This window comes from Spirochaetota bacterium, from assembly GCA_017999915.1.
Lineage (GTDB): Bacteria > Spirochaetota > UBA4802 > UBA4802 > UBA5550 > RBG-16-49-21.
In genome coordinates, this window is record JAGNKX010000016.1 from 1 (window position 1) to 57,671 (window position 57,671).

Annotated in this window: 49 protein-coding genes and 1 pseudogene (1 of these 50 running past the window's edge); 23 read left to right on the top strand and 27 right to left on the bottom strand. The window is 55.9% G+C overall.

The features are described 5' to 3' along the window. Positions 1–332 precede the first annotated feature (332 nt). From hypB to KA369_19865, 13 genes are all read left to right on the top strand, one after another. Positions 333–998, top strand: coding sequence for a hydrogenase nickel incorporation protein HypB (hypB, locus tag KA369_19805; GenBank protein MBP7738230.1), 666 nt, complete (start codon positions 333–335; stop codon positions 996–998). A 33-nt stretch (positions 999–1,031) separates the two neighbouring features. Continuing rightward, positions 1,032–2,468, top strand: coding sequence for an MBOAT family protein (locus tag KA369_19810; GenBank protein MBP7738231.1), 1,437 nt, complete (start codon positions 1,032–1,034; stop codon positions 2,466–2,468). A gap of 2 nt (positions 2,469–2,470) precedes the next feature. After that, on the top strand, positions 2,471–3,619 hold the full coding sequence (locus KA369_19815) for a hypothetical protein (GenBank protein MBP7738232.1): 1,149 nt from the start codon (positions 2,471–2,473) through the stop codon (positions 3,617–3,619). A 172-nt stretch (positions 3,620–3,791) separates the two neighbouring features. Then, entirely contained in the window at positions 3,792–5,621 is a 1,830-nt protein-coding gene (locus KA369_19820) for a long-chain fatty acid--CoA ligase (protein ID MBP7738233.1), read from the top strand. Between the two features lie 177 nt (positions 5,622–5,798). Continuing rightward, complete coding sequence (locus KA369_19825; GenBank protein MBP7738234.1) at positions 5,799–6,395, top strand: Crp/Fnr family transcriptional regulator; 597 nt, start codon at positions 5,799–5,801, stop codon at positions 6,393–6,395. 153 nt (positions 6,396–6,548) lie between these two features. Next, on the top strand, positions 6,549–7,115 hold the full coding sequence (locus KA369_19830) for a DUF4405 domain-containing protein (protein MBP7738235.1): 567 nt from the start codon (positions 6,549–6,551) through the stop codon (positions 7,113–7,115). Further along, positions 7,112–7,897, top strand: coding sequence for a 3-demethylubiquinone-9 3-O-methyltransferase (gene ubiG / locus KA369_19835; GenBank protein MBP7738236.1), 786 nt, complete (start codon positions 7,112–7,114; stop codon positions 7,895–7,897). The genes KA369_19830 and ubiG overlap by 4 nt, the downstream gene beginning before the upstream one ends. 85 nt (positions 7,898–7,982) lie before the next feature. Next, a complete protein-coding gene (locus KA369_19840; GenBank protein MBP7738237.1) occupies positions 7,983–8,669 on the top strand; it encodes a histidine phosphatase family protein in 687 nt (228 codons plus the stop codon). A 74-nt stretch (positions 8,670–8,743) separates the two neighbouring features. Continuing rightward, positions 8,744–10,171 carry a leucine-rich repeat domain-containing protein gene (locus KA369_19845; GenBank protein ID MBP7738238.1) on the top strand — a complete coding sequence of 476 codons (1,428 nt, stop codon included), beginning with the start codon at positions 8,744–8,746 and terminating at the stop codon, positions 10,169–10,171. Positions 10,172–10,257: 86 nt separating this feature from the next. Continuing rightward, positions 10,258–13,185, top strand: coding sequence for a TIM44-like domain-containing protein (locus KA369_19850; GenBank protein MBP7738239.1), 2,928 nt, complete (start codon positions 10,258–10,260; stop codon positions 13,183–13,185). Between the two features lie 90 nt (positions 13,186–13,275). Continuing rightward, positions 13,276–14,916: a DUF2207 domain-containing protein gene (locus tag KA369_19855; protein ID MBP7738240.1), complete on the top strand. Its 1,641-nt coding sequence runs from the start codon at positions 13,276–13,278 to the stop codon at positions 14,914–14,916. Between the two features lie 2 nt (positions 14,917–14,918). Continuing rightward, positions 14,919–15,134, top strand: coding sequence for a YwbE family protein (locus KA369_19860; protein MBP7738241.1), 216 nt, complete (start codon positions 14,919–14,921; stop codon positions 15,132–15,134). Beyond that, positions 15,131–15,775, top strand: coding sequence for a hypothetical protein (locus KA369_19865; GenBank protein MBP7738242.1), 645 nt, complete (start codon positions 15,131–15,133; stop codon positions 15,773–15,775). The genes KA369_19860 and KA369_19865 overlap by 4 nt, the downstream gene beginning before the upstream one ends. Before the next feature lie 59 nt (positions 15,776–15,834). Here KA369_19865 and KA369_19870 read toward each other — a convergent pair whose 3' ends face one another. From KA369_19870 to KA369_19885, 4 genes are all read right to left on the bottom strand, one after another. Beyond that, the gene (locus KA369_19870) at positions 15,835–16,395 is read right to left on the bottom strand and encodes a chalcone isomerase family protein (GenBank protein ID MBP7738243.1); all 561 of its coding nucleotides are present in this window, start codon (positions 16,393–16,395) and stop codon (positions 15,835–15,837) included. Positions 16,396–16,696: 301 nt separating this feature from the next. Next, positions 16,697–17,875 (bottom strand): thiolase family protein, encoded by a 1,179-nt coding sequence (locus KA369_19875; GenBank protein MBP7738244.1) that lies wholly within the window; start codon positions 17,873–17,875, stop codon positions 16,697–16,699. Between the two features lie 34 nt (positions 17,876–17,909). Continuing rightward, positions 17,910–19,796 (bottom strand): AMP-binding protein, encoded by a 1,887-nt coding sequence (locus KA369_19880; GenBank protein MBP7738245.1) that lies wholly within the window; start codon positions 19,794–19,796, stop codon positions 17,910–17,912. Between the two features lie 187 nt (positions 19,797–19,983). Next, positions 19,984–20,556: an SCP2 sterol-binding domain-containing protein gene (locus KA369_19885; GenBank protein MBP7738246.1), complete on the bottom strand. Its 573-nt coding sequence runs from the start codon at positions 20,554–20,556 to the stop codon at positions 19,984–19,986. A 286-nt stretch (positions 20,557–20,842) separates the two neighbouring features. Between KA369_19885 and KA369_19890 the strand changes: the two genes are divergently transcribed. The 6 genes from KA369_19890 to KA369_19915 all read left to right on the top strand — a co-directional run bounded on the left by KA369_19890 (position 20,843) and on the right by KA369_19915 (position 28,173). Next, entirely contained in the window at positions 20,843–21,451 is a 609-nt protein-coding gene (locus KA369_19890) for a TetR/AcrR family transcriptional regulator (GenBank protein ID MBP7738247.1), read from the top strand. 188 nt (positions 21,452–21,639) lie between these two features. Continuing rightward, entirely contained in the window at positions 21,640–22,746 is a 1,107-nt protein-coding gene (locus tag KA369_19895; protein MBP7738248.1) for an acyl-CoA dehydrogenase family protein, read from the top strand. A gap of 28 nt (positions 22,747–22,774) precedes the next feature. Next, a complete protein-coding gene (locus KA369_19900) occupies positions 22,775–23,977 on the top strand; it encodes an acyl-CoA dehydrogenase family protein (protein MBP7738249.1) in 1,203 nt (400 codons plus the stop codon). Between the two features lie 78 nt (positions 23,978–24,055). After that, positions 24,056–25,219, top strand: a complete 1,164-nt coding sequence (locus KA369_19905) for a 3-hydroxyacyl-CoA dehydrogenase family protein (protein MBP7738250.1) — start codon at positions 24,056–24,058, stop codon at positions 25,217–25,219. 69 nt (positions 25,220–25,288) lie between these two features. Then, positions 25,289–26,059, top strand: a complete 771-nt coding sequence (locus KA369_19910; protein ID MBP7738251.1) for an enoyl-CoA hydratase/isomerase family protein — start codon at positions 25,289–25,291, stop codon at positions 26,057–26,059. Positions 26,060–26,100: 41 nt separating this feature from the next. After that, positions 26,101–28,173, top strand: coding sequence for a SpoIIE family protein phosphatase (locus tag KA369_19915; GenBank protein ID MBP7738252.1), 2,073 nt, complete (start codon positions 26,101–26,103; stop codon positions 28,171–28,173). Between the two features lie 4 nt (positions 28,174–28,177). On the opposite strand, the gene KA369_19920 is transcribed toward KA369_19915, so the two are convergent. After that, entirely contained in the window at positions 28,178–28,759 is a 582-nt protein-coding gene (locus KA369_19920) for a DUF2889 domain-containing protein (protein ID MBP7738253.1), read from the bottom strand. 238 nt (positions 28,760–28,997) lie between these two features. Next, on the bottom strand, positions 28,998–29,951 hold the full coding sequence (locus KA369_19925; protein MBP7738254.1) for a hypothetical protein: 954 nt from the start codon (positions 29,949–29,951) through the stop codon (positions 28,998–29,000). A gap of 292 nt (positions 29,952–30,243) precedes the next feature. Between KA369_19925 and KA369_19930 the strand changes: the two genes are divergently transcribed. Then, on the top strand, positions 30,244–32,073 hold the full coding sequence (locus KA369_19930) for an Ig-like domain-containing protein (protein MBP7738255.1): 1,830 nt from the start codon (positions 30,244–30,246) through the stop codon (positions 32,071–32,073). A gap of 53 nt (positions 32,074–32,126) precedes the next feature. On the opposite strand, the gene KA369_19935 is transcribed toward KA369_19930, so the two are convergent. From KA369_19935 to KA369_19965, 7 genes are all read right to left on the bottom strand, one after another. Continuing rightward, positions 32,127–33,275, bottom strand: coding sequence for a DegT/DnrJ/EryC1/StrS family aminotransferase (locus KA369_19935; protein MBP7738256.1), 1,149 nt, complete (start codon positions 33,273–33,275; stop codon positions 32,127–32,129). Positions 33,276–33,341: 66 nt separating this feature from the next. Then, positions 33,342–34,472: an NAD-dependent epimerase gene (locus KA369_19940; protein ID MBP7738257.1), complete on the bottom strand. Its 1,131-nt coding sequence runs from the start codon at positions 34,470–34,472 to the stop codon at positions 33,342–33,344. 48 nt (positions 34,473–34,520) lie between these two features. Beyond that, a complete protein-coding gene (locus tag KA369_19945; protein ID MBP7738258.1) occupies positions 34,521–35,576 on the bottom strand; it encodes an NAD-binding protein in 1,056 nt (351 codons plus the stop codon). Beyond that, complete coding sequence (locus KA369_19950; GenBank protein MBP7738259.1) at positions 35,576–36,175, bottom strand: thermonuclease family protein; 600 nt, start codon at positions 36,173–36,175, stop codon at positions 35,576–35,578. The genes KA369_19945 and KA369_19950 overlap by 1 nt, the downstream gene beginning before the upstream one ends. Before the next feature lie 100 nt (positions 36,176–36,275). After that, complete coding sequence (locus KA369_19955) at positions 36,276–37,031, bottom strand: ATP-binding cassette domain-containing protein (protein ID MBP7738260.1); 756 nt, start codon at positions 37,029–37,031, stop codon at positions 36,276–36,278. Position 37,032: 1 nt separating this feature from the next. Next, positions 37,033–37,953, bottom strand: a complete 921-nt coding sequence (gene rsgA, locus KA369_19960) for a ribosome small subunit-dependent GTPase A (protein MBP7738261.1) — start codon at positions 37,951–37,953, stop codon at positions 37,033–37,035. Positions 37,954–38,546: 593 nt separating this feature from the next. Further along, entirely contained in the window at positions 38,547–38,951 is a 405-nt protein-coding gene (locus KA369_19965; protein MBP7738262.1) for a hypothetical protein, read from the bottom strand. Positions 38,952–39,201: 250 nt separating this feature from the next. Here KA369_19965 and ilvD point away from each other — a divergent pair, with 250 nt between their 5' ends. Further along, positions 39,202–41,043: a dihydroxy-acid dehydratase gene (ilvD, locus tag KA369_19970; protein ID MBP7738263.1), complete on the top strand. Its 1,842-nt coding sequence runs from the start codon at positions 39,202–39,204 to the stop codon at positions 41,041–41,043. Between the two features lie 6 nt (positions 41,044–41,049). On the opposite strand, the gene KA369_19975 is transcribed toward ilvD, so the two are convergent. From KA369_19975 to KA369_20005, 7 genes are all read right to left on the bottom strand, one after another. After that, positions 41,050–41,457 carry a GtrA family protein gene (locus KA369_19975; GenBank protein ID MBP7738264.1) on the bottom strand — a complete coding sequence of 136 codons (408 nt, stop codon included), beginning with the start codon at positions 41,455–41,457 and terminating at the stop codon, positions 41,050–41,052. Further along, positions 41,454–42,320 (bottom strand): decaprenyl-phosphate phosphoribosyltransferase, encoded by an 867-nt coding sequence (locus KA369_19980; GenBank protein MBP7738265.1) that lies wholly within the window; start codon positions 42,318–42,320, stop codon positions 41,454–41,456. The genes KA369_19975 and KA369_19980 overlap by 4 nt, the downstream gene beginning before the upstream one ends. Beyond that, positions 42,317–42,913, bottom strand: a complete 597-nt coding sequence (locus KA369_19985; protein MBP7738266.1) for an HAD-IB family hydrolase — start codon at positions 42,911–42,913, stop codon at positions 42,317–42,319. Before KA369_19985 ends, KA369_19980 begins: the two co-directional genes overlap by 4 nt. A 1-nt stretch (position 42,914) precedes the next feature. Further along, complete coding sequence (locus KA369_19990; GenBank protein ID MBP7738267.1) at positions 42,915–43,997, bottom strand: DUF362 domain-containing protein; 1,083 nt, start codon at positions 43,995–43,997, stop codon at positions 42,915–42,917. 12 nt (positions 43,998–44,009) lie between these two features. Further along, a complete protein-coding gene (locus tag KA369_19995) occupies positions 44,010–44,363 on the bottom strand; it encodes an EamA family transporter (GenBank protein ID MBP7738268.1) in 354 nt (117 codons plus the stop codon). 30 nt (positions 44,364–44,393) lie between these two features. After that, a complete protein-coding gene (locus KA369_20000; protein ID MBP7738269.1) occupies positions 44,394–45,131 on the bottom strand; it encodes a ribonuclease H-like domain-containing protein in 738 nt (245 codons plus the stop codon). 257 nt (positions 45,132–45,388) lie between these two features. Next, the gene (locus KA369_20005; protein MBP7738270.1) at positions 45,389–45,859 is read right to left on the bottom strand and encodes a HEAT repeat domain-containing protein; all 471 of its coding nucleotides are present in this window, start codon (positions 45,857–45,859) and stop codon (positions 45,389–45,391) included. A gap of 688 nt (positions 45,860–46,547) precedes the next feature. Here KA369_20005 and KA369_20010 point away from each other — a divergent pair. Together KA369_20010 and KA369_20015 are read left to right on the top strand one after the other, a co-directional pair. Then, complete coding sequence (locus tag KA369_20010) at positions 46,548–47,999, top strand: S1 RNA-binding domain-containing protein (GenBank protein MBP7738271.1); 1,452 nt, start codon at positions 46,548–46,550, stop codon at positions 47,997–47,999. Positions 48,000–48,053: 54 nt separating this feature from the next. Continuing rightward, positions 48,054–48,401 (top strand): hypothetical protein, encoded by a 348-nt coding sequence (locus KA369_20015; protein MBP7738272.1) that lies wholly within the window; start codon positions 48,054–48,056, stop codon positions 48,399–48,401. A gap of 746 nt (positions 48,402–49,147) precedes the next feature. On the opposite strand, the pseudogene KA369_20020 reads toward KA369_20015, so the two are convergent. From KA369_20020 to KA369_20050, 7 genes and pseudogenes are all read right to left on the bottom strand, one after another. Next, positions 49,148–49,369, bottom strand: a pseudogene (locus tag KA369_20020) (ParB-like nuclease domain-containing protein). Positions 49,370–49,382: 13 nt separating this feature from the next. Continuing rightward, entirely contained in the window at positions 49,383–50,963 is a 1,581-nt protein-coding gene (locus KA369_20025; protein MBP7738273.1) for a restriction endonuclease, read from the bottom strand. Between the two features lie 115 nt (positions 50,964–51,078). After that, positions 51,079–53,304 (bottom strand): hypothetical protein, encoded by a 2,226-nt coding sequence (locus KA369_20030; GenBank protein ID MBP7738274.1) that lies wholly within the window; start codon positions 53,302–53,304, stop codon positions 51,079–51,081. Continuing rightward, positions 53,301–53,639: an STAS domain-containing protein gene (locus tag KA369_20035; protein MBP7738275.1), complete on the bottom strand. Its 339-nt coding sequence runs from the start codon at positions 53,637–53,639 to the stop codon at positions 53,301–53,303. The genes KA369_20030 and KA369_20035 overlap by 4 nt, the downstream gene beginning before the upstream one ends. 191 nt (positions 53,640–53,830) lie before the next feature. After that, positions 53,831–54,409, bottom strand: coding sequence for a hypothetical protein (locus KA369_20040; protein MBP7738276.1), 579 nt, complete (start codon positions 54,407–54,409; stop codon positions 53,831–53,833). Between the two features lie 430 nt (positions 54,410–54,839). Then, positions 54,840–56,660: a hypothetical protein gene (locus KA369_20045; GenBank protein MBP7738277.1), complete on the bottom strand. Its 1,821-nt coding sequence runs from the start codon at positions 56,658–56,660 to the stop codon at positions 54,840–54,842. A gap of 13 nt (positions 56,661–56,673) precedes the next feature. Then, positions 56,674–57,671: the 3' portion of a tetratricopeptide repeat protein gene (locus KA369_20050; GenBank protein ID MBP7738278.1), read on the bottom strand. It continues 355 nt past the right edge of the window; only the last 998 of its 1,353 coding nucleotides appear in the window; the start codon falls outside the window, past its right edge; the stop codon is at positions 56,674–56,676.

The window sequence follows — 57,671 nt, forward strand, 5'->3', positions numbered from 1 at the left end:
TATCATTCTAATTTTTTGATCCATAGGTTTCTCCATTCTCCAGGGCATGGTTTTCCTCCATGTCCCTAATATAATGTGTAACCTATGTGCCCGGTTTATTCTGTTACCTATCTGTCCGGTTTATACACTTAATAACATCCATATCCAGATAAATTTATTAATTCGGAAGCCCTCTCCCCGTGGGAGAGGGCGCGCCGGAGGCGGGGTGAGGGTAGGCGGCGCGCAGAACGCGGGTGAGGATCTCCGGATAAAAAAAAGTATGGACAGTTTCACCGAGACCTGCCACAAATGTCGTGTTTTTATGACAGCGCAATGAAGGAAGGTTTTCCCGGATGGAAATAAAAATCCTGAAAGACATACTTGAATTAAATAAAAATGCCGCAGCCGAGGTCAAGGACCTCCTGAAACGGAAAAAGGTCTACATGATCGACATGATGAGCTCGCCGGGATCGGGCAAGACCACCCTGAACGACAAGCTCATCGGCGCCCTGAAAAAGAAATACCGCATCGCTGTCATCGAGGGCGACATCAAGACCACCAAGGACGCCGAGCGCCTCGCCGCCCACAACATTCCCATCTTCCAGATCGAGACGGACCGTTTCGGCGGCGACTGCCACCTGGAGAGCACCTGGATCAAAAAATGCCTCGACCAGTTCGACCTGGACAACCTGGACCTGGTCATTATCGAGAACATAGGCAACCTGGTCTGTCCCGCCGAATTCCAGCTGGGCGACGACGAGCGGATCGTGGTCCTCAGCGTCACCGAGGGCGAGGACAAGCCGGCCAAGTATCCCCTCATGTTCAACACCTCAGACACCATGGTGCTGAACAAGGTCGACCTGCTCCCCCATCTCGATTACAGCATGGACGAGCTGATGGACAACATCAAAAAGGTGAACCCTACTATCAATATTTTCCAGGTCAGCGCCAAGACCGGGGCCGGCATGGAGCCGCTGCTGAAGCATATCAGCGACAATATCGAAAGGAAAATACGCTAAGCGCAGCCGCGAGGCCGCTTTGTTCGGACAGCCATGGGATTTACCTCTATAATTTTCCTCTTCTATTTTCTTCCGCTGGTGCTGCTGCTGTTTTTTTCAGTGCCGGGAAAGCTCAAGTTCCCCCTCATCCTCGGGGTGAGCTACCTGTTTTACCTCTGGGGGTCCCCCACCGGGGTCGTGGTCCTGCTTTTAGCGACGGTCATGGACTACCTCTTCGGAAATGCCATCCACGGCGCCGGCGACCAAAAGAGGAAAAAACTGCTCATAGCCGTCTCGGTGACTCTCAACATCCTGGTCCTGGTCTATTTCAAGTATACCAATTTCTTCATCGGCGAGATCAACCGCCTCCTGGGAAGCCTCGACATGGCGACCATCTCCTGGAAGGTCGTCATCTTTCCCGTGGGGATATCCTTTATCACCTTCCACAGGATAAGCTACCTGGTGGACATCTATTACGGCAAGGCGGCGCCGGCGAGGAATATTTTCGAATATGCCCTCTACCTGGTAATGTTCCCCAAGGTCACGATGGGCCCCATCGTCCCTTACCGCGACATCGCGGAACAGATAAAGAAGCCGCAGTTCACCTTCGAGGACATCTTCGAGGGAAGCATCCGCATCTGCATCGGCATCGCCAAGAAGGTGCTCCTGGCCGATCCGATGGGCAACGTGGTGAACGGGATCTTCAGCATGGACATTTCCTCCCTGACCGTGGGATACGCCTGGCTCGGCGTCGTATCCCACAGCTTCCAGATCTATTTCGATTTCGCAGGATACACGGACATAGCCATCGGCATCGGGCGCATGATGGGGTTCACCCTCCCGGAAAACTTCTATCGGCCCTACTGCGTCGGCAATTTCACGGAGCACTGGAAGCGCTGGCACATCTCCATGGTCAAGTGGTTCAGGGAATACCTTTACATCTCCCTGGGGGGCAATCGCGTCAGCAAACTGAACACCTACCGCAACCTCTGGGCTGTGTTCATCCTCTCCGGTTTCTGGCACGGCGCCAACTGGACATACCTGGCCTGGGGCATCTATAACGGCCTTTTTATTTTCCTCGAACGGATCTTTCTCCTGAAGATACTGAAGCGCCTCCCAATGCCGCTGCAGGTGCTGCAGTTCTACATGGTCCTCCTGGTCGGGCACGCGCTGTTCCGGTGCACCACCATCACCGAGGCCTTCAGGTACATACACCGCATGTTCGACGTGACGGCCATCGGCGCGATCAAGTCCCCGGTGCTGCTGACGAACCTTATCGGCAACAGGGAGCTCTTCGTCTTCTTCGTGTGCGTGGTCATCTGCTTCTTCCCGGAACGGTACCTTGACAAAATCCGCGAGCTGGTCGCGACTCGCCTGAGCGAGCGGAGCGTCACGGGCCTGAAGATCGCCGGCGCCTGCGTCCTGGTGGTGTTTTCCCTGATGGCGATGATAAACAACAGCTTCAGCCCATTTATATATTTCAGGTTCTAACGATGAACGGAAAAAAAGCATTCATAATCGCCGCCAACCTCGTCATCGCGATCTTCGTGATCCAGACGCACCTGAAACCGTTCCCCGACATGGTCCTGAAGGGCGCGGAGCAGAAGATCCCGCTCCAGATGCCGACGGGAGCGGACCTCTTCAGCGGAAAATTCCAGGCCGCGGTGGACCAGTGGCTCAAGCAGCATGTCGGCTTCAGGGGATTCTTCATAAAGTGTGACAACCAGGTCAACTACTCGCTCTTCAGCGAATTCTCGCGGAACAACCCCCGCAAGGTCGTCCTCGGAAAGGACAAGTACCTCTACGAGCAGCCTTACATTGACTATTACAACCGCATCAACCAGGCCAAGCCGGAGGCCCTGGAGGCGAAAGCCGTATCGCTGAAGCTTTTACAGGAAAAGCTCCTGAAAAAAAACGTCAGGCTCCTGCTGCTGATCACCTCCAGCAAGACGAGCATCTATCCGGAATTCCTGCCGGACCGGTTCATCCTGCGCGACAACCTGGGTAAAAACGATGAGTATCAGAATTTCCTGCCGGTCCTGAGAAAACACGGCATCAACCATATCGACGGACGGGAACTGCTGCTTCAAAAGAAAGCCGCCTCTGAGCCGAACCTCTACCCCACCAGCGGCTCCCACTGGAGCCTCTACGGCAGCTACTTCTTCACCACTGCGCTCGTCGATCGGATCGAACGGCTTCTCGGAAAAAGGGTGACCCATATCGGCTGCAAAAAGGTCGCGCGGACCCGGGAGCCGTTGGAGCTTGACAGCGACATAGCCCGCCTCGGCAACATCCTGTTCACGCGGAGCCTCTTTACCGAATACCTCTATCCCGAGACCTACCCCGTCGGCGGCGCCGGTTCATACAAGCCCAGCATGCTGATGGTGGGCACCAGCTTCTGCTGGAATATCATACCACATCTTGAGAAGAACGGCTTCTTCTCGCGCCTCAATTTCTATTACTATTTCAACACCGACCATTCATTCCCCGCCGGGCGGCACGACCCGATCGACAAAGCCCGGGTCGACTGGAAGGGAGACATCTTCAAGCGGGACATCATCCTCATTGAGATCAACGAGATCGCCTTCAATGAAACAGGCTTCGGCTTCATAGAAGAAGCCCTGCGTGAACTGGACAAATAGCGGATTCCGTAACATTCCTCATCCGTGCCGCCGGACAAAAATCAGCCCAAAATAAAAAATGAACTGGCATGTCAGTTTTTTCTTGCATTTTTATGTGACAAATCTACGATTGTCAGACTGGCTGGACGGATTATTTTACTACTTTTTACCACATATATAAATGGGAGGTTCCATGAGCACGCTGAATCTTAAAAACACTACGGTACCGGTAGCATTCCGGGAACAGGTCGCGAAATACGGCGACCGGGCCTGCGTCGCCTACCGTGACGCAAAGCTCGGCAAGTATATCGACATATCCTGGAACGAGATGAACACGAGGGTACGGCAGCTCGGCTGCTACCTGATATCCGCCGGCGTCAAAAAAGGCGACCGCGTCGCCCTCTTTTCGCACAACAGGCCCGAATGGTGGATATCCGACCTGGCGATCCTGTCCGTGGGAGCGGTCAATGTTCCGATCTACGGAACCAACTCGGCCAAGGAATCCCGCTATATATTGAGCAATTCCGGCGCGAAGATATGCATAGCCGGATCCAGGGACCACATGGAAAAGATACTGGAGGCGAAGAAAAAAGTCCCCGGGTTCAAAACGACCATCGTCATCAATAACATTAAAGCGCCCAACAGCTCCGTCATTACCTTCGAAGACGCGCTGAAAAAAGGGGCCGCCTTCAAGAACCAGGGCGAGATTGACAAGAGAATGAAAGCCATCAAGCCGCAGGACCTTGCGACCATCATATACACCTCGGGCACCACGGGCGATCCAAAGGGGGTCATGCTCACCCACGACAACTTCGTGTCCGACGCGCGCCAGATCAACAACGACTTCAGCGAGTACATCAACGACACCCACGTGCTTCTTTCCTTCCTGCCGCTGTCGCACTCGCTGGAGCGGACGGCCGGGTATTACTTCCCTCTCTTCGCCGGATGCACGGTCGCCTTCGCCGAGGACTTCGGCAAGGTGGTGGACAACATGAAGGAGGTCCGGCCCACCTTCATCATCAGCGTGCCGCGGCTGTACGAAAAGATTCACTCGGTCATTCTTTCCCGCCTCCCCGAGGCGCCGAAGGCCAAGCAGTTCCTCTTCAAGCTGGCGGTGGCCACCGCGAAGGAAAACCTCCCCTACGTGTGCTCCGACAAGCCCCTTCCCTTCTTCCTGGGTCTCAGGGTCAAGCTCTTCGACAAGCTGGTGTTCGCCAAGTTCCGCGAGGGCCTCGGCATGGACCGCATGGAGTTCGCCGTGTCCGGCGGCGCGCCCCTCTCGATATCCGACGCCGAGTTCTTCATCGGCATGAAGATCAAGATCCTGGAAGGGTTCGGCCTCACCGAAACCACGCCGGTGACGAACGTCAATCCGCCCTGGAAGATCAAGCCCGGCACCGTCGGACCGGCCCTTTCCGAGACCAAGGTCAAGATCTCCGACGAGGGCGAGCTCCTCATCAAGGGGCCCCAGGTCATGAAGGGATACTACAAGAACCCCAGGGCGACGAAGGAGGTCTTCACCAGGGACGGATGGTTCAGGACCGGCGATCTGGCGAAGATCGACAATGAAGGCTACGTCTCCATCACCGGCCGCATCAAGGACATCATCGTCACCGCCGGCGGAAAGAACATCTCGCCGCAGAACATCGAGGGGAGCCTCAAGGCCTCGAAGTTCATCGAGCAGGTGGCCATCATCGGCGACCGCCGCAAGTACCTGTCGGCGCTCATCATCCCCTCCTTCGAGAACGTGCAGAAATGGGCCAAGACCAAGGGCCTCACCTTCTCGAGCAATAGCGACATGGTGAACAGCAAGGAGGTCTATGACCTGATCCAGGGCGAGATCACGCGGGAGATGAAGAGCTATGCCCGGGTCGAGCAGATCCGGAAGTTCACCCTCCTCGACGCCGAATGGACCCAGGACACCGGCGAGATCACACCGTCCCTCAAGGTGAAGCGCAAGGTCGTTGAGGAAAAATACAAGAACGATATTGAAAAGATGTATCCCGCCGGGGGAAACGACTGATAGTTAGCGACGGCGCGGTTTACACCGCGCCGTTCTTGTTTTCATGACACTATTTTCTACTCCCCCCCCGCGTCTCCGCGAGAACATAAATTGGCTTGCAATCATATCCCGAGCATAGTATCCATGCTGAGAGGGCCCTTGTTTGGCCTGACACAATCGGCAAGGAACAGTCGGATAATGAAAAAAGAATATGAAGACATTATTAAAAAAAGATTCCCTTTTGAAGATGGGGATCTGAATAAATTACTGGGCATCATAACGATACGGAATGTCCCTGCCGGGACGATCCTGCTCCGCGAAGGGGAAATCGCGTCCATACTTCACCTGGTTATCAAGGGCTGTCTCCGCACCTATTTCGTAAAAGACACGGGCGCTGAAGTAACGTCGCAATTCTTCATAGAATCACAGGTGGTGGCTTCCTTCGAGAGCGCGGTTACCCGGACACCCGGCAATCAATACATCGAGGCCATTGAGGATTCCACCATAGCATTCATCCCCATGGAGGAACTTGAAAAACTTTTCATGAACAACGCCACGGCCATAGCCGGCTTCAACAGGTTCATCATGAACAGGCTGATCTACTACATGAACCAGCACGCGTCGTTCATTCTCGATTCCCCGGAACAAAGGTATCTCAAGCTCCTGAAAGAATTCCCCGGGCTGGCATCAAGGCTGCCCCAGCAGTACATCGCCTCATTTCTCGGCATCACCCCCGTCTCGCTGTCCCGGATCCGTGCCAGGCTTAAAAGAAGCGGGGTGTTATTGCAAAAATAGAATTTACTGTCCTCTTAACAAAGGATAATTGCGCGGACCCATTCCCGTGATATATTTTAACCATAGCCGCCGGTCACAGGCATCCCCGGGTTATTGCTGATGACGGGTGAAGCCCTTTTCACCGGAACCGATCCAATAGATGAGGATGGAACCATGAACAAATCTGACACGATTCACAGTGCTGCGAAAAAACAGTTCTATCTGAATCTTTTTAACCTGGCACTTTTTTTACTCCTCGCTATCACCGGCCTCCTGCTCCAGGTCAATTACCACATGCACCATCTCCCCAATGGCCGCGAGGTCCTGGGATTAAACAGGCACGGGTGGCTCCTGCTGCACAAGCTGTCGGCCGTCATGTCCCTGGCCGGCATAACCGCCCACTGCCTGCTGCACCGGAGATACATTGCGACAACCACCAGGAGAATAATAGCCCGAAGGTCCCTCGCGAAGGTGCCGTCATCATATTACACGGTTGTTTTATACGTGCTGGCATCTCTCACGGCCCTGATACCGTGGATTTTTTTCGGCCAGGGCCACGGCCATGGTGGCGGGAGGCGCTTCGTGGAGATACACGACAAGCTGACATTGCTGCTGATCATTGTCACCGCCGCGCATATCATATCGAGGGCCGGCCGGATGTGGAACACGGCCATGAAAATGGCATACAGGAATGCGAATTCACCGAAGCTTGATCCTCTCGGAGAACAAGAAGTAGAATGAAAACCATAAATAACGACTACGATTCCATCGCCCATCTCTGGTGGTCAGAGGAGGAGGGATCGACCGCCACCATCAGGTATTTCATCAACCCGGTGCGTTTCAATTATTTCAAAAAGATACTGGATGCCCGATTTCCCTCAGGATATTCCGGGATGAAAGCCCTTGACCTCGGCTGCGGCGGAGGGATTCTCTCAGAGGATCTCTCGCGGATAGGGCTGCGCGTCACCGGCGTGGACCCCTCCGGGGAATCGCTGGCTGTCGCCCGGGAACACGCCGCCCGGGGCGGCCTCTCCATCGATTACCTGACCTCATCCGGGGAAAAGCTCCCCTTTGGGGACGGCTCCTTCGACATGGTGTTCTGCTGCGATGTCCTTGAGCATGTCAGCGATCTCGGTAAAGTCATATCGGAAATATCCCGGGTCATCAAAACCGGGGGCGTCTTCTTTTTCGACACCATCAACCGGACCCTGATAAGCAGGGTCGCCATCATCTACTTCATGCAGGAATGCGGCCTCACGGCCTTCGGCAGGGGCGATGACCACCTCTGGTCCATGTTCATCAGGCCCGGGGAGCTGAGAGAGCTGATGTCGCGTCATTCCATGGCCCTGGCCGATTTGAAAGGGATAGAGCCGCGGCGCATGGGTCCGTCGATTCTCCTGAATTTATACAGGGCCTCTCGAAAGAAGATCTCCTACAGGGAGCTGGGCAAGCGCATGGATTTCACCGAGACCGATCACCTCGACTGCTCCTACATGGGCTACGGGACAAAGTCCGGCGATTGACAATTCCTCCACCTCCTCAGACAACTCTATTGAAAAAATTTTTGTTGAAATGAATTTCAACATCCTGTACTAATCCATGGCGGCCATGTCATCATCACAGATCCATGCCGACACCAAGGAACAGGCGGAGAACAATATCACCGTGACAACGATACTGGCCGTCAGGCACGGCGAAACTGAATGGAACAGGATCGGCAAGCAGCAGGGCCATCTGGACAGCAATCTCACCGCGCTGGGATTGGAGCAGGCCCGGAGGACCGGGGACCAACTGGCACGGCTTTCCTGTGATGTCATCTACTGCAGCGCCCTGGGCAGAGCCATACGAACGGCTGAGATAATCGCCCGGCGGACCGGCCTGGAAATCGCGCGCGACAGCGGATTGAATGAAAGAAACCTGGGAATAGTACAGGGCCATACGCTTAAGGAATTCGCCGCCGCATACCCGGACGAATATGAGCGCTACATCTCCAACGATCCGGATTATATTATCCCCGGCGGAGAAAGCGTACGACAGCGCTATGAAAGAACCATGAACGCCGTGAAGAATATAACGGGCCGCAACGCCGGCAAGACTTTGATCCTGGTCATGCACGGGGGAAACCTGGACAGCCTCTTCAGATACGTGCTGGACATACCGCTTCAGAACCCGCGAAACTTTTCCCTGGTCAACGGGAGCATCAACACCTTTTCCGTGGAAAACGATGCATGGAAAGTGGCATCCTGGGGAGAGGTGTCCCATCTGCTGGACATAGGGGCGCTGGACGATTTTTAATATTTGCGCGACGGATTTTTGGACATGATTAACGGCGGCATGCCGAAAGGCATGCCCCGGCAGGAACGAAAGCCATGAAACATTCCGGTACCATAGTCAATCTTCTCTTCGCTCTTTTCATACTTTTCTACGAGTTCTTCTTTAACGCCCTCTACTCGCGGGTCACGGGCGGGACATTGCAGGAAGCCACCCGTGAAGTGATTTACGGCGGGAGGACGGATCCGGTCCTGGGCGCGGTCATTGTGGCGGCCGTCGCGGCGGAGTTCATCGGCATCCTGCTGAAGAAGCGGGCCGCCGCCGGGTCCTTAAAGGGGGGGTTCGGATTTTTCCTCTGGACCCTCCATACCGCGGTGACGACCATCATGGTGATGACCGCCTCCAAGGCCTTCGGGGCGGACCTTGACAACATGGGCTTCGCCGCCGGGGCCGCCCTCTTCGCCAACATCATCAAGGAGCTGGCCCTCCTGGGAATCCTCTGGTACGAAACGCCGTCGCGCCTTTCCATGGGGCAGAACATCGCCGCCGACGCATGCATCCTCTTTTTCTACTGCACCGGTTTTTCCACGGGATGGAACGTGATCAGCTTAACGCCGGGAAGCAACCTCCACCAGCACCTGTCGAATATCCCGATCCTCATCCTGTACACCATCCTGGCAATGATCTTATTTTTAGTAATGTACCTTCCGCTCCGCATCGGTTATTACTTGACGGAGAGGATTGAGACCAACCGCGACTTTTACAAGTTATCCCTCTCCATAGCAACGGTCACCATCGCCGCCATGATCCCCCTGTTCCGGCCCCTCGATCCCGCGGCCCTGAAGCGCTACTGGCCTGCGGAATACGAGAAGCTGAATCAGCCGAAGCGCGCCGCCGTCTCAGAGGACGAGATACCAGCCGGGGTCCGCGGCCTGTGGCCGCTGAAACAGGCCCTTCTCGACCGGCGGATCAAGTTCGTGCAGCTGCAGAACCAGAACATCAGGTCCATTGATCCGATAATCGGGAAGCTCACGACCATTCAATCGCTGAACCTCAATGACAATAAAATCAACGGCCTTCCCCCGGAATTCACGAATCTCGCAAGCCTGGCGTCTCTATACCTGGCCCGCAACGGTCTGATGGAAATACCGCCCCAGATCTTTTCCCTGAAAAGGCTCATGAGCCTTGACCTCTCGGGCAACAGGATAGCAAGGGTCCCCGAAGAAATCAGGAACCTCCAGCGCCTTGCCATCCTTGACTTCTCCAATAATCGCTTATCGGAATTTCCCGCATCCATCCTTTCTCTGACAGGCCTCTACTCGCTCGACCTGTCAGGTAACGGAATTGCATCCATCCCGGCCGGCATATCCCGACTCGAGAACTGCGCGAAGCTCGATATATCCCACAATCGCCTTACGCGATTCCCGGCCGAGGTGCTGAAGATGAAAAAGCTGAAGGAGCTCGATATCACCGGGAACCCCATTCTTGACGTGCCGTCAGGCCTGCCCTTCACCGTGAAGAAATAAAGCCGCCGGCAAGGTCCCGTAAAATATCCTAAATATTATTTGACAGGCGCCCGCATAGCGTTATCCTCCCCGTGGAGGTACGGCACATGAACCAGATCACCCGCTCAATCAGCACAATCACGACAGTATTATTTTTTCTGATACTGATAGGCGACGCGGCGATCACGCTTCACGACGCCCTGGGCCGGGCCGGCCGCGGCGGAAGCTACCGCTCGTCAAGCTCAAGCTCCAGCTCGAGCTCCAGCTCCGGCTCATCCTGGCGGTCCAGCAGCTCCCGCGGCTCGTCGTCATATTACCGCAGCTCGTCATCGACGAGCTCATCGTCAACATCATCAAGCACATCAACATCGTCATCCTCGTCATCAACCTCATCCAGCTCGGGGTCGTATACGCCGACTCCGAAGGTAGTCAAAGAATACGACAATTACTACAGCTTTAACGCCTGGTCCGCGGTCCTCACTGTTAACCGCGACGGCTCTGTCGACGTGACCGAGACCTTTGACGTGACCCTGACGGAATACCAGTATGGCCTCCTCCGTACCCTGGACCCGGTATTCCAGAACGAAGGCAAACAGTACAACACACTGATGGTAACCGACCCGAAGTGCACCCAGGGATACGCGGAATACAAGGACGGCGTCATCCAGTTCGGATATAAAGACAAACTGGTGAAAGGGAGGCAGAATTTTACTCTGAATTACCGCGTCACCGGCATGATAGTGCCGGCAGGGAAAGGGGCCCGGCTCCAGTGGCGACCGCTTTTAAATTGGTTCGTAAAGGGGGCCACCGTCAAAATCATCCTCCCCGACGACACAGCGCCGCTGCGGACAAAACTGCGTGAGATCAAGTGGAGGCTTTCATCGATGTATCGCCGCCTGGAAATGCCCGGCGAGGAGAAGGAGCTGCCCTGCACCGTCGCGGGAAACGTGATATCCTTTCCTTATTCCTATAATTATGACTATACCTGGGAACACTTCCTGGACCTCACCGTTGACCTGCCCGCGGGCGTGATCGACACAGCCGCGACCGTGGCGGGCCTTGAAAAGGCGCTGAAAGATAAACAGCTTCCCTCGGTGCGGGAATACCGGGCCGATATTGCTATAAACGAAGACCGGACCGTTGACAGGAAGGAAACATATTCAGTGGCCCCGGAAAGCACAACCGACAAGACCATCATGAGGAGCCGTCCACGGTTCTATTCCGTATTGAACCGGGAAGCGAAACCGGGCACCGATCCGTGGGTACTGGCGACGGGGGACCAGTATTTCTACGGCTTTGACAAGGGATCGTGCAGCGGCGACGACTACGGGCGGGACCTGGTGTGCGTCCCGATGGAAAAAGGCGGCACAACCCGTTACAACTACTCGACACTGGGGAACAACAACGCCAAAGATCCCTTCTTCTTCGAGCTGCGCATACCCTCGGCGCACGTAAAAAGGGCGGACCGCGTCACCTTCGATATCGCCCTTCCCCCCTTCGTGAAAAAGGAGGAGACGCAGGTAAAGCTCTACCTCATCAGCGGCTTTTTCAGCGGCGCCAACACCTACGGGGTATGGCGCGATTACAGCGACAAAACCAGGGACGAGATACTGCTTCATGAAGCGGATTTTACGAGCAGGTGGGACGGCAACAGGCTGGTCTGCGAATATCCGGCCGGACTCATTGACGAGCAGTTCCTGATCGCCCGGGTGTTCCTTCCCCCGGTGGGCTTCAGGGACGTCGGCGGTTTTAAAAGCGCGCGGATCAGCCTTTCGAACGCCTGGCATTTCAAGAAGAAAAAATTCCTCATCGTATCCTTCATTATGTCCTGCATCCTGGCTGGCGTCATCATCCTCGTTGTCAGAAAGAAAACAAAGGATTCCGGTACGGCCGCAACATCAAAACCGCCCTCACCATCCGAATCCGAGAAATTCATCGCCGAGGTGCGGACCGAGGACCCGGCCTTTTCGCCCGAGGCCTTCCTTGAACGATGCGGCACCATCGCGGGAAGAATCCAGGAGGCCTGGTCCGGCGGGAACATGGCGCCGGTGCGCAACCTGGTTTCCCAGGGCGTGTACAACCGCTTCAGGCTCCAGCTTAAGCTCATGGGGGAGCAGGAAAAGGTCCGGAACCTGATGGGAGACTTCGGGGTGGACAGCCTCTCCATCATCGGCACCTCTCTTTCCCATTCCTACCAGACTATCCACGTGCGGATGGACGCGCATGCGCGGGACGTCACGGTACCGGTTTCCATGGCGGAGGAGGAGAAAAAGAACGCCCTCGCAAAGGCGGAAAAGACCTCCTTCACCGAGATATACTCTTTCACGAGAAAGCGCGGCGCGAAGACCGATGCCGCGAAGAACATCCTCGCCGGCCAGTGCCCCAACTGCGGCAACATCGCGGACGCGGCAGGCGAATCCAACAAGTGCAAGACCTGCGGCACCATCTACAACTCCGGGGAGTTCGACTGGGTCCTTTCGGAGATAACCCAGGACATCGAGTGGAAGGCCGGCTCCGCTGCGGAAATCCCCGGCCTTAACGAGCTCGAGACGAAAAACCTCTCGGTCAACCGCCAGGTGATCGAGGACCGCGCGTCATACCTCTTCTGGCGCTGGATCGACAGCCAGGCACAGGGAAGCGCCGCGCCCCTGGCCCGGGACGCAACGGAGAAGCTGATCGATAAAATCAAGTCCGATAACCAGAGCTCGTGCGAATTCTTTCAGACTGCCGTCGGCTCGGTCGATCTTCTGAAAGTAACAGACGAAGACAAGGATTTCCGCGCCGTGGTGCTGGTGCTCTGGAGCGCCGCCTACAGCGCGGAAAAGGAGCCAGAGCACTTCGAGCATGAACTGAAGCTTCTCCTGTCCAAGCAGATAAAGAACCCTTACGGCTTCGCGGACCACGGCTGCGACACCTGCGGCGCGCCCCTGCCGGAGAGCGACGCTGCTACCTGCGCCTACTGCGGCAGCGCGCTGCAGAAGACGAACAGCGACTGGCTCCTCGACGTGGTCGTGAAGCACAGGGAGGGCTCCTGAGACTATTGTACATAAAAGAAGGCACGAACATAAAACATGCAGGATGGGTCACGTGACCTGCCTGCAACGATTTCTCCCGGAGGCACAAACATGATACTGTTTCCCCGCTCCATCCGCTCCCTTACCGCGGCGATATTCTTCCTGGTGCTGATGGGCGACGCTGTCACCACACATCATGACGCCCTGGGCCGCGCCGGGCGAGGCGACAGCTATCGGTCGTCCAGCTCAAGTTCCAGTTCCGGCTCAAGCTCGGGCTCGTCGCGTGATTATTATGACCGGTCCGGGCGCCTCACCCCCTCCTACAGGTCCACGGCCCCCAGCGGCTCCGGATCATCGGCTCCGCTGGTGCAGTATCCCAAGGAGTATGATGTCAATTACGACATCAACTCCTACTCAGCGGTCCTGAAGGTGAACGGCAACGGAACCGTCAGCGTCACCGAGACATTTGACGTGACCATCAACAAGGAACAGCAGGGCATAGCCCGGCCGATGCACAAGAGATACCTTTACAATGAGCTTGCCATATCGGACGTCTCGTCTTCCCAGGGATTCGCGTATTATATGCCGGCCGACTACGGTTCAGGCTACTTCGCCTTCGGGTATAAGGATAAAAAGGTAACGGGGCGCCACGTCTTCACCCTGAGCTACACGACCACCGGCATGGTGCTCCCCCGCGGGTCCGGGTCCAGGCTGCTCTGGCGGTCCTATATCGGGAAAGAAGCGAAGATAGAAAGCGTGAAAGTGAACATCGCCGGCGGAGTGGCGCCGGTCAGGGCTTTGGCGACCCTGATCCCTCTCAGGGGAGGAACTGCCCAGGGTGCCGGTGACCTTCAATGCGTCATCACCGGGAACCAGGTGACGGTCCCCGTCAACCGGAAGGAGGAAGCCATACTGGACATCACGGTGCACCTGCCACAGGGCGCGGTTGATTCCGCGGCGATGCGGGCCGGGTTGAAGAAGCTACTTGATGAAAACAAACGGAACCCGGCCATCAGGGAATTCCGGAGCACCATGACAATCAACGACAACCTGTCAGTCGACATCGAAGACTCCTACGAATACGCCCCGGACAGCCCCCGTATCCAGATGAAAATGTGGTACCTGGACTACCTGCTTATGTATACGACGGACAAAAAAAACCCGAACAAGGCGCCGGGGTGGGTGCAAAACAAGCTGTGCCTGTACGGCTTCGACAAGAAATCGTGCGACATGGACGATTACAACTTCGACGGGGTGTGCATTCCCACGCCGGAAGCCGGCCAGAATAAAACCGGACTGCGCTATTCAATGCACGGCAACTTCAACCCGGAAGAGCCCTTCTTCCTTGAATTCAAGCTGCCTCCCACGACGGTCAAGATGGCGGACCGCGTCCACTTCGAGGTCGCCTTACCTTCCTTTGTGAAAAAGGATAAGGTCCTACCATTGCTTCATCTGTATACCGGCGGCTTTGACAGCGAGGCCATGCTGGGCGAGGCCGATTTCAAAAGCCGCTGGGAGGGGAGCAGGCTGATCGGCGATTACGACGACGGCCTCTACGACGAGCAGTACCTTAAACTGCGGATAGTGCTTCCCCGGGACGGATTCAAGTCGTCGGGACCGGGCCTCATGGCGCGCATCTCCCGTCACTGGTACTTCAACCGGTGGATTTTCCTCGGCGTGGTCATGGGTATCGTGGTGCTGGCAGTCGGCGGGCCGCTCGCATTCTGGTTCATGAAAAGAAGAAAGGCTTAGGCATGGGACAGACTGACGGGACCGCCCGATCCGGAATAAAGCCCGGCATGAAGGTCGCCATCGTCCTGAAGCAGGACCAGCGCACCGGGAAGCTCACGGAGGGGATCGTGAAGGATATCCTCACCAGTTCGCCGTCCCATCCCCACGGCATCAAGGTGCGGCTGCAGAGCGGGGCCGTGGGCAGGGTGAAGAAAATAGTAAGGGAGGATGAGAAATGACAAAACCATGCATAAAGACCGCAACAATGATCCTGACAGTCATCATGGTCCTGCCGCTGTCATTCTGCGCCATTACGCGCATGTCTTCGTGGTCGGACCCGGCCTACCGGGGAGGACCGATGAAAAAATTCGCCGTTTACGGCCTTTATAAAAAGGTCGAGTTCCGCACAAGGTTCGAACGATCCTTGGCCGGTTATCTGAAAAAACAGGGGATACAGGCCGTCGCCTCCGTTGATTTCATGCCGGCCCTGCTGGTCCCTTCCGACCGTGACAGGGAAATCGAACGGGTAACCCACGCCATAGGGGCGGAGGGCATCCTGATTTTCCGCGTCTCGTCGATCAAGAAGGAAGCATCCTTCCTTCCCGGCGATCCCCACAACTACTTCAGCTACTACTGGAGCTCCTGGGACGAGCTCCATGCACAGAAGGAAGAAAGCAGGATAACCGAGGTGACCCTGGACATGCGCCTTTACTCAAACTCGACGAATCGCCTCGTCTGGTCGGGCCGATCGGAAACGTTCTATCCTGAATCGATAGATGAGGCCGTCGTCTCCATAGGCGGAAAACTCGTAAAAAGCTTCAGGGAGAAAGGCCTTGTCGCGGAGAAATCCGCCCATAAACAACAGCCACATAAGAAATAAAGCAGGGGGACGCCATTGCCGCGTCCCCCGCTCATCAAAGCTTTCATTTCTATGAACGCTTACATTCCCAGCATTCCCTTGCTCAGGTCAGCCTGTATAGAATTGCCGCCGATCCAGATGCCGAAAAGGACCTTCTTGAAAGCCAGGCCTTCGACCAGCGACCTGGCCGCGCCGTTCTTATAGACCTGGGTCCCCTTGCCGGGCTGGTACACGAGATCGTAATAATCGCCGACCTTGATGCCGTCCTTGAAGGTATTGATGAATTTCTCCATGCCGGCCTTGTAGGGACCCACGTTCCCGCCGCTTGACTTTTTAAAGCCTTCCCGCGTGTTCTCCGCCATGCGTTCCGGCGTTACCAGGCCGGACACGATTTGAAGCCGCACCGACATCGGCTCGTCGGCGCCGCAGATCCTGGCGGCGTTGGAATCCTTCGCCTTCAGGTAGAGGGCACCGATATATATATTCATCCCGAACTTCGTCCGCATGCCGGTCCCGTTCAGCACCAGCGCGGTCCCGCCGGCCTTGAAGCTGTCGGGGATCGTAATGCCCTTCACCGTTTTCGCGCCGGCGGCGCAGAGTCCCATAACGACCATGAGCATGACTGCAAACAATTTCTTCATATGATTGAACCTCTCGTGTGAGTTATCCCCCTCCCTCGATGGGAGGCCAGTGCTTTCGGCACATCCTGTGCCTGTGCTGGCATCAACCTCATCCTGAGAACGCGGTCCAGGGGAAGGTGATTGATTTTTTTCAACCAACCTGCAATCTGCCGGACAGGATGTTCCAATGCCGCGGAGGCCACGGATGGCCGGGAGCGGCCCCCATCAAGGGGGAGGGGTTCAGCTTCAGACTGATTCCCAGAACAATGACGACGCGAGGGATGTCCCCCGCGCCGCCATCTTCGCGCATGTGTGATACGGTCTATTTTACTTTCTCGACAAGGAGCGCGGCCGCGTTGCCGAAGGCGCCGCAGAGGGACGCAAGGCCGTACTTCTCGTTGGGGAAATCCGTCTTCAGGACGTTCAGCAGCGTGACGATGATGCGTGCGCCTGACTGTCCCAGCGGATGTCCGAGGGCCAGGGCGCCGCCCCACACGTTCACGCGCTTGAAAGGCGCGTTCTCGTTATCCAGCTTCAGCTCGCGGATGCAGGCCAGGGCCTGGCTCGCGAATGCCTCGTTCAGCTCGACTGGACCGATATCCGCCGCCGACAGGCCGGTCTTCTGGAAGAGCTTCTGGCAGGCCGGCACGGGGCCGATGCCCATGACCGTCGGGTCGCATCCGGCAAGGACGCCGTAATTGAACTTGTAGTGGTACTCGAAGCCGAGCTGGTCGGCTTTCTTCCGGCTCATGAGCAGGAGGGCCGCCGCTCCCTGGGTGAGGGGCGACGATGTCGCGGCGGTCACCACGCCGTTCGGCCTGAAGGAAGAGGTCATAGCCTTCATCTTTTCCGGCTCGGACTTCGACCGGACCCACTGGTCCTTGTCCACCAGCATCTCGGCGCCGCTGTCGTCGACGCCCTTGACCGGGATGATCTCGTTCTTGAACTTGCCGGCCTGCTGGGCCTCGTACGCTTTCTGGTTCGACCAGATCGCCATGTTTTCCATGTCTTCCCGGGCGACCTTGTACACCTCGGCCACCTTCTCGGCCGTGGGCCCCATGGGGAGATCGGCGCCGTTGTAGTACTTGAGGAGGCGCGGCGGGAAATTCATGTTCGCGGCCATGGGGACCTTTTCCATGTCCTCGACGCCGGCGGCGAGCATGATGTCGGCCTGGCCGGTCATGATGGCGCGAGCCGCGTGCATGGTGGCCGACATGCCGGAGGGGCACTGGTTCGTTATCGTGTTAGTCCCCACCGTCACCGGCAGCCCGGAAGCAAGCCATCCCAGCCGTCCGATATCGTTCTGCATGCCGGATATATTCGCGCATCCCACCAATACTCCGTCAAGATCCTCGGGTTTGACTTTCTTGTTCCTTTCAAAAATGCCCTGGTATACATAGGTAAGCAGTTCATCGGGCCTTAGATTCCTGAACCAGCCCTTATCCTTGTGCGCCCTGCCGTTGGGGGTGCGCACGCCGTCGATAAATACAGCTTCTTCCATAATACATTCTCCTGTGATTAAAAAGTGCTTGCCATTACTCGGCATTCGCCATGGAAACCGCGTCCTTCTTCGCCATTTCCCGGAGGAGCTTCTTGTTGACCTTGTGGACCTCCGTCAGCGGCATGCTGTCGATTATCATGACCACCCGGGGCACCGCGTATTTCGCCACCTTCTGCTTCAGGTAGTCGATTATCTCCTGCTCTGTGATGTCCTTCCTGTATTTTTCCCTCGGCTGGATGTACACCGCGACGCGCTCGCTCCCCTCGCGCTCCGGATCGGGGACGCCGACGGTCGCCGCCATCTCGACCTTGGGGTGCTGGTACAGTATATCGTCCACTTCGCGGGAATAGACCTTGTAGCCGGACACGATTATCATGTCCTTGGTGCGGTCGACGATGTAGAAGAACCCGTTCTCGTCGATCCTGACCACGTCGCTGGTATGGATGTACCCCTCCTCGTCGATGCCGGTGCCGAAGTCGGGCCAGTACCCCATCATGCGGTTCGGTCCCCGCAGGAGCATCTCGCCCCTCTCGCCCTTCATCATATCCTCGATTGTAACTTCCTTCCCCGTTTCAACGGAGAGGAACTTCACCTCCACGTCCGGATAGGGGATGCCGATGGTGCCGCGCTTCTCAGCTGATCCGGCGGCCTTCTTTTCCCCGGCACCGGATTTCTTGCTGGTCAGCTTCGCCATCAGCGCGAAGGCCTTGGTTATCATGAAACCGACATTGCGGGCGCCGATCAATCGCAGCATAAAATTGACAAGGGCCAGGTTGCCCGGCATGCTCAGGATCATGGTGTTGATCTTCATTGAGGTGCGCCCCCCGAAGAGGCGCACCAGGAAGGAGGTGTTGAGGTGCGTCGTCGGGGACATCTCGGAGAGGCCGTACCCCTCCATGATCCCGCCCCCGGCCTTGCTCTCGAACTTGTCCTGGACGTTGGTCGGCAGCGCCGCCGACCCGGACACGCCCAGCATCGCGTAGCCGTCCAGCTCCTCCGAGAGCTTCATGAACTGCGTCGGCACGCCGAACTGCATCAGCGGGCAGTGCTCCTTGATCATCCTGATCATGCCGTCGGTGTCCCGCGGATCCGGCACCAGTATCTGGTTGAACCCCAGGAGCGTCATGTTGTGCATGACCGAGTGCCCGTAGGTGTGAAAGAACGGCAGGCCCATGAGGACCGTTATGGCCCCCTTCAGTAAGACGGCCTGGAGCCCGAAGGCGTACATTCCCTGCATGCTGTTGGCATAGATATTCCGGTGCGTCAGCATGCACCCCTTGGCCAGGCCCGTCGTGCCCCCGGTGAACATGAGGGTCTCGATGTCGTTCTCGACATCAAAGGAAATATCGGGCGGCGACGGCGGCGTCTTGTCGATGAGATCGGTCATCCACAACGCGTCGGCGGGAATAGCGCCCCCCCTGGCCGCGGCACTGTGGCCCGCGCCTCTTGAAAAATCGTCGAGATCGCATAATATCAGGAATTCTATTTTGCATTTTTTCATTACCTGCGCGGCCACATCGGCATGCTCGGTCAGGGTGACCAGGGCCCGCGGCTTCCCCTCTTTGAATTTGTGCTCCAGGGAATCAACAGAGTCAAGGGAGCTGCTGGGGATATGGACCAGGCCCGCCCGCGATATGGCGTAATCGGTCAGCACGAACTGGATCGATGTGGGAAGTATGGCGGCGACACGGTCCCCTTTTTTCAGTCCCAGATTGAAAAGGGCTGTCGCAAGGCGGTCGACCTTGTCCTTCAGCTCCGGGTATGTGAGTTTATGATTATATTGTATGAGTCCGTTTTTTTTATATTTTTTTGCTGTGGCATAGAGGAGTTCGTAGACCGGCTTGTCAGGATACGGTTTCAACGTCACCGGTATTCCCGTTACCGCGTATTCCTTGTGCCAGGGCAATGATTGGTTCTTCATGGTGCTCCCTCCGATCCGTGAATAAAAATAGAAAATTATCAGGGGTATCATTCGCCTCCACAATTAAACCGGCCCTCCGGTTTTATTATGCAAGCTCCTGATCCCCCGATAACTATCAGACTTAAACCGTGTATCTGGAAATGGTCAGTGCCCGGCCGCGCTCCGCTGTGGCGCGGAATATCCGGTATTAGCTGAACAGCGGTTGCGTTCCCATCGCGAAGGCCATGTCGCCTTCGATCTTCATGGCCCCGGACATGAACAGGTTGACCGGGTTCGTTTCTTTTCTCATGAGGGCGCTGGTGTCCTTGGCGCTCATCTTGAAAACGGAGCTCGGATCATTGGCGCCGTTCAGGATCGCCTGGAGCTTGACGATGCTGCCGTCATCGTTGGTGATCTCGGCCACGAAGCTGCCTTTGAGCGAATTCAGCGCGTTGTACTTGGCCTTGTTCAGGTCGTTCTGGATCCCGAGAATCATGTCAAGGTTCTGGGTCTTGATCATCTTCTCGATGTCGTCCTTGCTCACTTTCAGCCTGAGCTTCGGGTTGGCTATGTCGCCCTTCTTGAACTCTACGTTGGCGCCGTTCTTCAGGGTGTAGCTGTACTGTTCGCCGGACACGTCAACGACCATGGTGATCTCGGTTCCGGCGAGATCGGTGGCCGCGTTCGAGCTTGCCAGCATGTCCTTTGATACGCTCGGCATTATCTCTGCAAAAAGTTTTTCAACGCTGGTGTCAGCAGGTATAGTGGGTATTGAAGCCATAGGGCATCCTCCTTGGGGTGTGTGATAAAATTTTTTAAAACTGACATGTCAGTTTTACCATGCGGTAAAATACGTCAATTATTTTTTTGACACGCGCCAAAAAAAATAAATTCCATTGACAAAAAACGGCCTTTATTTTATTTTAGACTGACATGTCAGTTTTATCAATGCCGCGAATATTGTCAATACTAATTTACGGCGGCGACATAAAATATGACATATCGAACGCGGTGTCGGGATTTCCGACGAAACCGAGCGCCGCAAACAATGGAGACCGCCATACGCCATGAAAGCCATTGAACGGAAGCAATTGATCCTTGACCGGGCGAAACACCTGTTTTCCCAGAAAGGGTATTACAACACCCAGATCTCGGATATCGTCGACGACGCCAAGATAGCCAGGGGCACCGTATACCAGTATTTCAAGAACAAGGATGACATTTTCATCACGCTGATAAAGAATTATTACAACGACTGGGAAAAATACGTCTCCCTCGAAATGCACAAGGTGGACCTGGCGGCCATCTCGCCCGTCGACTACCTGACCTTCCGCGTCAAGCATACGCTCCAGTTCCTGGCTAATGACGCGGACCTCTGCAATATCGTCCTCCGGATGGGGATCGGACTGAGCGGCGAGCTTGAAACGAGCATCAAGCGCTTTGAGAAAAAGATCAAAAACCTCATCGTGGGCGACCTTGAGCTCGGCATGCGCAATAACCATGTCCGGGAAGACATAGACATTGAAATGACCGGGAACCTGATAACCGGGGCGCTCCTCCGTGTCGCCCTCAACCACTTCGGCAACAAGAAAAACAAGCGTGACAATGAAGAAATAGAAAAAATGACCCGAGAGATCGTCGCTGTCTTCGCCCCGGCGATTTTTATCAAAAAATGACAAAGTGTTCATAATGCAGGACCTGATCGGGGGGATTCGGCCTCTTTTCATGTAGAACCTCACCCCGGTATTAAATAAAAACATTGTTTTATGACGCTCGTTAAAAAAATAGTTGACTGGCGCGAGGATTGCCGCTAATTGAACTGACCTGTCAGTCTAATTTTGATCCACATGCGAGGAGAACATTTATGGAAGAAAGAGATTTCAGTTTTGGGATGTGCGAGGAACAGCGCACGATGAAGGAGACCATCGCGCGGCTGGTGAAGGGCGTCGTCATTGACAGCGCCCATGACATGGACGAGAAAAAGGCTATCCCCGCGGAATTCATCCAGAAGGTATGGGAGCTGGGGGCGACGATATCGCCGATACCGGAGGAGTACGGCGGATACGGCATGGAGTACTCGCCCATCATGAACACGATCATCCTGGAAGAGCTCGCGGCCGGCGACATGGCCCTTGCCATAGCGGCGACCCTGCCCTCTTCATTCCTCTATCCGATCCTGGAAATGGGAACGGATGATCAGAAGAAAAAGTACATAACACCCTATTGTGACGCGGCCTACAGGCCGTGCACGGTCGCGATCAATGAGCCGCGCTTCAAGTTCGACGCCGTGTCCCTGGAAACGAAGGCCGAGAAGAAGGCAGGCTCCTATGTCATCAACGGGAAGAAATGCTTTGTTCCGCTGGCGAAGGACGCGGGACACATGCTGGTCGCCGCCGGCCTGGACGGCAAGGGACAGCTCTTTATCGTCTCGAAGGATAATCCCGGCATGAAGATCGGCGACCGGGAAAAGAACCTGGGGCTCTACGCCCTGGAGACGTACCCTGTGACCTTCGAAAATTGTGAGGTCCCGGAAGCCGACCGGCTGGGCGGTTCACAGGGCTGCAACTATGGTAAGTTTCTGCAGAAATCCCGCATAGCCCTCGCAGCCATCGGCACCGGCGTTTCCCGGGCTTCCTTCGAATACGCCAGGGACTACTCCCGGGACCGCGTGCAGTTCGGCGAGCCCATCGCGAGCAGGCAGTCCATCGCCTTCATGATCGCCGAGATGGCCTACGAGGTCGACGGCATGAGGCTTCTCGCCTGGAAGGCGGCCTCTGTCCTCGAGGCGGGAAAAGACGCGAAACGCGAATCGTACCTGGCGAAGATCTTCGCCGGCGACGCCGCCATGAAGATAACCGACTACGGTGTCCAGATCCTGGGCGGACACGGGTTTATCAGGGACCATCCCGTGGAGCGGTATTACCGCAACGGCCGGGGCATAGCCATTCTCGAAGGCATGGCGACGGTATAACTTTTTTCAGATATATGGAGGAACGACAATGATCAATATTGAACCAAACCAGAAAATGATAGAAGTGCGCAACAGCATCAACAACCTGGCCAAGGGCGTGCTCCGGCCGATCGCGCGCAAGTACGACGTGAACGAGCACGAGTTCCCGAAAGAGCTCGAAATGTTCCGCTCCATCAAGATCATGGGCGGATCCAAAAAGAAAAAGAAAGAGGGCGAAGAGCCGAAGAAGGACGACAAGCCGGTTACCAAGAAGCTGGGCACCAACCTGTCCACGGTAATCAGCATAGAAGAAATGTGCTGGGGCGACGCGGGCCTGCTCCTGTCGCTGCCGAACGCGGGCCTGGGCAACGCGGCCATAGCCGCCGTAGCCACGGACGAGCAGATGGAGCGGTTCGGCAACAAGTGGGCCGCCATGGCCATCACCGAGCCGGGATCGGGATCCGACTCGGGATCGATCACGGCCACCGCGAGGCTCGACGGCGACGAGTGGGTGCTGAACGGCGAGAAGATCTTCGTCACCTGCGCGGACCGGTGCGACGTGGTGGTCGTGTGGGCCACGGTCGACAAGAAGGCGGGCAAGTCGGGCATCAAGTCCTTCGTCGTCGAGAAGGACCGCCCCGGCTTCAAGCTGGAGAAGCTTGAGCATAAGCTCGGCATCCGCGCCTCCGACACCGGCACCTTCGTGCTCACGGACTGCCGCATCCCCCGGACCAACCTCCTGGGAAGCGAGGAGGTGAAGACCGCCACCGAGGGATTCAAGGGCGTCATGAAAACCTTCGACAACACCAGGCCCCTGGTCGCGTCCATGGCCCTGGGCATCACCCGGGCCTCCCTCGATTTCACCCGTGAAAGGATCGAGGAGAGCGGCATCGCCCTCGATTACGAAAAGAACCTGAACAACGTCAGCAGCCTCGAGAAGGATTATTACCTGATGGAGGCGAACCTCGAGGCGATGCGGCTTCTCACCTGGCGCGCTGCCTGGATGGCCGACAACGGCGAGTACAATAACCTGGAGGCATCCATGTCAAAGGCCAAGGCCGGGCGGTGGGGCACCCTGATAACGCAGAAATGCTGCGACCTCCTGGGGCCCCTCGGCTACACTCAGGATAACCTCGCGGAAAAATGGATGCGCGACAGCAAGATCATGGACATCTTCGAGGGCACCGGCCAGATACAGCACCTGATCGTGGCGCGGAACATCCTGGAGTATTCCAGCAAACAGCTCAGGTAACATTATTCCGATCCCGCGCCGCCTTCGGCGGCGCGGGATCGATGTTAAATACCATAAAAAAATACAAGGAGCAACAGAATGAACATCAACGATGTAAAAAAAATCGCCGTTCTCGGGTCCGGCGCCATGGGGCACGGCATAGCCCAGGTATGCATCCAGGCCGGCATGGCCGTCGTCATGCGCGACATCAAGCAGGAATTCCTGGATAACGGCGTGGCGAAGATCAAAAAAAGCCTTGATTTCCTCGTCAGCAAGGGGAAGATGTCGGCCGACGACATGAACAAGGCCATGTCGCTGCTGACAACCACCCTCGACACGAAGGAAGCCGTCGCCGACGTACAGGTCGTCATCGAGGCGGTTCCCGAGATCATGGACCTCAAGAAAACCGTTTTCAAGGAAGTGTCCGACGCTTGCAAGGCCGACGCCATCCTGGCGACAAACACCTCCACCATGAGCATCTCCGAGATCGGCAGCGTGGTGAAGAACCCCGAGCGCTTCGTGGGCCTGCACTTCTTCAATCCCGTCAACCGGATGAAGCTCGTCGAGGTCATCTACGGCAACAAGACCAGCGACGCCACCGCGGACCTGATGTGCGAAATATCGAAAAAAATCGAAAAGATCCCGGTCAAGGTCCTGAAAGACCGTCCCGGCTTCATCGTCAACCGGATCAGCGCGCCGAACCAGGCGCTCCTCTCCGCCATCCTCGACGAAGGCAAGACCAAGCCCCAGGAGCTCGACGCGACAATGAAAAAGATGGGAGCCAAAATGGCGCCTTTCGAGACCACCGATTTTGTAGGCCTCGACGTATTCTGCCATACCCTGGATTACTACGCCAAGACCCTTTCCCCGCAGTACAAGCCGGGCAAGTACCTGACCGAAAAAATCGCGAAAAAAGAGCTTGGCATGAAGTCGGGAAAGGGCATTTACGAGTGGAAGGACGGCAAAGCGGTCATCGACACATCAAAGACATCGGAAGACATAACCCCGATACACCTCCTGGCAGTGCAGATCAACGAGGCCGTCAAGGTGTGGAAGGAAGGCCTGGCCAAATCGATACAGGACATCGATGACGGCGTCAAGTACGGCATGAACGCCTTCGCGGGCCCCTTTACCCTGGCGGCGGGCATGCAGCCCCAGCAGCTCACGGACGCCCTGAACATGCTCAGCCAGCGGTTCAATCTGGACATACTGAAACCGGAGCCCGAGATCATCGACGGCTCGTTCAAAACAATAGGCAGATAAAAAGAAAGCGCTATCCGGGCGTATCCGGCTTGACGGATACGCCCGTGTATACTATAAAGGAGGCACACAATGGCAGACGTAGTATTACTCGAACAGAGAGACAGAGTCGCTCTATTAACGATAAACAAGCCGAAGGCGAACCAGCTGAGCGGAGAGGTTTTCGAATCTATCCGCCGGTACCTTGACCCCATCGAGATGGACAAGAACACCCTGGCGGTGGTCATCACCGGCTCGGGCGACAAGATATTCAGCGCCGGCGCGGATCTTTCCAGCGGCTTCGGCGATTTCAACGCGGTGGATTTTCTCAAGCGCGAGCAGGACGTGTGGAACAAGGTCGAATTTTTTCCGAAACCAGTCATAGCGGCGCTTAATGGCCATGCCCTCGGCGGAGGATTTGAGCTCGCCCTGGCCTGCCACTTCCGGTTTTTGAAGAAGGGCGCCCGCGTCGGCCTCACCGAGACCAACCTGGGCATCATGCCGGGCTACGGCGGCTCCCTCAGGCTTCCGCGCATGGTGGGCAAGTCCAAGGCGCTGGAAATGATGTTCCTGGGCAAGCAGGTTGAGGCCGAGGAGGCCCTGGCCCTCGGTCTCGTCGACCGCCTCTGCGAGGAAGGGAAGACCCTCGACGACGCCATCGCCTTCGCCAACGAGCTGGCCAAGCGGCCGCCGCTGTCCGTCAGGTCTATCCTGAAGGTCACGGCCCTGAGCCCGTACGTGTCGCCGGAAATGCACCTGAAGGTGGAGCGCGAGGAACTGGCGAAGCTCTTCACCACCAAGGACATGATGGAAGGCATGACCGCTTTCGCGCAGAAGCGTGAACCGCAATTCAAAGGAGAATAACGGAGATGCCGTCCCGCGCGGAGCGCGGGACGGCCAAACCCATGAAGAAAATTCTTTTCGGAATCATCGCGCTGTTACTAATAGTGGCAGCGCCGCTCAGCGCCGCCCCCCTTACACTGGGTACGGGGGACTCCTACGCGGTTCCCGCCGAAATCATGCGCGATGAAAAAGGCTCTCTCACCTTTGAAGACATCAGGAATTCGGCGTCATTCGTAAAAACGACGAAAAACGCCCTCGGTTTCATCAACGACGTCATCTGGGCGCGCTTCACCGTTGTGGTTCCCGAGGGAAATGAGACCGAATGGTTTCTCGAGATCGGGTACCCGCTGCTGAACAGCATCGACATCTATATCCCCGACGCGAACCATGATTACACGAAGAGACATTTCGGGAACAAGATTCCCTTCGACAAGAGGGACATCAATCATCACAATTTCCTGATCCGGCTGAGCCGGGACCCCGGCACCTATACCTATTATGTCCGGTTCCAGTCGGAAAGCTCCATGAACATACCGATGACCATTCATTCATTGAAGAACGTCATCTCGGACATCAATATCCAGAAAACGATCTTCGGCCTCTTCTACGGCGCCCTGCTGATCATACTGGTCTACAACCTGCTCCTTGCCATCTCGATGAAAGACATCACCTACCTTTCCTACGCGGTCTTTATCGCCGCGCTGGTGCTGGTCTCCCTGGAGCTCAACGGCTACGGGTTCCAGTATATCTGGAAGAACACCATGCTGATAAATGACCTGGTGCCGTTCTTCCTGTTCATGACGAATTTAACCCTGACGATTTTTTCAATTTTGTATATCGACTATCGGCTGCTGCCTAAATATTTCAGGATCACGATGATGGCATATATCGTCACCATCGGCACGAGCCTGATACTGTCCCTCATCCTTCCCTACCACATAAGCATCATGGCAGGGGCGGCCGCCTACCTGCCCGGCATAGCGCTGGTAACGGTGATCGCGATAACGCTGATAATAAAAAAAAGGCGCGAGGCGAACTGGTATGCCATAGCATGGTCGTTCCTCTTCGCCGGCGTCATATTGACCGTGGGGAACCGCTTCGGCGTTCTGCCGAACTCGTTCCTCACGCTGTGGGGCTTCCAGATAGGGACGGTATTCTCCATCGCCCTGTTCTCCCTCGGCCTTGCCGACCGGGTGAACACCCTGAAGAACAACCTTGAGGAGATGAACGTCAACCTGGAAAAAAAGGTCGAGGAGCGCACCAGGGAGCTCTCCCAGGCGAAGACCGAGACCGAGGCGACCATGGAGGAGCTCGAAGCCATCAACGACCAGCTGATCCATTCCAACCGCGACCTCGAGGACTCCCAGATGGTGTACCGGAAGGACATGAACATGGCCGCCTATCTCCAGTCATCACTCCTTCCGAAGAAGCCGCCTCACTCCGATATGTACGATTTCGCCCTCCTGTTTCTCCCCAAGGCGGGCGTATCGGGCGATTTCTATGACTTCTACATGGACGGGGACAGGGTCGTCGGCGTGGGGATCTTCGACGTGTCGGGCCACGGCATCGCCCCGGGACTCCTTACCCTCATGGCGAAATCGATCATTTCCGTGAACTTCATGGAGCACAGGAACGCAAGCCTTGCCACCGTGGTGGAGAACATCAACAGCAAGCTCATAACGGAGATCAAGGACGTGGACAATTACCTGACGGGCGTGATGCTCCGCTTCGACGGCGACCGGATCGAGTACATCAACTGCGCGCACCCGGACGTTATCTGCAAAAAGACCGATATCGACAGGACCGGCAAGGTCCTCGACAAGACGGGAAAGCGCGTCAGCGGGCCTATCCTCGGCATAGATTCACAGGGGGCGATAGACAAGGTGGGATTCGATGAGATTTCCTTCAAGCTGAAACAGGGCGACAGCCTTCTGCTCTATACCGATTCAATGATCGAATCGACTAACTCGGAAGGAAAGGCCTACGGCGAAACCATGATCATGAAATCGCTTCAGAACGCCGGGGGAGAGACAGCCCAGGAAATACTGAACAGCATCATCGGCGATTTTTTCAATTACATCGCCCCCCGCGAGATCACCGACGACCTGACGGTCATCCTCATCAGGAAAAAATAGAGGCTTACCCCTTGCCCGCGGCCCCGATCGTCTCCCGGAGCTTGGCCATGGCCGGGCCATCCTCCCTCCACACGTAGCAGGTGTTGATCAGGGTTTTCATGAAAAATTCGGCCCTCGCCGGGTCAGCCATAAATGAAGCCATTTCCATCGGCTTCTGGGCTCGGCTTGAAAAAATGCCCTGGAGCGCCGCCGGGCCCATGGCGATGACAAGGGTCATCAGGTGGGTGCAGCTCCTGGTTCCTCCCAGGAGCGATTTTATCCTTGCGGAAAAGCCCTTCGTGATCCTCTCGCCCTTGATGACATCGAGGCTCCCCCGCACCGCCGAGCACTCGTCGCGGGGAATGGCGACAAGCTCCAATTCGACGTCCTCAATGGTCAGGCTTGTAATCTCGACCAGGAGGCGCACGATCATGTGATGAATATCGCCGGCGGGTTTCTTCTCCCCCGTGGCGAGATAGTAATCCTTGAGGCGGCGGTCGACAAGGCGTCCCTCCACGACAACCCTGGTGTCGCCGGCGGGATAGGTCGCCATGGTAATCGTCCGTTCGTGGGCCTTTTCACCGGCCAATGCCATGAGTTTGCTCATTGGGTCACCTCTGTTTATTGATCTTGTCATTACGAGGAGCGCAGCGACGAAGTAATCTTGTTATTCTTATATTAGACTTGGTGCATAACTCAATAATCTGTTATATTCCCTCACCCCCCGGCCCCTCTCCCATTGAGAATTAAAGAAAGGAGAGGGGTGCATACAGAGAAGCCCTCTCCTTTTTCCCAAGCTTAATGGGAGAGGGCACGCCTAAGGCGGGGTGAGGGCTCCCAGACATTCATAGTATCTCCTTCAGCGGTGCGTATTTTTTCTCTGAGAGATCGAACTCGAAGTGCCGCCGCTCCCCCTCCTCGTCTATAAAGGAGACGCGAAAGGTGTCCGATATGAAGGCGTTTTTTCCCAGCTCGATGATGCCGTAATCGCGCAGCTGCGTCAGGTAGGTCCGGATGATGCCGAAGGCCATCTTTTGAATGTCCAGGTCGCGATGGTGCTCATGGTCATAGAGGCCCAGGTTCACGTCAGCCACGCGGTACTCTCCCATGCAGGTATCGACGTTGATGCCGGTCTCCACGCCGTAGCGCTGCCAGAAATGCACCGAGTTGAAAAATGCCAGGGTTCCCGCGGCCTCGCCGGACAGGGGATAATGAAAGTCGGTAATCCTCTTCAGATCGGGGTGGTCGATGACCGACATGAGGGGCTGAGCCACGAATTTCTTGATCCGGCCGAGCTCGCGCCAGAAGCTGGCCCGCGCGAAATCATGGCCCCTGAGGAGGGCTCCGCCCAGGGCCAGGACGAAATGCGATCCGAAATAGTTCGGCACCACGTCGGCGTCAAGGAAAACCAGGGCTACCTCCCGGGGATCAAGGCCCTTTGCGGCGGTGCCGCTTATGTGATAGACGGCGCGGCGCATATCGGCCCCCTTCCCCATTTCATCGCCCATGTCGGGGACCCTGCAATCGTTGCAGATCAGGATCTCCGAGCCGTCCCAGGCCTCCCGTGCCTTTCGCTCCGTCTCTTCCTCGGTATTCCCTGAGCGGCGGTGCGATACCAGTATCCCGTCGATAAAATCGCTAAGTTCAGACCTGAGGAGACGTATCTTGTCGTAAATAAGCCGGGCCTCCCGCTCGCCGAAGGTGGAAAAAACAACGATGATCTTCCTATTCCCCTTCAGTTTAAGGAGGTCTTCTTTCCTGAATTCGGAGCATTCATATTGTGTTATGGTCTTCATCATTTCAACGCCTGAGGTTAAACCTCTATTTCATTTTACCGATATTGTCAAGCCCATTCTATTTTAGTCATTTTATAATATATGTTCAATATTTTTCCGCTAAAACTTCTATGAAGCAATCAGATCCACAAAGATATTATTATTTAATGTATTAATACCACTAAAATAACCGATTAATAGTAGTGGAGAGAATCGAGTATCGCAGGGGATGCCACTCTCTCCATTCCAGGGCCCTGCAACACGACCTTCTGCTTCAAGAGAGGGTTTTAGCATTATCGGAAAAGGACATCAGCGTATGAAAACCATCAATGCAGCAGCACTATCGCTCATCTTCATAATTGCCGCTTCCTGCAGCAACACCACGACCGGGAAGGGATCCTCAAGCGAGCCGCTGTTCCTATCTCTTCTCTTAAGCGGCTCATCCGGAACCGGTTCGATCAGGGTCGCTTCAATGGTACCGGCCAACTCATCGACCAGCATAGCCTATGACACGACGGTCACGGCCGTTTTCAACGACGAGGTGAAGTGCTCCACCGTAACGACCCAAACCTTTACCCTGGCGGACGGCACGGCGCCGGTCGCCGGCACGGTATACTGCACCGGTCTCACCGCCATTTTCACGCCATCGACGGCCCTTTCCGCAAACACGCAGTACACGGCGACACTGGCCGGCACCGTGGAGAACCTGAAGGGCGAGGTTATGGGAGAAACCCAGTCCTGGACCTTCACGACCGAGCCGGGCGGGCCGTCGGTAAGCGCCACCACCCCTTCCGCAGGGGCGACGGGTGTTTCCCGGAACGCCGTCATCACGGCCACCTTCAGCGAAGAGGTGAAATGCTCCACGGTCACCTCCTCGAGCTTTACCCTGTCGGACGGCGCCGCCACCGTGGCCGGCACCGTGGCGTGCACCGGCCTCACCGCGATATTCATGCCCGGGACGAGCCTGGCGGCGGGCTCATCCTATACCGCCACCATCACAACGGCCGTGCAGAACCTGGCCGGAAATCCCATAGCCGCGGACCATGCCTGGACCTTCACCACGGGATCGGCGCCGACCCTGGAACAGAAGATGCGCGGCCTGTGGATAATCGGCGGGACCGCGGACCTCACCGGGACATCAGTAATACCGGAGATCGACATGTATGACCCGATGACCGATACATGGTACCCGGACGTTGCCGCCGGGGCATCGGGCACCTATGTGCCGACCGCCTTCAATTCGGCCGCAAGCATGAACGGAAAAATATACGTGATGGGGGGCGCCGTGAATTCAGGGGCGGCCACCTTTGCCGTGGTTGAATACGACATTGCGGCAAACACATGGACGACAAGAACGAACATACAGAATAGCGGAGTGAACACCGCGCTGATGGCCTCCACGGCATACACCTATGCGAACAATATATATCTCATGGGAGGATCAACCACGACCACCACGGCCGGCGTTGCCGCCTATCATCTCAGGTACAATCCCGCGGCCGGCGCATACGGCACCTGGTACAATACGCCCCCCGCCGCGTATACGACGGCGCGGTCCGGCATGGGCTCAGCCTGCATCGGCGGCATAACGTATTACTTTGGCGGAAGGATAGCGGCGGGAACCGGCGTGACGACAAACACGGCTTATACGATAGCGACCAATGCGTATTCCGCGGCATTGACCGCGATAACCGCCCGGGGCGGCATGGCCTATGCGTCCAATTCAGGAACGAACGGCACCTATGTATTCATAGTCGGCGGAGCAACGGCATTTTCAGTCGCCACGGCCTATTTCAGCGCAAATCCCACCTACGTGGCCCAGGCCAACAGCTTCCAGATATTCACTCCCGGGGGCGGCGGCGCCGGCACGGTAACGAACGGCAGATATCACCCCGCCTTCGATGGAGGCACGACAACCGGCATCGTGCACGCCGGCGCGGCAGTGTCCCCCTATAACGGAATTAACGCCGGTGACCCGACCCTTTACGTGTTCGGCGGCCTGCAAAATCAGTCGATCGTGACCAACGAAGTATGGTCGATTACGGCCAACGATACCCTTGGCGGATATCCCACCGCGACCTGGTACGCGAAAACAGCTATGCCCCGCCCACGATTCGGCCATAGCGTCGTCGCTGCGGAACAGTGACGGCACACGAACGGGTGCAGCGCGAAAGGAGTCGGGGAAAAGGGAAGGATTGGCTAACGCCTGTTAGTCTTTATGATGTCAATTACATTCTCGATGACGTAATCGATCTCGGTGTCGGTCATGGCGGGGAATATCGGCAGAGAGAAGGTCCGCTCAAAGACCCAGCGGCTGTTGTCGTAGCCCTCTCCGGTTAAACCGAGGCCGCGGTAGTACGTGAATTCGTACAGGGGGATGAAATGCACGCTCAGGCCTATCCCCCGGTCGCGCATCATCTCGATGAACCGGTCCCTGGTGATGGAAAGCGACTCGATGTTCAAATCAACTGGATATAGGTACCATGAGGTTTCCCGGTCCGGCTTCACGGTGTAGAGGATGAGCCCGTCCAGTCCCCGGAAAGCCTCTGTGTAGCGCCGCGCGACCCGCTTCCTCATTTCCCAGATCTTTTCCGCCTTCCTGAGCTGCTCGATGCCGATGGCGGAGGCGATGTCCGTGGTGTTGTACTTGAACCCGGCCTCTATCACATCATATTGCCAGAAGCTCTTCGAGTTGGCCCTCTGCCACGCGTCGCGATTGATGCCGTGGAGGCGGAGCAGGCGCGCCTTCTTTGCCCAATCGTCATGGTCTGTGCAGAGCATCCCGCCCTCGCCGGTGGTGATGGTCTTGGTGGCGTAAAAGCTGAAGCAGGTGGCGTCGCCGAGGGAGCCGACGGCCCTGCCATGGTACCAGGCGGGCAGGCAGTGCGCCGCGTCCTCGATGACCGCGAGGCCGCGGCTCCGCGCGATTTCCATGATCTCGTCCATGTCGCAGGGCTGTCCCGCGTAATGCACCGGCATGACGGCCCTGGTGCGGTCGGTTATCTTTTCCTCTATTTTATTGACGTCGATCAGGTGGGTCTCCCGCTCGATATCGACCATGACCGGCCGGGCGTTGAAGTAGCGGACCACCTCGGCCGTGGCGGTGAAGGTTATGGCGGGGACCAGCACCTCGTCGCCCTCCCCGAGGCCCATGCAGGCCAGGGCGAGGTGCATCGCGGCGGTGGCGGAATTGACCGATACCGCGTGGCCGCACCCCACGTACTTCTTGAAATCATCCTCGAAGGCCGCGGTCTTGACGCCGGCCGTGAGCCATCCGGCGCGCATCATCTCGGTGACTGCGGCTATTTCATCTTCGGTGATATACGGTTTATGAAAGGGAACATTCATACTTATCTATCGGCAGGGGAGAAGTCTTTGATCTGCAAAATTCGGGACCGTCCTCGAAAATCGGCGTCAACGGCCGTAGTAATCCAGGTACCACGCGACAAAGCGCCCGATCCCGTCGTCAAGGGTCGTTGAAGGGGCATAGCCCATGTCTTTAATGAGATCGGAGACATCGGCATAGGTGGCCACGACATCGCCCGGCTGCATGGGCATCATTTTCATGATCGCCTTTTTCCCCAGCTTCCGCTCGATGGTGTTGATAAAATCAAGGAGCTTTACCGGCGCGCTGTTACCGATATTGTAGATCCGGTAGGGGGCCCTGGAGCCGGCAGGGTCGGGATCGGCGCCATTCCACGAGGGATTCTCCTTCGGCGGACGATCGATCACCCTGACAACGCCCTCCACGATGTCGTCGATATAGGTAAAATCCCTCTGCATGTCGCCGTTGTTGAAGACCTGGATCTCCTTGCCTTCCATGATGGTTTTCGTGAAAAGAATGGGCGCCATGTCCGGCCTGCCCCAGGGACCGTACACGGTGAAAAAACGGAGACCGGTGACGGGGATGCCGAAGAGGCAGCTGTAGGAATGGGCCATCAGCTCGTTCGATTTTTTCGTCGCCCCGTAAAAGCTCACCGGGTGGTCCACGTTGTCGGCCGTGCTGAAGGGCATCTTTTCATTCAGGCCGTACACGGAGGAGCTGCTGGCGAAGGCCAGGTGCTTCACCGCGTGGTGGCGGCACATTTCAAGGATGTTGAGAAAGCCGGTTATGTTCGAATCGACATAGGCGTAGGGGTTCTGGAGCGAATACCGGACGCCGGCCTGGGCCGCCAGGTGGCACACCGCGTCGAAACCCTCCCGCTCGAAGAGCGCCCCAAGGCCGTCGCGGTCAAGAAGGTCCATCAGGATAAAGCGGTACCCCGGCCAGGATTTACTGAGAGCCTCGGAGCCGCGGCGCACGTCCTCTTTGCCGATGCCGGAGGCGGCGAGCCTGCCGTATTTCAGTCCGGTGTCATAGTAATCGTTGATATTGTCGATGCCGACGACTACATCGCCGCGTGCCGCCAGCTTCCCGGCGACATGGAAACCGATAAATCCGGCCGAACCGGTCACGAGAATCTTCAAGGCCCTGTCCTTATTACGAGTGCGTCCCAGGTATTGGCGCGCACCCTGACTTTGTTTCAGCGACCATAGGGAGGGCATGGTGCCGTGTCAAGAGAAAAAAGCCGCGCCCCTTCGCGCAGGCGGGTCCTATATCTCCACCCGGCTAACGCGCCGCTCGCCCACCATGACGGCCCGGTCGGTCTTCATCACCGGATCATCCGCCGAACAGCCGAGGAGCGGGACGCCGTCCCGCATGAGGCCGATCACCGAGAATCTATTCTCCAGGCCCCACAGCACGAGCTCCCGGTATTTCCAATCCTTCATCTTCCTGATGTCAACGAAATAGATCTGGCTCCCCTCGCGGTTGCTCATGAGATCCTCGAGGATGTTCTTCAGGCCCGGGTCCTGGAGCTCCTGTATGATGAGGTTGGCGGCGAACTGCGAGACGCAGATGACGCTGTTGCACCCCGCCAGCTCGAACTGCCGTATCTTCTGCGGATCGAGGACCTCCGCGATGGTGAATATATCGGGATTGAGCTTTTCGATGACCAGCGTGGTGACCAGGTTCTGGTCGTCGGAATGGGGATCGCTCCGATCCCTGGAAAGGATGATGGCGTTGCTGGCCTTCTCCAGATTGGCCTGCCTGAGCGTCGCCTCTTCGGTGGGATTGCCCCTGACGAAATGGACCCCCTCCTCATGGAGGCGCTGGGGAATCGTTTCAAGCTTTTCATCGATGAGGCATATCTCCTTTTCCCTGGTGGAGGGATCGAGCCTGAGCTCCTCGATGATGTTCATGATCTCATCAAGCCTGCTGAAGTTAACGATGATGACGTGGTTGTTGGATTTTACGGTGAGCATGCCCTGGAGCCTCCTCGATTGTGATTCTATGAGATTGGACGCGACCTCGGATATGATAAACCCGAGGAAGCCGATGCCGAAGACCATGGTCGGGACGCCGACCAGGTACCGCCCGCCGGCGGAGACGGGAAAATAATCGCCGTAACCGACCGTGGCCATGGTGACCAGCGTCCACCAGAGGGCGTCAAGCCATCCCAGGTCAGGCTTTTTCGGCAATTCGAAGAAGAGGTATCCCGACGTGGAATACCATATAAGGCAGAGGAATATCAGCGCCACCTTTCCCTTGTTCCCCAGGGTCGTGGAGATGCCTCTTTTCCTGAAGAGAAGCCACAGCACTCTGAACATCACTTAACCTCCTTCTTCCGGCGATTGTGATCCCAGACCTTTTTCAATACCCGGGACCTAATCACGATACCGGTGTCGCCCCAGAGCCCGGCCTTCCCCCGTTCCGCTGCTGATTCCGCCGCGAGATACGCATCCATCCTCGGGAAGGGATATTTCGAATACACGAGGCATATTCCCTTTGAAACCATCTCATATCCGACATCGGCGCTGTTCATCTGCACAAAGGCAAGGACCCTCCTGTTCTCATCCTGCCGGAACTTGTCAAACTGCAGCTCGACCTCCCTGTTGAGCACCGTATTCTCCAGGTAGTTCATCGCCGCCCTTCCCTGGCCCTGGGTCAGGGTATCATTGGCGGTGGCGTCGAAGGACCATATGCCGAGGATACGCACGATGAACCGGGCCTCCCCCATGTTCACCGAGATCTCGTCGCCGTCGATGATGGCGGCGACCGTCACCTTACGGCCCGAAGGGAACTCGGCCGGTCCCCCGGGATCGCTGAGCCTGTTCTTGAAGGTGATCACATTGACCGTAAAAAACACAGAGGTGCCGATAAACACCAGGGTTACCAGCCAGAATACACCGCTCAGGGATGGTCGCATAATTATACTCCTTGCGCTGCTTTAATCCGCATTATGACGGTCCTTGTAATGAGGCGCGGCCTGCGCAAGCATATGCCTGTCGGACCCTCACTCTGACACCTTAAAAAATATCGATGGGCCCCTCGATATCCCCATCTATGAACTGCCGCGCATACGAATCAGTCCTTGAAAAAAAAGCCGTGCCGTCTCCCTCGACAACGATCTTTCCGTTGTAAAGGAGGACGATGGAATCGGCCACCTTCCGGGCCACCGTGGCGTCGTGGGTGACGATAATGGACGTCGTGTTCAGGGCGCTCTTTATTTCCAGGATCAGGTCGGCGATGGAATCCGAGAGTATCGGGTCAAGGCCGGCGGTGGGGTCGTCGAAAAAGATGATGTTGGGATCGAGGCAGATGGCCCGTGCCAGGCCCACGCGCTTCTGCATCCCGCCGGAGAGCTCTGAGATGAGCTTCCCTTCGCTTCCCCTCAGGCCGACCCGCGCCAGGGAGTTCACCACCAGTGTCCGGATCGAATCTTCGCCGACGTGCATCCTCCGGAGCCCGAAGGCCACGTTATCAAAGACGTTCATCGAATCGAAGAGCCCGCCCTTCTGGAACACGTAAGCGATGCGGAACCTCCGGGTTTCACCGGTAATGCTCTGGAAACGGTCGCGGTACAGCTCGCGGATATCGGTCCCGTTTATTTCCACGGTGCCAGAGTAATCGATCAGGCCGGAGAGGGCCTTCAGAATCACCGACTTGCCGCAGCCGTTCTTTCCCATCAGGACCAGCGTCGCCCCTTCAGGGACGAAAAAATCGATCCCGTCAATAATGGTTTTGCCGTCGAAGACGATGCGAAGGTCCTTTACTCTGATCATGTCATCGATACCTGTTCGCGTAATACTCCTTCAGGGTCGCGAGGATATTGAGGTAGGATATATAGCGATCCTCGCTGATTTTTCCCTTTTCCACCCGCTTCTTGACCTCACAGCCCGGCTCATGCTCATGGGTGCAGGGGCTGAAACCGCACTTGCGCGCATACTTGCCGAATTCCATGAAATATATCCCCAGCTCGTTTGGCTCGATATCCATGAGCCCGAACTCCCTCAGGCCCGGCGTATCGATGATCCGCGTGTCCCCTTCAAGGCGGAACATCTCCACGTTGGTGGTGGTATGGCGTCCCTTGCCGGTGTGCTCTGACACCTCCGTCGTTCGCAGATCAAGGCCCGGATAGATACCGTTAAGAATGCTGGTCTTCCCCACCCCGGAATTACCGATAAGTATGGAAAGCCTGCCTGTAAGGGCGGATTTAAGGTCATCAAGGCCCTTACCGGTCACTGCGCTCGTCAAAATCAGCGGCAGTTTATAACCCTGGTAATATTCTTCAATTATTTCTGTCTCATCATCGGCAAGATCCAATTTGTTTACACAGAGCAAAACCGGTATCCCCTCCTTGATTCCCCTCACCAGGAGACGGTCCACAAAACGCAGGTTGAGGCGCGGCTTTCCGAAACTCTGGATCACCACGATCTGGTCAATGTTGGCTGCGATAAGGTCATCACGGTCGCTATCCTTGTATTTCCTTGTAAAAACATTTCTTCGGTCATGAACATGTTCGATGGCCCCGCTGCCGTCATTATCCATTTTAAAATCAACGAGATCCCCTACGGAGACTGCCTCAGAGTATTTTTCAAGGCGTTTATCCTTCCTCAACCTGCCCCGAAGCGTGCTGTTTATCCTTTGTCCGTTATATTCTACAGTATAAAACCTGCCGAAGATCTTAATTACTGTTCCAGTCAAAAGAGCCCCCTGATAGTACAAATTGCATATATTGACAATTATTTTTTTTTGTATATTTTAATATGAATTATCTTCATGGGAATTTCTCATTTTAGATCAATAATAATATCAGATGCATCAAATCAGGTCAACGAAGAAATATTTAGAGGCAAGGTGTCAGAGTACAAGAGAATAGAAGATTTTTATGAGGGTGTCAGAGTAAAATAATCCGCAAAATAAACCCTCCTTGGTAAGATTATAATATTAGGATTATTAAGATAGATCTAACAGTTTCCTGAAAAACTCCCTCCCTGGAGTTTTTCAGGGTCGGTTTTACGAAGTGAATTCGTAAAACCTCACATTTTTCTCGGCTAATACCTCGAAAAATGACGATACATCCATATATCGTTTAGCAGTTTGCTGTTTTTCAGCAAACTGCTAATCAGAAAAAATATTATTATAAAAAAAATGTTAAAGGTTTAGATGATTAATGCCGAAGAAATAAATACAAGTTGATATATGGTAATTCCCTCCCGATTTTGCCATATTGTAGACTTGGCACTGCGTTTTAGGAGAAGGCAGGATAGCCGCCCAGCTATTCTGCTTTCTCTTTTTTACTCCTTAACATTTTCAGGTACTTTTTCCAGAACTACCGGCTTAAAACCTTTCAGTTCCCCGATTATCTGGCCAAGATTTCCAACATTCTGGATAACAAATGTAACATAATATTCCATACCCTCATGCAGATTCAGCATATCAGATGCTATGCGCTTTTTTAAAAACCGGTCAGATATATCAAACTCGATATCATGATTTTTTTTATCGTAAAATGTAATTTTTTCAAAAATCTTATCTAAATGTTTCAATTTCAGGTGAAGCGTAATAGTTTTCGATTTGTAATTATGAATATTTTTAGCAATCACGCTTAGCAGATTGTTTTTTTCATCGGTTTCATTTATATTTTGGGGAAAACCATTAATCGAAAAAAACAACAATAGAATCAGGACAATTCTTTTCATATACGGCATCCTAATATTTAATATAAGATGATTTATCTGCATCTTAAATATTACGAAATCATTATCAACAAGGTGTCAGAGTAAATTCATTCTTTTCATTTTTTATCAATGTATCAGAATAGTAATTAAAATCAATAGAAATTTCCATATGAAAAGAAAATGGCGTCAGAGAAAAAAATATTTATTAACTCTTGACATGCAAAACCTCCCTCAAATCATTATCATCCAACAAAACAATAGGGGAAAAACAATGTCGCAGCCACTACGCAGTTCCTTCAGCACTCAGGGCAGAAAAATGGCCGGCGCCAGGAGCCTCTGGCGCGCCAATGGCATGAAAGAATCGCACTTCGGGAAACCGATCATCGCCATCGCGAACTCATTCACGCAGTTCGTACCGGGCCACGTGCACCTTCACGAGATCGGACAAAAGATGAAAGCGCTCATCGAGCAGAAAGGCTGTTTCGCCGCTGAATTCAACACCATCGCCATCGACGACGGCATAGCCATGGGACATTCCGGCATGCTCTATTCCCTGCCGTCCCGGGACCTCATCGCGGACAGCGTCGAATACATGTGCAACGCCCACATGGCCGACGCCCTGGTCTGCATCTGCAACTGCGACAAGATCATCCCCGGCATGCTGATGGCTTCAATGCGCCTCGATATACCGACCATTGTCGTGTCCGGCGGCCCCATGGAATCGGGTCAGTTCAAGGGGAAAAAAGTCGACCTCATCGACGCCATGGTGATGGCCGCGGACCCCACGGTCCCAGATGGAGATATTGAAGAGCTGGAACAGCTCGCCTGCCCCACCTGCGGGTCCTGCTCCGGCATGTTCACCGCCAACTCGATGAACTGCCTTACGGAGGCCCTGGGTCTGGCCCTGCCGGGCAACGGCACCGTCCTGGCAACCCATGTAAATAGAATGAAAATGTTCGAACGCGCGGCGGCGCGCATCGTCGAAATGGCGGACCGGTATTACAACAACGGTGACGATTCGGTTCTCCCCCGATCCATCGCCACCCGCGCTGCCTTCATGAACGCCATGTCCCTGGACATCGCCATGGGCGGCTCCACCAACACCGTGCTGCACCTCCTGGCGATCGCCGAAGCGGCGGGGGTCGACTTCACCATGAAGGATATCGACCTGCTTTCCCGCAAGGTCCCCAATCTCTGCAAGGTCGCCCCCAGCTCCGCCTACCACGTGGAGGACGTGAACCGCGCCGGCGGCATCATGTCCATCATGGGAGAACTGGACCGGGCCGGCCTCATCGATACGTCGGTAAAGCGCGTCGACGCGAAAAATCTCGGCGAGACACTGACCACCCATGACATCATGCGCGAAACCGTAACCGGGGAAGCCGTCGGCCTCTACTCGAGCGCACCGGCCCACAGGGGACGGAACCTGGTGATGGGGTCGCAGGACACAAAATACGGTGAGCTCGACAGAGACCGCGCCGGCGGCTGCATCCGCGACATCGACCACTGCTATAACAAGGACGGAGGCCTGGCGGTCCTCCATGGCAACATCGCCCGTGACGGCGCCATCGTTAAGACCGCCGGAGTGGATCCGGGCATTTTCACCTTCAGCGGCCCCGCGAAGGTATTCTACTCGCAGGAAGAGGCCTGCGACGGCATCCTCGGCGGTAAAGTGAAGGCCGGCGATGTCGTCGTAATACGCTATGAGGGGCCCCGGGGCGGCCCCGGCATGCAGGAGATGCTCTATCCCACTTCATACCTCAAGTCCATGAACCTGGGAAAATCGTGCGCCCTCATCACGGACGGCCGCTTCTCCGGCGGAACCGCCGGACTATCCATTGGCCACGTGTCTCCGGAAGCCGCGGCCGGAGGGGCCATAGCCCTGGTCCGCGACGGGGACATCATCGAGATCGATATCCCCGGCAGGAAATTGAATGTTAAGCTTTCCGATAGCGAGCTGGCTCAGCGCGATAGCGAGGAAAAAAAGAAGGAGGGGGACGCTTTCAAGCCAGTTAGCCGCGACAGGAAGATTACCGGCGCCCTCAGGACCTATGCGCTCCACGTATCGTCGGCCGACCGGGGCGCCGTGCGCCTTGTCCCCGGTGACAAGTGATAGCCGTCAATCGAGCTTCCAGTCGCGAAACACGAAGCGCTTGTCCAGGTTGTACTTGGTGATATAACCGATGGTCAATCCCACCACGGCGCCCAGGTACTTCGCCTCGGGGAACGTGAAGAGATGATTGAACAACAGCTCCGACCCCCAGAAGATGGCGGTGGTGAAGACCCCCATGAACGTGTACACGAGGAACTTGAACAGGTCGTCCCTGGCGCCGTCCGTCTGATGATAAAAGATGAACCTCTTGTCGAGGATATACTTTATCACGAGCCCCACCATTGTTCCCGCCGCCATGGCGGCATAGAGGCTGAAGGGCCCGGTGTATGCGTGCATGGTCAGGTACTGGGTCCCGATATTAGCGACCGTGGCGATCCCGGCAAAGATGGCGTATTTAACGGCAAGGTAGATCATAGGTATATCAGCACCCAGAATGATATTATCCAGCCGACGATAACCAGCTGGAGAAAATGGTCCTTTAAAAGCGTCTTCGTCGGGGAGCCCGTGCTGTTGAACACCATCGTCTGCTGCAGATAGCGCAGCACGCCCAGGATCACCCATATGACCGTCAGGTATATCTTGTCGCCGTGGTTCCGGCTCAGGATCACCGGCGATATGGTATACATGATGTAGGATATGACGATCACGGCGCTCATGATTATCATGGAGACATTGAGGAACTCCATGTTATATCCGTCGATCACCTTGCGGGCCTTTTCCCCCTTTTCCAGATAGAGCAAGACGTCTTCACGGCGCTTGGCGAAGGCGAGGAACAGCGCGAGAAGGAAGGTCATAATGATGATCCACATGGACAGCTGCACTCCCGAGGCAGCGGACCCGATAAAAAGCCGGAGAACGAAACCGATGGCGATGACCATGACATCGATAATGGCCACATGCTTCAGCGCCACCGTGTAGAGAATGTTCACGACGATGTAGACAAGGACAATGGCCAGGATAGCCGGGTCGACCGCAAAGGAGCCGGCGAGACCGGCTGCGGCGAGGAAGCCCGTCAGTACCAGGGCCGTTTTCTTGGAAACAGCGCCCGATGCCAGGGGGCGGTCCTTTTTTACCGGGTGCTTCCGGTCGTCCTCGCAGTCAAAATAATCGTTGAAGATATACACGGCGCTGGCCGTGAGGCAGAAGGCCAGGAAGGCGGCCGCGGTTTTTAAAAGAATCGGAAGATTCGTGATCTGCAGCCCGAAAAAGACCGGGAGAAAGATAAAGAGATTCTTCACATACTGATGGATTCTCAGGAGAGAAACATAGTGTTTCATCCGGCAACCTTCACCCAGTTATAGTATTGTTCATGTGCCAGGGAAAGCATATCGGCGTCGCCCCGGGTGTTGCCGTAGGCGTAAATATATTCATATTCGTCCAGGTTGACCGCCTCGCGAATGCGCCGCACCTTCTCCGGCCCCTGGCAGTTGGCCCCGTCGATCCGTCCCGTTAGCTTCCCCTGCGCGGATTCCAGGCGGGTGGCGATGATCCCGATGCCGTAACGCCCGCACCATTCCCTCATCCAGGTCTCCACCGAGGCGGATACAACGATGATGCGGTGTCCGCCGGTCCTGTGCCATTCGATACGCTCGCGGGCCTGTCCCATGATGATATGGTCGAGCCGCTCCCGGGAATAGCGCTCTCCCACCTTTTCGAATCTCTCGATGCTCCACCCCTTGAAGAAATGACGGAACACCGCCTCCTTCGCCTTACAGTTGGGTATCTTTTTCAGAACATAGAGAACAAGAACCGGGCCCAGGACAATCAGGCCGGCGGCGCACCGCGCGGCGCCGAACGTGAAGAGAAGAAAATCGAACAGGCTGTCCCGCGTCGTTATGGTGCCGTCAAAGTCAAAGAGGGCGAGGCGCATCTCAGTAACTCTCCCAGAGCCTTCCCCAGGGACTTTCCTTCTTCCAGGTTTCGAGGACCTTTTTTCCCTTCAGGTTCCACCATATCCGGTCATGGTAAAAGGCCGACGCGAATATAAACAGGTACACCAGGGGCGTGTGGAACATCAGCTTCTGGAGCGCCTTGAGGGGCCCGAACCAGAAGAGGTCGCCGAAGGTGCTGGCGAAGTTGTCGCCCACGGAAAAATTCAGATTCACCTTCGAGATGTCCTCGCCCACGATCTCGATGTCGCGGGGATTGCCGTTGCCGAGGCCCTCCTCGACGGCCAGGCGGATGAAGTCGAGCTTCATCGGGTCAAAGCCCATGATCTTTGCGGCCACCGCGTCGATGGCCACCTGGTCGCCCGATGCGAGGATGTAATCGGCCTGGACCGGCTGAAGAGTCCGGGGGCCCGGGCCGTTGCCGGCGGAAGTCCCGTCCATGACTGCGAAAATGCCCGGGTGGATCTCCTTCTGTATCTTGAGCAGATCGACCAGCGTTTCATGGATCCACGAGTGGGTGTAATGGCGCTTCGTGCTCAGGAGGCCGCCGAAGGCGTTCTTCATGGAGCCGGTCGTCGTGGTGTAGATATGGCACTTCATCGTGGGCAGGTGGATGATGTTCTTGCCGATGAAATAATCCGGTATCATGACGCCCTCGGGATATATCTTCGGGAGAACCCGCAGCTTCGCCTTGGGGTTGTACACGATCCATTTCATATCGGCCGGATTGAAGTTATACCTGATGGGAATGCCATACTTGTCGAAGACCACGTCGAACTTATTGAGCTTCTCGCCGTGCTTCGGCTTGGTGACGACGGTCTTGTTCTCCACGGCCACGATGTCTTTAAAGCCCATGTTCTTCAGGGCCTTGATGGTGCCCTCGAGCTGCCAGGGTGTGGAATTGGCGCTCGGCATCGGCAGGTGCCATGAAATATTATCTTTAAGAATGACAGGCGTGTTCTTCTGCAGTATTTTCTGCGCGTCCGCCAGCTTCAATGCCTTCTCGTAGTCGGCAAGGACCTTTTCCGGTTTTGTTTTGATTATAACGACTTTTGACTTTTTCATATATTCCTCGAATCAACCATTCTTTGTCATATTCAATACCACTATGCCCGCCACGGTGAGCAAAATCCCTATCCACCTCATCATGGTGACCTTCTCCCCGAGAACGAGCACCGCCAGGACCGCCGTGACCACGTATCCGAGACCCACCATGGGCCGGGCGTAGCTGAGGTCGAATTTCGTCAGGATCCGGAGCCAGATCAGGAAGCTCAGGCCGTAGGAGATGAATCCGAGCCATAGGTTGTAATTCATCGCCAGGGCCAGGTAAAAATCAATCATCTGCACCCGGTCCCTTACGCTGTCCGTGGCCAGCTTGAAAAAGAGCTGCCCCAGGGCGCCTAAGAATATGGATAATAAAAGCCAGAACATGTTACAGAACACCCGTTATTGCGATCATTTTTACGGCCAGGGATCCCAGTCGCCCCAGTTTGCCAGGTACTCCTTCAGGGCCGGTATCCGCTCCTGGTTTTCTTCCAGGAAATATTTTGTCTGTCTGACGATCTCCTGCTCCCGCACGATGGTGATCTCCCCCAGGAGCACCCGGGTCCGCAGGAAGACGAAATAGGTGTCCAGGACATCATGGGTGCAGTAGTTGTTGATGTCACGGAGCCGGCCTTCCAGGAACATGGAATAGACCTCGTTCCCCTTCGTCTGCATCTTTCCGGGCTTGCCGATCACCTTGGCGAGGAGATTCAGGCCGCCGTTCATCCGGATGGCGTTGTAGTTGGAAAGCCAGTCCTGAAGATCGATGTGCTTGGTGCTGTAGCGGTTGCGCGCCGCGAACTTATCCTTGAAATGGCGCTTCGGGCCGTACCCGTAACGGTAGGCCATGAGCTCCATGAGGGGGATGTCGAACCCCCTCCCGTTATAGGTGACCAGCGAGGCCCCGTCATACACGTCCTCGACGCCGAGCCAGAACAGGCGCGCCATCTCGTCGGGACGGAATTCCGGATCGTCGAGGGATACGATGTCGATAAGCCTGAAATCCTTGTCAACCTTCGCGATGCACACCGCCACCGGATACTGGAAGGTGACAGGAATGAAATCGGACACGCCGCCCGAGGCATCCAGCAGCTCCTGCTGGTACCTCCGCACCGCCTCGCGGGGATCGATCTCCTCGCCGGGATAGCGGACCATGGCAATGAGCCTCGGGTCCGGAACGGACTCAATGTCAAATACAAGATACTTTATCACATCGTCTTTCAACGGTTGCTCCTCGTTTTTAAGGCTCCCTTAAAATAAAAAGCATGTTGCCCGACTTGTAACGCAACATGCTTTTAAAGAGTGCGCTGCTATTTTGTGAGTGGAATTGTCTGATCACCATGTTCCCGGCCCCTTGATGCGAGCCAACAGGGCGGCTTCTTGTCTGGGACCAGGGCCGGAAATCCGCCCGGTTACTTCTTCGCCTTTGCTTCCAGCTTCACGAGGAGGTCCTGGATAAAGGGGTCCGAATCCTTCTCTTTCGCCTGCTTCAGCGGATCAAGGGACTTCTTCGATCCGATCCGGAGGACCGCCAGGATCGCCGCGTAGCGGACCTGGGCGCTCTCGTCATTGACAAGGACGTTGTTCAGGGCATCGGCGGCGCTCTCCTCGCCGATGAGGCCCAGGGATACGGCCGATTCCATCCGCACCATTTCCCGCTTGTCGGTCAGGAGATTGATAAGGCCCGGCACGGCGTCCTTTTCCTTTTTATCGCCGACAAACTGCGCCGCCTCGATGAGGGTCTTTTCGTCACCGCCGGATGACAGATCGGCTATATATTCTTTCGCTGTTTTTTCCGTTTTAGCTTCCTGTTTTGATTCCTGCGCCTGCACCATAACGCTCGCGGCGACTACGAACAGCATGATGGATATTAATCGTTTCATGGCACGCTCCGTTAGTATTTTTGGATAATGGTGCATTATCGCCCTTTGAAAAATTATGTCAATAATTTTATACCGGGACAGGCCCGGTTTTTTAACCGCCTCGCCAGATCTTGCATCCCCTCTTCCCGCCTTACCAGCGTTCTGTGCAGGCTCTCTGTCGCCGCCACGCCCCGGCCCCTTCTCCGCTTGTATCCTCCCCCCCTATCCCCCCTCTCCGCAAAGCTTGCAATCCTCACCCCCGGCTGCCGAGCGCTCTTTGGACATCCTGTCCGCGTTGGGAGCGGTCAGGATGACCACCTGCAGACGCGGGACAGGATGTCCCGAATGCGTCTGCCACTGCGACATCCTTTCGGGAGCCTCTCCATGAAATGGAGAGGGGAGAATAGAATAAATTCATTATCTCGGAAGCCCTCTCCTTTTCAAGGAGGCAGCAGCTTGTACTTCCATGTACGCTGCTGCATGCGCGACATCCTGTCGCTTAGGGCGCACGGAGTGCCGGTGAGGTCATATATGGCCTGGGGGGGGGTGAATTGTATAAAAATACCCGGATTTATACAAATTTTCTTTACAGGTTTTGACTGATAATTATAGGCTGTCAGAAAATCACCTTGCGCGGTTTGTTTCACCGTCACCTGAAAAAGGTCAAAGACACCGGGAACGCCGCCAGAGAAGGAAACGGCAGATTATCATGAGCAGATTAGACGACCATAGCGAAGACCTAAATAACGAAAACTTTGAGCAGATGCTTGAACAGTCCATGAACCGGAGGGACGACTTCGACATCGGCGCAAAGGTCGAGGGAAAAGTCGTTTTTATCACCGGCGAACTTGCCTTCATCGACATATCCGGCAAGAGCGAGGCCGTTATCGGCATTGAAGAATTCAGGAACGACGACGGGTCTCTCTCGGTCCAGGTCGGGGACACCCTCCAGGCCTACGTGGTGTCCCGGACCGGAGGTGAGATACATCTCACCAGCAGCCTCGGCAGGGGCGGCATCAACCCGGGCCTCATGCAGATGGCCTACCGGGAATCAATACCGGTACACGGGACCGTCACAGACACCGTCAAGGGCGGGTACTCGGTATCGGTCGGCGGGATAAAATGCTTCTGCCCCGTATCGCAGATCGACACGAGGAACCCGTCGGACCCCAAGTCGATGGTCAACAGGGCCTTTCTTTTTAAAATAATCGAGTACAAGGAAAAGGGAAGGAACATAATCGTATCGCGCAGCGCCCTCCTGGAAGAGCAGCGGAAGGCGACCCAGGACAGCCTGAAGCAGACCCTGAAACCGGGGGACCGCATAACCGGGACCATATCCGGCGTCCGCGATTTCGGCGTCTTCGTCGACATCGGCGGCGTGGAAGCGCTGGTCCCCAAATCGGAGCTTACCTGGAGCCGGTATGCTGACACCTCCGCGTACCGGCCCGGCGTGAAGATCGACGCCGTCGTCAAGTCGATCGACTGGGACAACAAGCGGCTGACCCTGAGCGTCAAGGACCTTTCCCCCGAGCCGTGGGAGCACATCGACAGGTATGAGACGGGACAGACCGTTTCCGGCGTCGTGGTCAACATCATCAAGAATGGCGCCTTCATGGAGCTCGAGCCGGGGCTGGACGGCTTCATACACGTATCGCGCATGAACTTCCTGAAAAAGATAAATCGCCCGGACGAGGTGGTTTCCATAGGAGATCACGTGAATGCCCGGATCGTCAGCATCAACAACGGGGAGAAGAAGATTTCCCTTGAGCTGGTGCCCAACGAGCCGAACCCCTGGGAAGGGGACGGCAAGGACATCGCCGATTCCGTCCAGGAGGTCACGATTGAGGACGTCAAGCCCGCCGGTCTCAACGTGCGGCTGGCCAACGGAATGCTGGGATTCATTCCACGCGGCGAGCTGAACACGAAAATTGAATCCGAGATCCAGAAAAAATACGCCGAGGGCGGCACCCTGCAGGCGGCGGTGCTCCGCATCGAGCAGAACAACCGGAAGCTGATCCTGAGCGAACGGGAGGCCCTTAAGGCGGAAGAGCGCTCGGACTACGAAAAATTCATCAAGAAGGATTCATCGCCCCAATCTACATCTCTCGGATCGCTGTTGAAAAACAAGTTTGACGATATACAGAAAAAGATGGACAAATAACACGCCGCGGGGACAGGCCGTGACGGTGTCCCCGCATCGTCATGCAGAATCCCGATGATAAAACTCAAGAACGGACATGTTGTCACCTACCAGAAGGACTTTGACGCCTTCTTTCAGGACCTGCTGGAATCGATGGTCCGTGAGTCCCGCCGCGCGGCCGCCGGGCGGGGCAAGCCGGCCGACGACCAGGCGAAAAACGAGGTCTTTCTTAAAGAGCTCATGGACAACTGTATCTTCGTGACACACCAGCTTTTCGACCTGGCCAAGGATAAAGAGGAGTTTTCCCGTTTCATGGTGACCGGTTTCATTTTCAACAGCATCATCTGCAGCCTTCCGGTCCTGGAAAACGAGATCGCCGGGGAGCAGCCGCCGGAGGATGAGGGCGAGGGACAGGTGCACTAACTGCGGGTTTAAACCCGGTGCTAATGCAGTTACAAAAGCTCCAGCAGATCCTTCAGCTTCGACAGATCCGCTTCATCAATTCTCTTCCGTACCGACGCCGGATCATCCTTTCTTTCAAGGCTTACGGTCACATCAATACGGTCCCCTTCAAAATAAGGCGGGTAATCGACGCCGATGCCGCGCGCCGCGAAATACCGGACAACATCATCGGCCCGTTTTCGGGAGGAGGAATAGTCGGGATAGCGCGCCTCGCGGATGAGGCGGTACAGGTGATCCTCCCACTGTTTCCTGTCGATCGATCCGTCAGGCCGGATCCCCTTTACGAAATCGATGTTACCGTCCCGCGTCATCATGTCGGTGAGCATATCCACGATGAACCTGAAGATGTTCACCCGCAGCGGCGCATAGGAGATCCAGTCCGCAAGCGCCCCCTGGGCTGCCCGGGGAAGCCGCGCCAGGTCCCGTATGATCCTGAACTGGATGTCCCGGCAGTCCAGGTAGTCCCCGAGGACCGCCGGGAGCTCCCCCACCGGTTCCGCGAGGGTGTTGTCACGGGTGAATTCATCGGGGAGGCGCAGGCCCTGTTTGGCAATGCGGTCAAGGCGCCCGGGATCCATTGCCATCCCTTTCAGGATGGCATGGGCCCGCAGCCTGCCGATGGGCCCAACCTCGTTACGGAGGCACTTGAGGAGGACGCGCCCGGCATACGGCTCCGGGTCGACGGCCGGCACCGCCATTACCTCCGCTGTTTCCGCACCGGCCTCCCGGAGCGCCCGGAGGCGGTTAAAACCGAAGACCAGTTTATAGGGACCATCACCATCAATGACCAGGGGCGGGTCCAGCACGCCGAATTCTCGGATCGATGAGCGCAGGGTGTCGTCGATCCGGTTCCTGCTGATCCTGTAGTAACGGTCTTCGAAATCGATCGCTGCGAGGGAAATTTTTTTCAGTTTACCGTGTGTGTTCATAAAGAAAATCGCGTCACAGCAGTCCGTCCAGCAGGGTGCCCAATTCCTCGGGGAGCACGACCCTGACCTTGGGGAGGCGCTCCGTGGCGGTCACGCCCGCATTGGTGAGATCGCTGGTGGTGACGAAAATGCCCTGCTTGACCTTGGCGTCGTTCACGGCCTGGGCCAGGTTCCGGAGAGGAATCTCGCCGATCCGCAGATCCTTCCACCTTCTCACCCAGACAAGGGTCTTGTCCTTGGTCGCGAGGTTGATCGCCATGAAATCGACGCCGTCCGGCTCCCGGTAGGTGGGGAGTATCTCGTCCACCCGGAAGCCCATCCTCGCCACCGCCCTGTTCGCTATGATCCTGAAGCTCTCCACGTCCAGCTTTATGAAGGTGCTGATATTGTCAGCCGCCTCGCCCGATGCCTCGTCCCTGTCGAGCGGCTGCCCATCGTCACGGGCCGCATCGGCCCGCGCGGCGGAGGAGAGGACGCCGTCAAGGTCCACCACCAGCTCCGACTTGAGGCCGCATATCTTCCACAGAAAATCAACCGGAAAGGCGTCGCGCAGCCAGTCGGCGGAATGATCGATGACCGAACCCTCCCCCTCGCCCGCTCCGGGCTTCGTGACGGCGTCCATCTCCCTGCGCAGCTTCGTGGTAAGGAACTGGACGTTCATGAAGCCCCGGTCAAGCTGGTAGAGCTGGTTCCAGTAATCATAGGCGAGCTCGGTCATCTCCGCGTGGAGCGCGGCAAAGCCGAGATCGTAGAGGATAATGGCCTCCTCGTCCTTCATGTCGTTGGCGCGGACATACTCCAGGAGCGATTCCAAAACCTTCACCGCCTCCGCCGGGCGCTTCGCCTGCACGCAGAGCAGCGCGTAGAGCCTCCTCGCCACCAGGAGGGCGCTTTCGTCCTTGCTGGTATCGATGATCATCTTGGCGTAATTCAGGGCCGTCTTGTAGTCGCGCTTTCTCTGCAGCGCGAAAGCCATGGCGAGATTTGCGATATCCGAATGGGGATCTATGGCGAGGGCTTCCTTGAAATACTCTCCAGGCTCGCTTGTCTTCTGGCTCTGGTAGCTCGCGATGCCGGCGCCGAAGAATATCTCGAAGCTCTTCTTGTCTAATTTAACGAGGCGCTCGAAGAGGCGAAGCGCCTGCTCGAAATATTCCTGGCCGAGGAGAATGAACGCCGCGTGATAGAGCGCCTCCTCGTCTCCGGGATAATCCATCAGCACGTCGTAGAAGTTGGTGAAGGCCTTCAGCACGTCATCTCGGACAAGATACGACTCCGCGAGCTTGCGCTCGACGGCGGCCTTCGGCACCTGTGAATTGTACTTGCCTATCCTCCTGACCTCCTCGAGGTGAAGCACTCCCTCGTCGATATCGTTCCGGTCGAAATATATCTTCGCGAGGTTCCAGTGCACCAGGAAATCATTGGGGTCATTGTCGAGGATCTTCCTGAACTCGACTATGGCCTCGTCCTTCATGTTCTGATTGAGGTAGCCCATTGCGCGGTTATAGGGATTCAGGCGGGGGGCCAGGACATAGATATACAGCAGGGTCAGGCCCAGTATGACCGCCATGGCTATCAATGCGGGTACCAGCATATCCTCTTCCTACGGGAATTCCCGCGCCGGGACATCGGGGCGGTAGGGAAATCGACCACGGCCGCATCAGTCCGGACGCGCTTTCGGGCACTGGCCGACGGGGACGCACAATGCCCTATTTACGTATAAATCGGACGATTGAGGGCCAACCATTAATAATAAAGGAGGTATCCTCCTCGCGCTTCAGGATAAAATCGTCTTCCAGCTTGATTTTCGTCTTGCAGGGCAGGTTTATCATTATATCCGGCGGAACGAACTTGGGCAGCTTGTCAAAATGGACCTGTATCTCATTGACCGTTGACACCATCCGGAGCGATACCGGGCCGAACCGCGACGGCATATCGTCAATGGCGATCTCGTTGCCCGGCTCGAACCATTCCGGCCGCGGCTGCGGGAACAGGTCAAGGCGCTCCTGGTAGTCCACGAAGAGGGTGTTGCGGATGGCGGCGTACATAAAGACGCTCGCGGCCATCGACGCCCCGTCCCCCCAGCTGGCCCGGCCGTTTGACGGATTCATGAAGTCCGGGAGGGCATAGGTCTTTGCCCGGCTGGCCATGAGGTTTCTTATAATATCATGGGAGGCGGCGTCCTTCATCTGGATCAGGTTGTTTGCGGCGACAAGGGAGGCCGTGACATCGACGCCGAGGGATTTCACGAAGAGGGGCATGGCGCTGAAACAGGCGCGCATCCGGCCAAGGAGGCCCCTGAGGCGCTCCTCGGTGACTCCTTCTATCCTGAAGGGATACCCGGCGAACAGGTTATAGAGCATGAATTCGTTCTCCGGGAGGCCGTTGTCCCTATCGAAGGCGGCCGCCGTCACGATGGAGGCGATGCGGTCCGATTCCTTCTTGAACTTCAGCTCGTCGCCGAAGATGCCGAGGCACCGGGCCAGGTACGAGTACTGGGCCAGGGCGTGGGCCAGCACGATAAGGTCGATGGGATGGTCCTCGGCGATAAAGTAAAAGGCCAGCGAATTCCGTCCGATGGCGCCGAATTTTTTCAACCTGCGCGAATAATCGTACAGGATGAAGGCTTTCTTCTTTATGAAATCGAAACGCGCCTGCACGAAATCGGTGTCGCGGACATGGATAAAATAATCGGTTATGGCGTTGATCATCGACGCCGCGTCGATGACGGTCTCAAAGGCTATGTTCTTTTCATCCGCGGAAAAGCTCTTTATGCAGAAATCGATGCAGCGAAGCGACTCCTGGAAGTAACCCATCCGGTTGCACCCGAATATGACGGTAAAGGCGGTCCGGTAATCCATCGAGCCGTCCGCCCTGACCAGGCTTTTAAGCGAAAAATTCAGGAGGGCGATCTTCGATCCATAGAACCAGTTCTGCGCCTGCCTGTCGGGAACGGCCAGGTTAGCGCCGGTCCGAATCCTGGCGGAGGTGAAGGCGGTGAAATCCTGCCTCACTTTTTCGTAATCATACTTGCCGCCTTTCAGCTCCGCCCGCGAATCGATGGCGATCCTGAAGACGAAACGGTTATCCCCTTTGTTAAGGGAATATCCCACGGCCAGAGTGGCCATGCCGTAGGGCGACGCGCTGCGGGTCTGCCGGGATTCGCTCCCGGGATCGATGTCCCGGCACTCCTCCCCGCCTCCGGCCAGGATGAGATCAGGCCTCGCGCCGAAGCAGACCGATTTCCTGCCGTTGATTTCCAGGCACTGGAGGTCCCGCAGGTATTCTACCGACTCGAGGCCGCCGAGAGCGCTCTGGTCGTAAGGACGTATGACGAACAGCACGGAGGCGTTCCTGCGCTCCTTGAGGCTGCACTCGGTTTCGATGACGGCCTCATCGGCCGTGGCGCGGGCGCCGTAGACTGTCTGGCGCAGCCTGCATACGTCGTTGTCCCATGTCGAATGAATGACGGCGTTCTTCGTGTCGCGCTCCTGCTTCACACGGTCCCATTCCACTGAGGGACGGAACAGGGAGGCCCCCTCGATGATCCACGTCTCCAGCGACCAGCGATCATAGGAGGGAGACATCATTCCCGCGGGATCCATGTAGAGGCCGTCGTCGGAGAGAAAGTTCGTAAAATAGAGCGAGTCCCTCATGGAGCAATTGACGAGCATGCAGGGAACAAAGGACGATGTGCCTCGGGAGGGGTCCGTGGCCGCGTTGATCCACGCGGGCCAACGGAAATTGGAAAACTTCTGGAATAGAGTGTAATTATTGAGTCCGGCAAGGTACACATCCCTGGAAACCAGATACTTTTCGTAGTCTATCGTAACCTTGCTGGCACCGGCGAATTCGAAATACTTTCTGTCGCTTCTATTCTTCTTGATTGTCTGCAGTGGTCTCACGAGGGACCACTGTACCTTCCATGGTTTCATTTAAAGGACTTCAGGGCTTCTTCCTCGGTATCGTATATATCGAACATGTCCATCAGCTCAACTACTTCGAAAATCTTCTTTACGGCATTGTTCATGTTGCAGAGCTTCAGCATCCTCTTCTGCTCCTTGAGTATCCTCATGGTCGAGACGAAAATCCGCAGGCCGGAGCTGCTCATATATTCGACGCTTTGCAGGTTCATGAGCAGATGCATTTCAGGTTCATTCTGGATGATTTTATTTATCTCCTTTTCGATTTCAGCAGAGAGGTGTACATCCAGCCTGCTTGCCAGGTAAACAACGACTACGTTATCAACCCTTTTAATGTTTAGATTCATATGCATCTCCCCATCTTTATGATATTGATTTGCAATTCTATATATCCATAATATATTAATCAATAAAAATTCTAGAATTATGCTTTATTTATTAATGGCCCGTTATTCGCAAAAGTATCCACCCTGTGCGCCGCCATAGGGTCCCCCTGCCCATCCAGAGACTGATGATGGGCATCATGGCGCATTCCAGGTTATTCCCGCCCCTCCTTGGCCTGCTTCCGTGTGATGATGAGGCTTATCGCGGTAAGAACAAACAGAATTGTGAAAATGATCCCGAGGGTGGTCATGACCAGGTGCCCCACCTGCCATGACACTGCCCCCTTGCCCGAATCGGCCGCTATCTCTATATTGATCGACTTCTGTGAATGCAGGAACAGGAATATCGACACGGCCGCTATGAATGAATAGATTAGACCATTGTAATATATGAGTCCCCGGTACCGCAGCGGATCAAAGAGGGGCATCACCATGGCTATGCCGCTGATAAAGAGCAATGCCGCGAGGATCCGGAACACGTAATAGAGGGGGGATATGATCTCGTCGTTGACGATCTGCTTCAGCCAGTCATCGGAAGAGAGATCGGCGCCCTCATCGGTCTTTTCGCCGCCCACGGATTCGCCGGCAGCCTCGACCGTTTTAACGTCAGAGCTTGAGGAAAACAGCTTGAACACGCGGTAGGGGGAGATAAAAAACGAGGATCCCACGATGATGTAGACAATGCCTGTCAGCAGCACCACTCCCTGAAGCACGTTGGTCGTTTTGGATCTCATTCAGACAACCTCTCATCCTTGCATAATTCTAACGGCGGAGACGGAACCGGCTCATGGCCGAGCAGAAATAATCCGCCGCGCCACTGGGATATCAATGTAAAAAACAGGGAATTAATCAATACAAATTTGAAGGAGAGGCGTAAAAATATATGGTCATATAATATAATTTAGCATTAAGTGCTTATCTTAACTCAATCATAACTTGTAAAAGGCGGAATGTGACTGTTTAGTGCGTTGTGGCATTGAATAGCATATATACAATCAACCCGAAATCGAGCAAAACAGGAGGTTTTGCGTGAAGCGAGGATGGTTCACGATGAACCTTCCGCAGCAAAACAACAAGCTTATTTTGCCTACAAGCGAACAGAGCAATAAACAGTCATGTTCCGCCTAACTCAAGCAAAATAATTATTGTAATTTGTTTCGTTGCCTAACGGCCGAGACTTTTAATCAGCTTTTCGGATAATTCCTCGGCCGAGTCGAGGATCCGGTCGATGCGGACGTCCTTCTCCGACACCGCAATGACGAGGGACGCGTCGGAGAGGTTGCTCGCCCTGTCTTCCGCAGCCCTCCCCTCGACGCTGGCGAGATAGCGGGCGAAGAAGCTGATCAGCTTCCCGTCCCGGTACCCCAGGGCGGAGCCGTTGTCCACGGACACCGAAACCACCTCGTCGACATCGATCCTGAACAGGTCTTCGACGCGGACCCTGCAGTCCGGGTAGCCGGAATTGCAGCGGCTGCCACTGATATCCACCTGCTCGAAGATCGGGTAAAGGCTGAAGGAGGCGGCGACCATATCGCGGAGATAGCCGGTGCTGAAGATCCTCCGCTCATCCGTGCCGTCCAGGCGCGTCATTACCGCCGGAAGCTGGCTGAAGGTCTCGACGCGGCTCTCGCCGCAGATCTCGCCGGCCAGCTTCTGCACCGCGCCGCTCTTGAAGACGCAGTCGGTCGGGAAGGTAATGTCCAGGAGCTTGCTCAGGCGCTCCTCGGCGAAGAAGTGCTCGATCCTCTTGCGGAACTCGCTTTTTCCACCGCTCAGGAGGTGGAGCGCCAGGACGACATAGCCGTACGCGGACGTGTACATTATATCGAATACCTTTCCGCTTTTAAGGAGGGCGCTCAGGAACCCACCGTAAAAGAGCGAGTCCAGGAGACCCGTTTCAAGGACCAGGGCGCTCCGTTTGTTCGTGATCAGGGAGACGATGGATGAACAATGGCCGGCGCACTTCCGCAGCCGCGCGTATTCGCCGTCGCCGCCGGCGGCCTCAAACTTGTTCAGCACCAGGCCGCCCGCGAAATCCCTCACCTCGCCGGCATACTGCTCGTTCATTATGTAATAGACCCTCTGTCCCTCCCGGACGGAACCGTCATACAAGCCGTGGAGGACCCGGATGTCCTTCCTGCTCTTCACCATGGTGAAGATGCGGTCCGACAGGCCGAAGACGCGGTCCCGCAGCTCTGCGTCTTCATCGCAGCAGTCGATCACGATATAGCGGTATTCCTCCGACAGCATGAATAGCAAGGGCGACAGGATCTCGGGATTGACCTTAACCTTGGACCCGAAGGTCACGTTGAGGAGGTCAAGCTTATCGTCGACGCGCTCGATCCGGTCATTGATCATCCGATCGAGGGCGGGGCTGTCCTCGGACCGGTGCGACAGCGGGGCGGCGGCCTTCTTCTCGAAAAAATTAAAGACGCTGCTCCCGGAAAAGGAGAGGTCCAGGACCACCGTCCGGCCGCTTTCCTTCAGGGAGACCGCGGCCAGCGCCGCCATGAAGGACTTCCCCGACTGCGGGAAGGGGCTGTACACCGTGACAATCCGGCTCGAGCAGCCGGAATACTTCCTGCCTATGTCCGATATTTCGAATCCCATCCGGCCTATGATGCCGAGATACCCCCGGAGGCACTTGTACGACATCAGCAAAAACCGGTAGAGCTCCTCGATGCCGAAGATCATGATGATCGAATCCACCAGGGCGCGCACTTTGCCGGTCAGGCGGTTTTCCGCGAAGGGGATCGTCCCGAAGAAAGAACCCGGCGCCATGTACACGACGTCGGTTTTTCCCACGGACTCGATCTCGAAGACGCCGCTCACCACCACGTAGAAGGAATTGACCTTCTTCATATCGAACCGGTGTCCCTGCTTGATGCCCGTCATTTTGCCGATGGCGCCGAGCCGGCGCGTCTCCTCGGCGGTGCAATGGCGGAATATCGGAATGTTCGCGAGAATGTTGCCGGTGTTGTTCATGAAGGACCGGCCGTCAGAATCTGCTCAGCATGTTTATAAGCTCGTTCTTTCCGTACAATTCGATGGGCCGCGTGTTGGCGAAATCTACGGCGGACTGGGCGAACTCGCCGGTGGTGATGACGATGATCCGGGTGGCGTTCTTCGCCTTCAAGTTCTCATGAAGCGCGCGGAGGTATTTTTCCTGTACCACGTCGGTGCTCCGCACGAGGCGGATTATCCGGTTCGTCGCCCGCGTGTTCCGCCATTTCCCCTCGCTCTCGGAGGCGATTATCTCGATCTCGGTGTCGCTGATGATAGTGATGTCGTTGATTGTGAAATTCATCGCCTCGACGATCTTGCGCGACATATGCTCGAACTGGGACAGGCCGGAAATGAGAAAATCCTTGATGCGGTCGTCCTGCCGGAACTCCGCGTAGTTCTTGAGCTTCGCCTGGACGTCCCGGAAATTCGGCTTCACCTCGATTATTTTCTCCCACTGGTAGATGGCGGAATGGAGGTCCCTGGTCTTCTCGCAGCACTCGGCCAGGTAATAGCGGAGCCCCAGCTCCGTATCGCTCCCCTTGCGCGCGAATTTCAGGCCCCTCTCGAATTCCTGCATGGCTTTCTGGATCATTCCCTTCTGCAAATGGCAGGACCCCTTGGCGAGAAAGCACTTGACCTTCAGGTCTTCGCTCTTCTGCGCGATCTCGAACTCCTTGATCGCCCACTCCATGTCCCCCATCTGGCGAAGGACCAGGCCGAGGAAATAATGGGCGCGGTAATTGGTCGGCTCGATCTTGATCGCCTCGATAAGGGCCTGCTTCGAATCCGGAAAGAGATTGTTCTGGTAGTAGATCTGGCCCAGGAAATAGTATGACTGCCCGTCCTGCTGGTTCAGCGCTATGCTCTTTTTGAAAAAGGTCGTGGCCCTGTCCAGGGCGTTGCCCCTGAAATAGATGGAGCCGAGCTCGAAGTAATTCTGGAAATTGTCCGGCTCGATCTTGGTAAGGAGCAGGTATTCGCCCTTGGCGT

Bases quoted from the DNA above. Each gene is read 5' to 3' on its own strand.
- KA369_19885 (MBP7738246.1), bottom strand. From the start codon at position 20,556: ATGGCTTCAATACCCACTATACCTGCTGACACCAGCGTTGAAAAACTT.
- KA369_19925 (MBP7738254.1), bottom strand. From the start codon at position 29,951: ATGATGAAGACCATAACACAATATGAATGCTCCGAATTCAGGAAAGAA.
- KA369_19870 (MBP7738243.1), bottom strand. From the start codon at position 16,395: ATGAAGAAATTGTTTGCAGTCATGCTCATGGTCGTTATGGGACTCTGC.
- KA369_19825 (MBP7738234.1), top strand. From the start codon at position 5,799: ATGAAAAAAGAATATGAAGACATTATTAAAAAAAGATTCCCTTTTGAA.
- KA369_19965 (MBP7738262.1), bottom strand. From the start codon at position 38,951: ATGAAAAGAATTGTCCTGATTCTATTGTTGTTTTTTTCGATTAATGGT.
- KA369_19995 (MBP7738268.1), bottom strand. From the start codon at position 44,363: ATGTTCTGGCTTTTATTATCCATATTCTTAGGCGCCCTGGGGCAGCTC.
- KA369_19990 (MBP7738267.1), bottom strand. From the start codon at position 43,997: ATGAAAAAGTCAAAAGTCGTTATAATCAAAACAAAACCGGAAAAGGTC.
- KA369_19820 (MBP7738233.1), top strand. From the start codon at position 3,792: ATGAGCACGCTGAATCTTAAAAACACTACGGTACCGGTAGCATTCCGG.
- KA369_19815 (MBP7738232.1), top strand. From the start codon at position 2,471: ATGAACGGAAAAAAAGCATTCATAATCGCCGCCAACCTCGTCATCGCG.
- KA369_19810 (MBP7738231.1), top strand. From the start codon at position 1,032: ATGGGATTTACCTCTATAATTTTCCTCTTCTATTTTCTTCCGCTGGTG.
- KA369_20025 (MBP7738273.1), bottom strand. From the start codon at position 50,963: ATGCTGGTACCCGCATTGATAGCCATGGCGGTCATACTGGGCCTGACC.
- KA369_19935 (MBP7738256.1), bottom strand. From the start codon at position 33,275: ATGAATGTTCCCTTTCATAAACCGTATATCACCGAAGATGAAATAGCC.
- KA369_20035 (MBP7738275.1), bottom strand. From the start codon at position 53,639: ATGAATCTAAACATTAAAAGGGTTGATAACGTAGTCGTTGTTTACCTG.
- KA369_20000 (MBP7738269.1), bottom strand. From the start codon at position 45,131: ATGGTCCGCTATCCCGGCGAGGAGATCGATCCCCGCGAGGCGGTGCGG.
- KA369_19915 (MBP7738252.1), top strand. From the start codon at position 26,101: ATGAAGAAAATTCTTTTCGGAATCATCGCGCTGTTACTAATAGTGGCA.
- KA369_19890 (MBP7738247.1), top strand. From the start codon at position 20,843: ATGAAAGCCATTGAACGGAAGCAATTGATCCTTGACCGGGCGAAACAC.
- KA369_19880 (MBP7738245.1), bottom strand. From the start codon at position 19,796: ATGAAGAACCAATCATTGCCCTGGCACAAGGAATACGCGGTAACGGGA.
- KA369_19945 (MBP7738258.1), bottom strand. From the start codon at position 35,576: ATGTTCAGAGTGCTGTGGCTTCTCTTCAGGAAAAGAGGCATCTCCACG.
- KA369_19865 (MBP7738242.1), top strand. From the start codon at position 15,131: ATGACAAAACCATGCATAAAGACCGCAACAATGATCCTGACAGTCATC.
- KA369_19940 (MBP7738257.1), bottom strand. From the start codon at position 34,472: ATGCCCTCCCTATGGTCGCTGAAACAAAGTCAGGGTGCGCGCCAATAC.
- KA369_19980 (MBP7738265.1), bottom strand. From the start codon at position 42,320: ATGAAACACTATGTTTCTCTCCTGAGAATCCATCAGTATGTGAAGAAT.
- KA369_20045 (MBP7738277.1), bottom strand. From the start codon at position 56,660: ATGAACAACACCGGCAACATTCTCGCGAACATTCCGATATTCCGCCAT.
- KA369_19850 (MBP7738239.1), top strand. From the start codon at position 10,258: ATGAACCAGATCACCCGCTCAATCAGCACAATCACGACAGTATTATTT.
- KA369_19910 (MBP7738251.1), top strand. From the start codon at position 25,289: ATGGCAGACGTAGTATTACTCGAACAGAGAGACAGAGTCGCTCTATTA.
- ubiG (MBP7738236.1), top strand. From the start codon at position 7,112: ATGAAAACCATAAATAACGACTACGATTCCATCGCCCATCTCTGGTGG.
- KA369_19985 (MBP7738266.1), bottom strand. From the start codon at position 42,913: ATGCGCCTCGCCCTCTTTGACTTTGACGGCACCATAACGACGCGGGAC.
- KA369_20015 (MBP7738272.1), top strand. From the start codon at position 48,054: ATGATAAAACTCAAGAACGGACATGTTGTCACCTACCAGAAGGACTTT.
- KA369_19950 (MBP7738259.1), bottom strand. From the start codon at position 36,175: ATGCGACCATCCCTGAGCGGTGTATTCTGGCTGGTAACCCTGGTGTTT.
- KA369_19905 (MBP7738250.1), top strand. From the start codon at position 24,056: ATGAACATCAACGATGTAAAAAAAATCGCCGTTCTCGGGTCCGGCGCC.
- KA369_19895 (MBP7738248.1), top strand. From the start codon at position 21,640: ATGGAAGAAAGAGATTTCAGTTTTGGGATGTGCGAGGAACAGCGCACG.
- KA369_19955 (MBP7738260.1), bottom strand. From the start codon at position 37,031: ATGATCAGAGTAAAGGACCTTCGCATCGTCTTCGACGGCAAAACCATT.
- KA369_20010 (MBP7738271.1), top strand. From the start codon at position 46,548: ATGAGCAGATTAGACGACCATAGCGAAGACCTAAATAACGAAAACTTT.
- KA369_19855 (MBP7738240.1), top strand. From the start codon at position 13,276: ATGATACTGTTTCCCCGCTCCATCCGCTCCCTTACCGCGGCGATATTC.
- hypB (MBP7738230.1), top strand. From the start codon at position 333: ATGGAAATAAAAATCCTGAAAGACATACTTGAATTAAATAAAAATGCC.
- KA369_19930 (MBP7738255.1), top strand. From the start codon at position 30,244: ATGAAAACCATCAATGCAGCAGCACTATCGCTCATCTTCATAATTGCC.
- KA369_19920 (MBP7738253.1), bottom strand. From the start codon at position 28,759: ATGAGCAAACTCATGGCATTGGCCGGTGAAAAGGCCCACGAACGGACG.
- KA369_19830 (MBP7738235.1), top strand. From the start codon at position 6,549: ATGAACAAATCTGACACGATTCACAGTGCTGCGAAAAAACAGTTCTAT.
- KA369_20030 (MBP7738274.1), bottom strand. From the start codon at position 53,304: ATGAAACCATGGAAGGTACAGTGGTCCCTCGTGAGACCACTGCAGACA.
- KA369_20040 (MBP7738276.1), bottom strand. From the start codon at position 54,409: ATGAGATCCAAAACGACCAACGTGCTTCAGGGAGTGGTGCTGCTGACA.
- KA369_19860 (MBP7738241.1), top strand. From the start codon at position 14,919: ATGGGACAGACTGACGGGACCGCCCGATCCGGAATAAAGCCCGGCATG.
- KA369_19845 (MBP7738238.1), top strand. From the start codon at position 8,744: ATGAAACATTCCGGTACCATAGTCAATCTTCTCTTCGCTCTTTTCATA.
- KA369_19900 (MBP7738249.1), top strand. From the start codon at position 22,775: ATGATCAATATTGAACCAAACCAGAAAATGATAGAAGTGCGCAACAGC.
- ilvD (MBP7738263.1), top strand. From the start codon at position 39,202: ATGTCGCAGCCACTACGCAGTTCCTTCAGCACTCAGGGCAGAAAAATG.
- KA369_19875 (MBP7738244.1), bottom strand. From the start codon at position 17,875: ATGGAAGAAGCTGTATTTATCGACGGCGTGCGCACCCCCAACGGCAGG.
- KA369_20005 (MBP7738270.1), bottom strand. From the start codon at position 45,859: ATGAAACGATTAATATCCATCATGCTGTTCGTAGTCGCCGCGAGCGTT.
- KA369_19840 (MBP7738237.1), top strand. From the start codon at position 7,983: ATGTCATCATCACAGATCCATGCCGACACCAAGGAACAGGCGGAGAAC.
- KA369_19975 (MBP7738264.1), bottom strand. From the start codon at position 41,457: ATGATCTACCTTGCCGTTAAATACGCCATCTTTGCCGGGATCGCCACG.